Below are 57,671 nucleotides of genomic sequence, written 5' to 3' on the forward strand. Positions count from 1 at the left end.
GCAAAATACGACTTTTCGGTCTTCGCCAAAACGATCGATGGAAAGGATGGCCGTTTGAAAATACGCCTGTTAGATGAACACGGTACAATATATGGCGAAACAACAACCGGTGCGTTAACAGAAAATTGGAAGAAACATGAAGCCGTACTGGTTTCGAAAGGAGATGTCTCCAACGGAAGACTGGAAATAATCCCGCAAGCAGAAGGGAAGATTGCCTTAGATATGGTTTCCTTATTTCCCCAGGAGACGTTTAACGGACGTAAGAATGGCTTACGTCGGGACTTAGCCCAAGTATTGGCGGATATTAAACCTCGCTTTGTGCGTTTTCCGGGCGGGTGTGTTGCACACGGACAGGGTATAGAAAATATCTACCACTGGAAAAATACGATCGGGCCATTGGAAGCTCGTAAACCACAGCGCAACCTTTGGGGCTACCATCAGTCGATGGGATTAGGCTATTACGAATATTTCCAGTTCTGTGCGGATATCGGTGCTGCGCCTATGCCTATCGTAGCGGCTGGAGTTCCTTGTCAAAATTCGGAAAAATGTGATCATCCGATCGGAGGGCAACAGGGGGGAATTCCATTGGAAGATATGGGCGCGTACATCCAAGATATCTTGGATTTGATTGAATGGGCAAATGGCGATCCTAAAACAAACAAATGGGCCAAGATGCGTGCGGATGCCGGACATCCTGAACCTTTTAACTTGAAGTATATCGGTGTCGGAAACGAAGACTTGATATCGGAAGTATTTATAGAGCGTTTCCAAATGATTTTTGACGCCATCAAGGAGAAATATCCGGATATCGTTGTGATCGGTACAAGTGGGCCGTGGTCGGAAGGGTCAGACTATGAACGTGGATGGGAAGTCGCTACGGAACTGGGTGTACCGATGATTGATGAACATTACTACCAGACTCCTGGATGGTATATCCACAATCAGGATTTTTATGATCGCTATGATCGCAGCAAAGCAAAAGTGTATGTGGGAGAATACGCAGCCCATTTACCTAACCGTGCGACCAATATGGAAACAGCATTGACGGAGGCCTTGCACCTGATCAATATCGAACGGAATGCCGATGTGGTGAGCATGACCAGTTATGCACCTTTGTTGGCCAAAGAAAAACGTACACAGTGGAGTCCGGATCTGATTTACTTCAATAACGACGAGATCAAACCAACGGTAGGGTATTATGTACAAAAACTATTCGGTGTACATGCTGGAAACGAATATTTTGCCAACCATATCGAACTAAATCACACGGATGAAGCTGTCAGAAAACGTGTTGCCTGTTCGGTCGTAAAAGATGAGGAGAGCGGTGATATCATCATCCGCTTGGCGAATTTATTACCTGTAGGCGTAAGTAGTAAAGTGACTTTGGACGGCTTGCTAACGGAAACTGCCAAGGCAACAAAAATGGTATTGAGCGGCCAACCCGATGCCGATAAAGCACAGCCTGCGACAGCGGAGATTACGGTGGAGAAAGATTGGGCTTACGAAATTCCTCCGTATTCTTTTTCGGTGATCAGGGTGTCTAATCCTAAATAAGTGATCGTTCACACGATCACCTTACCATCCACTTCACACTTTCCGTCCAGTCGGAAGCGCCATGCTTATTGCGGGCGCGGACACGGACCCAGATACACTGCCCGGTGCTATAGCCTTTGATGATATTCTTAAACGATCGGGTAGTGTATCTCATCTCTCCCCAGGCGGGCTCTTTGGTACCGCTATCGATATGATCGGCGACATTGTACTCGTAGATCATGTCGCGTCCTACCGGTTGGAACGAAAGTACAGCTTCGCCACTGAGGATACTGTCTTTGAGTACAGGCAAGCCGGGTGTGTCAGGATTAAGCCCTTTTTTCCGTCCTGTGAATACGGGGAAGCCGGATCGGTACAGTATCGTCAGATCCCCATCTGCAATACGGTTAACGTAGAATGCCAGTTGCTGCAGGAGGATTGCCAATCGTTTCTTGCTTTCCCTTTTTGCTTCGCGCTGCAACAGACTTCCGCTAAGTGCTTTATGGAGTTTGTCTTCATAGTCTACTATCGCGGTTTTCAGTTCTGGGAGCGTCGGGCTAGGGGATGGAAAAATAGTTTCGTCTTCCAATCCGTGTAGGATTGCTTTCGCCTGTACGGCCAAATGGGCATCTTTTGTACGAAAGAAACTTGATTTAGCACGCTGGTATTTCATCTTTTCTCTTTAATCGATTGGGTTTGTCCGGTAGGTTTTTACTTGCGTCCGAAAACAAACTGCTTGCTCCCGAAATGCCTGCTAAATATAGCTAAAAGTAGCTGCTTAAGCAAAATTCCTGTTTACTTTTTGTGTAAGAGTAGACAGTTTTTTGAAGAAAGAAACATGTTGTTGGTTGATAGTAACCTCTTCCTCGAAGAAAGGAACCACTTGGTCCGATAACACAATAAGGTGAATTACAGGTATGCGTAGTATTGTTGTAATGTTACGTAATCTACGCGAGATCAAAATACTTTCCGATAAAAAACGAATGGTAATCGGAAAAAAGCAAATGGTAATCTGAGAAAGGTAGAATGGTTTTCTGAAAAAGTGTCTAGGTCTAGCAATAAAGCCGCTGTTCTTTCGGGAAAAAGTAGCTAGTAACTAACTAAAAGGGAATGGGGGCAGCGAAAGAGTGTTTAGGTCTAGCACTAAAGCCATTGCTCTTTCGGAAAATGTGAGTGGAAGTCAGCAGAAAGGGAAGGGGGTGGCAAAAAAGGGAACTGTTTTGCTAACAAAGAAAATAGGAACGGAGGGAAAGTGTTTATTTTTTTGTGTTGTCTATATACATATAGGAAAAAGCCGGATATCTGTTTGCGAAAAGAAAACCGTGGTCTTGTAAAAGTGGATGGTAAATCTAAAAATGTACTTGCAGCTGCCGAGAAACCAGTTAGCTTTCCACTCGGCTCCGTTCGGAAAGCACAAAACCCGCATAGGAACGGCCCGAAAGGGATGTGGAAAAGACCAAAAGTGAACACCTTTTGCTAAGAAGTAGTTATATTTTTAATGATGTTACGTAACATTGTTGTAAGTTTACCGATTCTTCGCCGCTTACTCACTTGTAGACAGCAACTCAAAGCCACTGAAACAATTTCCTGCTTGCAGCATAATATTCAATTTTATTGGTTCTTCACTTTGGCTTTCATTAAAAGTGACTTTGATAGCACTGTTGTTTATTTTCTCAAAAACAAATCCATCATTTTCGACTACAAATGCGTCTTTTAGCGGCTTGTCCTGAAGATCAACCTCACGACCATTAGCCGAGATACCACTAACCCACCACCCATTATTTTTTTTCACGCTAACAAAGAAAATTTTTTCTGCTCCTTCAACAATTGGCTTATCGACCTTAATCACCAAAGGAGAATCACAAGTACCATCTAAGTTATCCTTGCAAGAAATGCTACTGAATAATAAAAGCAACAATAATAGTCTTTTCATAATCTAATACGTTTTCTAAGACTAACGAAGAGGATAGCATTTTTGCTACAAAAAAATAGACAGATTGCGGTTTCTTGATTTATTCTGCTTCAAAAATATTGACACAAAAGCCAACAACAATAACGATGGACGTCTCATTATCTTACAGTTATTTTAAATTCTCCTTAAAAAAAGTTTCCAACTTGTCAAATGGAATCAAATCAATCTTATCGTACAAATCCACGTGTACAGCGTTTGGAATAATCACCAGCTCTTTTGGCTCTGCTGCTGCTTTATAAGTATCTTCACTGAAATAACGAGAATGCGCATTTTCTCCTGCAATCAAAAGCGTTGGTCTTGGCGAAATCTCTTTGATGTACGTCAAAATAGGCATATTCATAAATGGTATTGGGGTGGTAATTGTCCACGCATTTCCTGAATTTACCGAACGTTCGTGATAGCCTCTTGGTGTCATATAATAATCGTGGTATTCGATTTGAAACTGTGCCTCTCCGCCACTCAATTTGTTATACGGAGGTTGATAGGCAGGAGTACCGTTTTCAGCGTCTTTCCAACGTTGTTCGCCTAATTGCTCTAATATTTGGGTACGTTGTTCCAATGTCGTAGCGTCATTATAGCCTTTTGACATGACTCTCGTCATATCGTACATACTTGTCGTGGCTACGGCTTTCACACGTTTGTCAATGGCAGTAGCATTCAAGGCGAATCCCGCCCAACCACAAATCCCGATAATACCAATTTTATTACGGTCAATGTTTTTCTGAATACCTAAAAAATCTACCGCGGCACTAAAATCCTCCGTACTGATGTCCGGCGAAGCAACATTACGAGGTTCTCCACCGCTTTCGCCTGTATAGGAGGGGTCAAAAGCCAATACTGCAAAGCCACGTTCTGCCATTTGGTTGGCATACAAACCCGACGACTGCTCTTTTACCGCTCCGAAAGGCCCACTAATGGCCAGTGCCGGGAAAGGCTCATTGCCTAGGTGTCCGGCAGGCAAGTATAGATCTCCTGTCAATGTTATTCCGTAACGGTTTTTGAAGGTTACTTTTTGGCGTGTTACCTTATCGCTTAACTCAAAAGTATACTGTTCTGTTTTTGCTGTATCGTTCATAGTCGTTGAATTTTCGTTATTCGTATTTCTATTTTGGTTGCAGGACTGACCTAAAAACATTAGGATCGTAACAGCTAAAATTGATACTCTTTTCATTTTATTTCTAATTTAAATTGTCTTCATGATTTTCGCTGGAATGCCACCCACCACGGTGTTATCTGGAACGTCTTTTGATACGACCGCACCCGATGCCACAATCGCATTTTCGCCAATGGTAACGCCTTGCAATATGGTTGCTCCTGCACCAATCCAAGCGTTCTTTTTGATGTGGATAGGTTTAGGCATGAGTGCATGTCTGTTCTCGGGTTCTAGAAGATGCCCCTCTGATAACAAACTGACTTTTGGAGCTATCAATACGTTATCTTCAATGGTAATTCCTCCTAAATCCAAGAAAGTACAATCGAAATTGATGAATACATTTTTACCGATTTTGGTATGCTTTCCGTAGTTGATATACAAAGGTGTGAAAACAGCAACACTTTCGTCGATTTCCGTATCTGTGATTTGGCTCAACAAATCCCTGATATCTTTCGGATCTGTTGCGCTGTTCATCTGTACCAATAATTCTTTCGTCTTATAGGAAGCCTCACGCATTTTATAGGCTTGTGGGTCGTTAGGTAAAATGGTTTCGCCATTGCGTAACCGTTTAAAAATATCTGTGGTTTGCATTGTATAACTTTTTACAATACAAAGTTAAAGACAAAGCCTCACAGTAAGTTTTCTGTAAGGCTCAAATTGTTTTGCTGTAAAGCTCAGTTTTAAATTTCGGTGGGAGTTATTCCGTATTGTTTTTTAAATACTGTAGAAAAGTGGGAAAGGTTTTTAAATCCGACTTCCATACAGACGTCCTGCACTTTTTTGTTTTCTTCTTTCAGCTTGATGTAAGCCATTTCCAAACGCTTTTTTATCAGCCATTTTTGCGGAGTGAGGCTGCTTATTTTTTTGAAATCCCGTTTAAATGTTGCTAAACTCCGTCCTGTAAATGATGCGATTTGTTCCATCGAAAGGTCGTCCGTATAATTATTATTAAGGAAATCCAAGAGATCGATTTTCCACGGTTCGGCAAAGTCGAACAGTATCGGGTAAAGCATTTCATTATTGTTCAGCAAGGCATAAATTCCCTCCAATAATTTCAGGTGAACAATGCCCTCAGTTGGTTTTACGTTGCTGTCAAAATACGGTGTAAGCGACTGAAACAAACTTTCAATATCAGGTGTTTTATTTAGTTTGAAAACGTTTTTATCGGAAATTTTTATGTCTTTCGGAATCTTCGATTTGTTCATTTTGCTGTAAAACTCACGCAATACCTTACGCTGAAACACAAGTGAAATACCTTTGTACAATTCCTTGCCCTTGCTGTTTTTGTACATAGTCAATCTGTGATCCCGTCTTATAAAGACGCATTCACCTGCTTTTATGGTTATCCGTTTATTTCTGTCCTCTATTACTTGTTCGCCCGAATACAGATATAACAAAACGTGTTCGGGTTTTGAATGGACACAATGCGTGCCGCTTTCAGAAAAACACGAAAGGAATATATCTGAGTAGCTTATAGTCTGAAAGGCATCGTCTTGTTGCTCTGCCATAATTTTGTTGTTGTTATATTGAAGTCCAAAATTAGAGATTTTGTTTTTGCTTTAGTTTGCTATAAGGTTCAAATTGTTTTTCTGTAAAGCTCAATCTATTGCAGAGAAGTATCTAGCAACTATATTTTAAATCTATAATCCCCATTTTTCTATTAATTTATCAGCTTCTGCTTTTGTCAGGTGAATAACCGCACCATGCTTGGGTGAGGTAAAATTGGTAGTTTTCATCACGCCCTGGTTGAACTGTCCGAGGTTTCGGAAGTTTACGAAATCTGTTGTTTCACTGAAACCAAAATTGTGAACCGATTGCCCATAACAATCATACATCAGTACCCATTTTTCTTCACCGATGCGTTTCCATACGTTAGGAGCTTCACAGGCTTGGGGTTCCGGATCATACCAACGAGGATCGAACGCGTAACCTCCGTTTGCACGATCCGATACGGCCTGCTTTATGCCAGCTACGCCATCATGCGAAACGTAGAACATCCGGTATTTGTCGCCTACTTTGGTAATATCGGCATCCAATGCAGTGATTTTTTCGTCGGGATATTCAAATAGTATCTGCGGAGTGGATTCCAAACGGTCGAAATCATCATTGACATAAGCGTAATATAATTTTGCGGCATCTGTGCGATGTCGCATAGTAAAGTAAATCATCAGTTTTCCGGCTTCTTCATCGAAGGTGGTCTCAGGAGCCCATGCACATCCTATATCCTGAAAGAAGGGAGCCTGGTTATCTAACCTTAGGTTTGCCCTTTTCCAATGGATCAGATCCTGGGACTTCATGAGCACCAACCCGCGGTTGTTTCCCCAGCCATAGTCTTCGCGCTCCCATTCCGTATGCCGATATCCGGCTTGCTGAGCATAGATGTGCAGATCGGTCATGGCTAGGTAAAAGGCGCCATCTGGGCCGCGGTAAATGTGTGGATCCCGGATACCTTTTTGGGCGGCAATAGTATCGCCTGCGATAATGGGGGTGCCGTCGTTCAGTGCAGTAAAGGTATAACCATCATGGCTTAACGCCATATGTAAACTATGGGTGTCGTCGTTATGAAAAACCATGAGGTAAGCACTCATGTCTTTTTCGGTCGGAGCTTGTTGTGCTTTACTTTGTGTAGCGCCGATAAGCAGACAGCACAAAAACAAGAGGGGGGTAAGATAGGTCTGTCTTTTTATTGAATTTGTATTCATCATATAAAGGTTTACATCTAGGGTGTAACAATAAAATTTTCTAAATAAACGAAATTTACTTGACAAATGTAAAAATAACATTTATTTTTATTTTACACTAGGGTCGTTGGCTTGGATGAATGTATTTTAAACCTATTTGAGCAATTTACAGACACAAAAACGGGCATATTTGTACATTTTTGTACAACAGTATCCAAATTTATAGACTTAATCAGATGGTATGGATAATATGATCAGAAAAATATGCTACATAGTTTTACTTCTCTTAGGACATCTTTTAAATGCTGCTGCTCCAGTTTTCGGACAAGGATATGAGGTATCTCCCGACGGAGCATGGTGTTGGTTCGCCGATCCGAGAGCTATCCATCATGAAAACCCCAAAAAGAAAATCAAAAAAACATATATCGGTTATATTGATGTGCACGGCAACATCAAGGCGATGCAGTACGATTTCGTAAAAAATGAACAGGTGGAAGTATTGGTGCGTTCTTGGTTTCAGCCTGATGACCATAATAACCCCACGTTTTTGGTCTTGCCCGATGATCGGGTGATGGTGTTTTATTCCCGCCATACCGATGAACGTTGTTTTTATTACCGGATTTCACAAAAGCCAGGTGATATCACGACACTAGGTAAAGAAATGCGATTAGAAACAGATCACCATACAACCTATCCGTCGCCTTTTATCTTGGCAGACGATCCCGAACATTTTTATCTCTGTTGGCGAGGGCTGAATTGGCATCCGACGATTGCTCGTTTGTCCTTACCGGATGCAGCAGACAACGTAACCTTTGTAGGTGAACCACGTCAGATTGTACAATCTACAGGTTCCCGACCTTATGCTAAATATGTATCCAATGGTAAAGACAAAATCTATATCGCGTATACGACAGGACATCCGGATAATGAGAATCCAAACTTCTTGTACTTTAGTTATGTGGATATAAATAGTCTGACATTGCACGACGTACAAGGTACTGAACTCGCCAAAATTGAAGAGAGGGCTTTTCGTGTGAACAAAACGGATGTATATATCCAGGAGTTTCCGACCACCGTGGTGGATAATCCGCAACAGCGCGATTGGGTTTGGCAGGTGGCCATTGATAAAGATAGCTCTCCGGTCATTGCCTTTGTACGGATCAGTGAAGATAAGAGGTCGCATGAATATTATTATGCAAAATGGACGGGAACGGAATGGAAAAAGACCTTTTTAGCGAACGGTGGCGGACATTTCCACCAGACGGAAAACTTAGAAATGTGTTATAGCGGCGGAATGACAATTGATCCGGATAAGGTAAGTGAGGTATATTGTTCTGTTCCAGTGGACGGTACGCATGGTGCTGTATACGAGTTGATAAAATATACTCTTGACGATGCTGGTTATATCTTGTCGACGGAAGCGATTACATCCAACTCACCGAAGAATAATATACGGCCTTATATGATCGAGGGAAGTCTGGGGACACCGCTGCGCCTGACTTGGATGCATGGAGATTATTATGATTGGATTGTAAGCAAGTCGCGCCCGGGTTATCCAACCGCAATTCACAGTGATTTTGAAGGTATGAACACGGCTGTTGACCTTGCCAAAGGACTCGTCAGCGAGGAGAATAGTTTTCAAGACAAACTTGGCAAAAGATTTACCATTTCACTGGATGTCGTGACCGATACGACGAATTATGAAGGTACGTTGTTCCAGATTGGAGATTTGTCTTATCAGTTGGATCGCAATAGCTTGAAGCCACAAGTTGAGTTTAAAGGAACGATATACCCTAGTACGAATATACTTGGCTCTGCGGATAGTTGGAGAAAGTATAATCGCGGTACAAGCGGAAAATGGTATGCCCCTGAAAAACTGCAGCGTTTCAAGTTGACCTTGACGTATGAAAAAGGAATCTTGTATACCTATGTCAATGGTCTGTTGGATCAATATATAGTGATCGGGAAAATCAATCAACCGGCCGTTAAATGGACATCCCCCAACGATTGGGTTCGAAGTATTTACGTTTACAATCGCGTATTAAATAACCAGGAGATAACTGCTCTCCATTAATCTAACACCTATATTCAGACAACATATGACGAAAAGTTCAAGCCACGTATCGAAAACCCTATTGGGCACATTGTTTTTCTTTTGTTTATTGTTCCACCCACCGTATATACGCGGACAATCGCAAACGCAGGAATCTAAATTTGAGGGATACTTATTTGCCTATTTTGAAGGAACCGGAAAGGGAGAGCAACAAGAACAGCTCCGTTTTGCGGTTAGTGCAGATGCCGTAAATTGGACGGCGTTGAATGGAAACAGGCCTATCTTGGCTTCCTCCGCTATTTCCCAGACCGGGGGGATACGTGATCCGCATATCTATCGAGGTGAAAATGAGGATAGCTTCTATATGGTCGCGACGGATATGTTTACGAAAAAGAATGGTTGGGATACGAATCCTGGGATCATATTGATGAAATCGGACGACTTATTAGATTGGAAGCATAGTATCTTGGATCTGGCTAAATTATACCCTAAAAGGTTTGGGAATGTGAAATGGGTATGGGCGCCGCAGGTATTTTATAACCATAAAGTCGGTAAATATCTCGTATATTTTACGGTACGCTTCCATGACGATGACAAACTGGACTTTTATGGCGCGTATGCCAATAAAGATTTTACGGGATTTGAAAAAGAACCGACATTGTTATTTAGCCCCAAATTTGGGGGTATTGATGGTGATATTATTTACAAAAATGGGCTTTACCACTTCTTTTATAAAGGAAATACCAAAGACGCTGAAGGGAAAGAATTTAAAAATGGTATTCAACAAGCCACCAGTAAATCGTTGAAAGGGCCTTGGAAAGAGGATTTTACCTATTTGGATGCTTATGCGGATACATCTATTGTGGTTGAAGGATCGAGTGTCTTCAAGCTGAATGGTCGCGATGAATATATCTTGATGTATGATCTTTATGCCGACGGACGGTATGAATTCCAACGGAGTACGGATTTGTTTGACTTTACAACGGAAACGGAATCATTTAATAAGAATTTCCATCCGCGGCACGGAAGCGTTATCGGTATTACGAAACAGGAAGCACGTCGTCTACATGCGAAATGGGGAGGTGTACCGACGGCATTGCTACAACCTCTCGAAAAAGGAGATCGTTATCATTTCGAAGCAAAGGGCAACCCGATTATAACACATCATTATACGGCTGACCCCGCGGCTCTGGTACAAGGGGATACCCTATGGTTGTATGCTGGGCATGATTTTGCGGGCGGCCAGCGAGGATATAAGATGAAAGACTGGTTGGTGTTTTCCACGACCGATATGAAAAATTGGACAGAATATCCCGTGCCCATGAAAATAACAGATTTTTCCTGGGCAAAAAGTGGTGATGCGTTTGCGGCAGATATGGTGAAACGTGACGGCAAATATTATTGGTATATCAGCACGAATTGGTCGGGAATCGGCGTCGCCGTGTCTGATCGTCCGGAAGGACCATTCAAGGACGCCTTGGGTAAGCCACTATTGACCAATGATGACTGTTTTGCATCAACGCATTCCTGGGCTTGCATCGATCCGGCTGTATTTATCGACGACGACGGACAAGCATGGGTTTTTTGGGGAAACAGGGAGTGTTATTATGCAAAACTGAAAGATAATATGATCGAGATTGATGGCGAGATCAAACAAGTAGCATTTGATGGCTTTAGCTTTACGGAGGCACCATGGATCCATACGTATAATGGCAAGTATTATTTAACCTATGCCACGGAATTTCCCGAAAAAATCGCGTATGCTACGGCAGACAATATCGAAGGTCCTTATGAATACAAGGGTATTCTCAATGAAATTGCCGGCAATAGCAACACGAACCATCAGGCTATCGTGCAATTTAAAGGAGATTGGTATTTTATATACCATAATGGCGGTATTAATACGGATGGAGGTAGCTATAGCCGCTCGATTTGTATAGATCGTTTATATCACAACGATGATGGAACCATCAAACGTATTGTGATGACCACGGAAGGTGTACAATAAAGAAAAGAAATGACTCCATAAAAAAAGCGCTGTAACAAAATACAGCGCTTTTTTATTAGTTTAACGTAAGCTCTACATCGGCCGATTCTAGCCATGGAGCTGTAAACCGTACGGCCAGTTTTTCGTCCGGATCCCCGTTGGCTTGTACATAGACAATCATTTTACCGTGGTATGCACGTTGTTTATTGTCCGTATAATCTCCCATATCGGCGTTATTACCGGCTTCCATGCCCAGCAATCTGCCCTTTCCGACAACCTGGCAGGTGATTTCATCTTCCGCCAAGATAACCGGTAGACCATCCTCATCGACAATCTGCAATTCGATTTGTGCAACGCCTCCCTGTGCTTGCACGGAAGTATTATTCGACGGTATGATCTGGATAGCATGCGCTCTTTTGGTGGATTGAATATGTTGACGAACCACCTCTCTGTTGTTGTCATCTATTCCAATCACTTCCAGTTTTCCAGCTGTATACGGGATATCCCAATAAATAATTCCATGCTCATCGTTGTAAGCTTTGGTTTCACCGACTACTTTCCCGTTGAGTTCCAGTCGTGCTTGTGCACTGTTGGTGTAGCACACCACGCGTATCTGTTGTCCTTCCTGATAGTTCCAGATTGGCCAAGCATCCATGGATGGCGCCTGATCTTTTTGTTGCCCTTGTTCGGCTTCCAACCTAGACCACACATCGGTAGCCGCACCACCACCTTGTAGCGGATAGGTGCCTAAGTGTGCCACAGGCTTATTCGCCCATAAAGCTTGGCGGAAATGCCCACGTGGTTTTACAAAACCCGCAAAATCCAATAATCCCGAATAGAACCCGCGGGATGGCCAGCGGCCGGATTCGCCAAGATAGTCGATACCCGTCCAAAGAAACTGCCCGAAGATATGTTCGTTGTCACGTACAGCTTTCCACGCACCCATATCATGGCGGTTTTCACTGCCGTAAATAACACGGTCTGGATAACGCTCATGATCCCGATGGTAAAAGCTTTCGGTATAATTATAGCCTGCGATATCTAATGCACTAGGATACGCTGTTTCGTTAGACATGGCTACACCTGCTAATCCAGCCGTTACCGGGCGGTTATCGAATTTGCGCACGACAGCTGCGAGGCGTTTAGCAATAGCGCCCAGATGCATGGCATCCGGAGCATCTTTTTTGTAGCCTCCAAACATGGCTTGCGTAAACCCACTTTCGGAATCACCATCTAACACGGGGTGGGAGTACGGGTCATTCGGATAATCTACCTCATTGCCGATACTCCAAGCGAAGATAGAAATGTGGTTGCGGTCACGTTTCACCATGTCTTCCAGATCCTTTTCGCCCCATTCTTGAAAGAAATCATATGATCCTTGGAATCCTGGTGTTCCTACGTTCCAGCCTTCCAACCATTTTCTCTTTGGAAATTCCCATTCATCATATGCTTCGTTCATGACGAGGAGGCCAAGTTCATCGCACAACGCATATAAAGAAGGAGCTTGCGGGTTATGGCTGGTACGGATAGCATTCACGCCGAGTTCTTTTAAAGCTAATAAACGGCGGCGCCAGACTTCTGGATAGGCTTCGGCACCTAACACACCTGAATCGTGGTGGATACAGACCCCTTTCATTTTCATCCATTCACCGTTAAGCGAAAAACCTTTGTTAGGATCAAAAGTTAAGGTACGAAAGCCTGTTTTGACTTCCGATTCGTCGATCTGTTCTTCCCCTTGTAAGATGCGGGTCCTTAATGTATACTGGTGTGGCGTTTCCAAGCCCCACAATTTTGGGTTCTTCACGTCCAGTGAGGTTTGTACCTCTTCACGCCCACCAGCCGCCAATGTTGTTTTTGTGGTTTTCTTTGCCACAACCTGACCTTGGGGATCTAGAAGTTCTGTCAGGACAGACAACGATGCTGTTTGACCTGTTTCATTTTGTACAGCCGTTTGTACGTGCAGTGTTCCCCAGTTGTTTTTAACTTCCGGATAGGCGTACACACCCCATTGCTCTATGTGGATTGGGTTAGCACGTACCAACCATACATCCCGATAGATTCCTGAACCGGTATACCAGCGAGAGTCGGCGTCTTGGCTGTGGTCTACTTTGACCGCTATGGTGTTTTCTTCGCCATATTTGATATAGGGTGTAATGTCGTAATTGAGCGAGATATATCCATTCGGACGTTTGCCAATCGATTGTCCATTGACAAACACTTCACTACGGTTGTACACGCCTTCAAAATAGATATAGAGTTTTTTATCGTTGTCTTTCTGCGAAATGTTTATGGTCTTTCTATACCATCCAATACCGCCGGGTAGGTATCCGGTGGCACTTGCCAAGGTAGGGCTCAGAGGCTGTTTCACACTCCAGTCGTGCGGCAGTTGAACCGAACGCCATGAGCGACCCAATTGATCCTGTGCGATAGCTTGGTCGGTATCGCCAAGATGGAAACGCCAGTTATTATTTATTTTTTCTGCCTGGCCGAAGCCCGGTTGTGCAAAAAGAGATTGTGTCGCACCACACGAGAGTAAAATGGCAGCGGCGAAATAAGAAGTTATTTTTGTTTTTATCATCGTGATATTTTAACGTGTTTCTATTAATAATCCTCGTTTTGTTGTAGGCGATTGTCAGAAGCTAAAATCTCAGCACGTGGTATGGGAAGCCAATAGTGACGTTTTAAGAAACGTCGTCCTTCCAGAGCAACTTTGCGCTGATAATTCAGTGTATTGCCGGATTTAGTGATTTCTATACCATAGGCCGGCTCATTTTCGGTTTCTTCGGCAATCAACCATCTTCTGACATCATAGAACCGATGTTCTTCAAAAGCCAGCTCGATTTGTCGTTCATTACGTATGATGTCACGGAAAGCATCCTTGCCGAGTCCTGTAGCTACTTCTGGCATATCAACACCAGTTCTGGCACGTATCTGATTAATAGCTTCCCGAGCGCTCAATGTTGCTCCCGACGGTATGGCATCTGGACCTCCGACTTCATTAGCAGCCTCCGCAAAATTGAGTAGAATCTCTGCGTATCTAAAATAAATCCACGGCTGTAGACCCGCAATTTCCCAAGGATTATTGATCGGCATATCGTCATCAATGAACTTATATAAATAATAGCCTGTCCTGCTCGTATTCCAATTCGAATTTCCATCTCTACTATCACGTCCGCCCGGAACAAAAGTTTCTACAGTGCGGCCGCGATACGATGCACCATCGTGTAATATCGTGGAGTAGAATCGTGGATCACGGTTTTCGTATGGCTTTTGTGGGTCGTAGCCAGATCCATTTTCGTTTATGGTTTTACCGTTATTCATACGGTATGCATCGACCAGATTTTGTAAAGGTACATTGCCGCCCCATCCGTCGTACCCATTTGGTCCGTTGGCAATTTCCATAGGAACATGGCGTGCTCCTACAGAGTAATAACGAGCAAAAATAATTTCGTTGCTATTCGATGCTTTTTGAAATAGCGCACGATAACCGTCTTGAGAAATACCATATTTGTTCAAAGCGATGACATCGACTGAAGCCTGCACAGCCTGCTCCCAAGTACCCGAATTGTATAAAGGGCTTGCAGCATATAATGCTAATCTGGACTTTAGTGCCAAAGCAGCTCCTGCGGTAGCACGTCCTATTGGCCAGCCATTGTCGTTGGCCGCAGGCAATTGAGCAGCCGCGTCATTCAATTCATTTAATACATAATCGATACAGACTTTTAGTTCTTGGCGTTCATAAATGGAGGGGTCTGTAAAGTCATCTGTCAATTCATAAACTTTGTCGGCTAATAGCGGAACACCTCCATAGTTACGGATCAAATCGTGGTATCGGAAAGCACGAATAAATTTCAGTTCTGCTGTCAGTCTTGTTTTCAGCATATCGCTCATCGGCACTTCGTCGATATGTGCCAAAGCAAAGTTGCACTCTCGAATACTACGGTAGCTACGACTCCAGATGGTTCCAGCAATGCCGGTATTTTCGGGTGACAGCTGTCCACGCTGAATAAGCCAAGTATCGTCATCGTTATTGTAGACGGCTTCATCAGTCAGTGATGCCCAAAGCGCGTATTCAAAACCACGACCAAAGCCCGGAGGGGTACCTTCGGCTTCTTTATTGGTTAATCTTGCCCCCATGTAACGATTGACCACAAAGGCTTCAAATAAAACAGAGTCGGATAGGACTGCGGCATCCGATAGCCTATCTGTCGGCGTCACATCCAGAAAATCTTTGTTACAACTTACCGCGACTATGCTGCCAAGTAAGAATAAGATACAATATTTTATAGTTTTCATCTATTTATATTTTTAATTGTAGTAATAGCGGTTAAAAACCGATGTTGATCCCCAAGTTGAAGATACGTTGTTGTGGATAGAAATGTCCACTTTCGTTATCCCCTTCGGGATCGAAGTTTTTTAAACCTGTGATGGTAAATACGTTGAATCCGTTAGCATACAGCCGTACACGGTTTAACCCGATACGTTCAATAACAGATGTAGGTATGGTGTAACCCAATTCGATATTCTTTAAGCGTATGAAAGCGGTATTAAACAACCAAAAGTCGTTGCGGAAGAGACCTCCACTGATTGCCGATGATGCACGTTCGTTTACCTTCGGATAAGTTCCGTCTACGTTGTTCGGGCTCCAGCGGTTTTCTGCCCATGTACTGTAGAAATTACCTACAGTACCCGCTTCTGACAGGATATATTGACGAGATCGACCTTGTCCGGAGAATACGGTGGATAAGTCAAAGTTCTTATAGCTGGCGTTTAAGGTAAGTCCGAATGTCAGCTGTGGAATATTTCCGAGGTTGGTTCGTACCATATCGTCAGCCGTAATTTCACCGTCTTGGTTGTAATCTTCAAATATAAGGTCACCTAAACCGGCACCTTGAACATGTGGATAATTATCCAAATCTTCCTGTGTGCGGAATATGCCAATTGACCGATATAATAAGTAAGTATTTAGCGGATTGCCGGTTTCTTTTTGCCAATCCGGTATTCCCGGAGCTTCGTCTCTGAATACGACATTGCTTTTGACATACGTGACGTTTCCTGCTACACCGAAATTGAAGTTACCCCTGTGTTGGTATCCTAATGTTGCTTCTATACCATTGTTGTCCACCCGACCGATATTTTCTGCAGGAACAAGTGTTTCCGCATCATATGGATTGGAAATACCTATAACGCCGGGGATAGAAGCATTACGCGGTAGGAGAATATTAGATCGTTTCTCGTTAAAGTAAACAAATTCCAAATCAAATTTATCTAAGAATCGTGCATTTAATCCTACATCAGTTTTTTTAGAAACTTCCCAAGTAATGGCTGGGTTTGCCAATTTATATAGATCAACCCCTGGATATATACTGTTCCCAATTGTATAGGCGTTGTTGAAAATATAATTATTTACGAATTGATTTGCGGAGATGTTGTCTCCCCCTAATTCGCCATAGGAAGCCCGCAGTTTCAGATCATTGATTAACCTCGTGTTAAACCAATCTTCTTCAGACATCCTCCAACCAACAGAAACACCAGGGAAATAGCCGAATCGGCTTTCTGGTGGGAAAATCGAAGAACCATCTATCCGTAATTGAGCTTCCAACAAATACCGCTGTTTATAATCATAATTTGCGCGGGTGATAAAACTCACGCGGCTCTCTCGCCAGCTAAGTCCGGCGTTGGTACGATCTTCTAAGGCGGTTCCTCCTTGTGAAATTTCTGGGGTAAGGGATGTCGGAAAATTCCTTCTCCCCGCCTCTAAACGGGATAAAGTACGTTCACTTTGCTCGTAAGCTGCGAATGCTTTTACGTTGTGATCTCCAAAAGACTGCTCATAGTTTAACTTAATATTGGCCGTCATTAATGACGTGTTTTCCTGGAATTGCTGTAGTTGAGCCTTTGTTTCTCCAACATTTCTTGACTCATACTGATCACTGGAAACGTCATAATTATATACTAAATAAGGTGTTATGAAGTTCTTTCCCGACTCTTGGGATTTATCTATGGCAAGAAAACCGTCTAACATCAACCCGTCTACAAATGGTAAATCATAAGAAGCACGAAGGATACCATTGAAAACGAGTTTCGGATTTAAATTCGTACCTCCGGCATCGGTCACCATCATGACGGGATTGTTATTTTCAATTCCCGTACTCGGATATCCATTTTCATAACGAGATAATATGGTGGGGTATGCACGATAGATATTTCTGAAAATTTCACCTGCACCGACAGTAGGAAATTTGCGCTTCTCTTCGCGTCCGGCAACCGAGAGGCCCGCTTTAAATCGGTCGGTTACGTCCATGTCAATGTTGGATCGGAAGTTGTATTGGTTATATTTGGTGACCCCATCTTTGAAGATACCATCTTGCATCAGTGTACCGGCAGAGACAAAATATCGAGTACGTTCCGTACCGCCAGATACGGATAAGTTGTGCTGGTTTTGGAGAGCAGTCTCCGATAGAACCTCTTTTTGCCAATCGGTGTTTGGAAAGCGGAAAGGGTCAGAACCATCGCGAAATTTCTGGATATCGTCTTCGCTATAAAATTGGTTCATGCCACCGGCAGGATTATTGTAATAATCAATCTCGTTTCGAATCTCGGCATAGGTTGCAGCATCGGCCATGGTCGGCAGGCGTGTAGGTGACGAAAAACCTTGGTTAAAGGAATAGGAAACCGTTGGCTTACCTTGTTTACCTTTACGAGTTGTTACTAGGATCACACCATTTGCGGCACGACTTCCATATACAGCTGCGGCAGCATCTTTTAGAATGGTTACGCTTTCTATATCATTTGGATCTAGACGTTCTAAACCTCCGACCTGTCCGGGTACGCCATCGACAACAATCAATATGTCAGTATTACCTGTTGTTGATGCTCCGCGAATACGGAGCTGTGAACCATCATAGCCTGGCTCGCCTCCACGATTGGTGGCAACCAGTCCTGAAAATCTTCCCGCGAGGGAATTGGATAGGTTTGGTTGTGGACTTTTTATAAGGTCATCTCCTTTTACCTCGGAAATCGATCCGGTTACAGTAGCTCTGTTTTGCGTACCATAACCAACAACCACTACATCTTCCAGAAATTGATCGTCCGTTTCCAATAGAATCGTGAAGTTTGTCTGGCCGACGATAGCGACTGTCTGTGGCTTATAGCCAATGAATGTTACCGAAAGAGAATCACCCTGAGCCGCGAGTTGAAAACTACCCGAAGCGTCCGTCGTTACACCTTGTGTGGTTCCTTTGACGAATACGCTGGCACCCGCGATTGGTTCATTGGCGTCGTTAAGGACACGTCCGGTTAATTGCTGTTGTCCATGCACAAATAGTGGTAGTATCCATACCAGTACATGTAAAAGAATAGGTTTAAAATTTACCATAATATTTAGTTTTGTTAATTATTTTGCGGTTCAATAGCTAAAAAAGACACATGGAATATATAAGAAGCTTATTTTCTCCAGTGTAGATTATTATCAAATTTATAATTGAAAACGCACTTCAAACATAACAGATTATCGACTTATAGGACATATATAAATCCGTCAGATTTCGATAGTATTTTCGTCAAAATATTGGTTTTATTTGCTTTCTGAGGCGTTTTTTAGATATTCGGAGGGTAGTAGACCAAATTCCTCTTTGAAACATTGGCGGAAGTAGATCGTACTATGTATCCCCACCATAAAGGAAGCTTCCGTAACATTGTATTGGCCGGATTGAAGCAGGGTAGCGGCTTTTTGGATCCGTATCTTACGAACCAGTTGATTGATGTTTTTTCCGGTCAATGCTTTGAGTTTTCGGTACAGTGTCGATTGGCTCATGTTCATTTTTTCAGCCAGCTTGGCGGCATCTAATACATCATCCTGCATGTAGTGTTCTACGATTTCTACAAATTCCTGAACGAAAGTGTTTTCCTTCCAAAGGTCGGTATCCAGTTCATTCGTGGGTTTCTCTGTCTTTGAAGGTAATTTCTGCAATACATAGTTGTGGACATTCTTTCGATTGGATAAAATATTTTCAATGCGTTTATGCAATAAAGCCGGATGCACAGGCTTAATTAAATATGAATCTACGCCCAGTTCATATCCTCGTTGTCGGTCTATCTCCTGATCTTTTGCTGTAAATAGAATAATCGGAATATGGCTGGTGGAACGATTTTCTTTGAGCTTCCCGACCATTTCAAATCCATCTAGACCTGTCATCATCACGTCGCTGATAATAAGATCTGGGATATGTTTGGTTGCCGCATCCAAGCCTTGGATACCATTGTCTGCCAAGAGGATGGTATAATGTGTTTCTAAAGAAGCGACTATATAATTTCTTAGATCGACATCGTCCTCCACGACTAAGATAACCGGTTGCGAATCCTCATTTTCCAAATGTATAGCATCATCAGCCATTTTCTCTTGTTGAGGTGTAATGGCAATATGGTTGGTTAGCAAGCGGACACAAAATTCAGTGCCGTCTCCAACCTTACTTTTTATATCGATTTTTCCATAATGTACGGCGACCAGTTCCTTGACCATGGCCAGACCAATTCCGGTACCCGGTTGTGCTTGATGATCAATTTGAAAAAAGCGATCATAGATGCGTTCCAAATATTCTTCAGGAATGCCACATCCCGTATCTTTTATACGCAGCACGGACCAGGTATTGAGCTGATCCTGTTCATACGTTAGCTGTACATCAATCGCACCCGTGTTGGTATATTTGTAGGCGTTAGACAACAGGTTGTCTAAAATAATATGAATAATTTCGGCGTCGAACGTCGTACGCAAATCTGTAGAAGGTAGCTGACAGCGTATCTGCAACGTATCTTTGACGTTCAACTCCCTATATTTATTAACGATATCTTGCACCACCTCTCCTAAATAGCCTTCACCGAGTACAAGTGGTTTATGTCGTGATTCTACTTTTCGGAATTCCAGCAATTGATTGACCAGGCTAAACAGACGGTTAGAACTCTTTTGAACGACCTGTACTAATTTTTTTTGTTTTGTGGATAGGTTGTTCTCCCGTAGCAGATCGTCCAACGGCCCTAAGATAAGGGTGAGTGGTGTCCGCAGTTCGTGTGTGATATTCGTGAAGAAGTGCAGACGTTCTGTCGCGAGCTGCTGCTGTTGTTGATGTTCTAGTTTTTTTAGTCGTAATTCCCCTTCGGCTTTGATCTTCCGATGATAAAAAAAGAAAATGGCAAAAGCGATGCCACTCATTAGTAGGATATAGAGCACCTTTGCGTACGGACTAAGGTAGTACGGCGGCTTAATATTGATCGATAGACGCGTGACATCACCCGACCAGTTTTCATTTTTTAATCGTGCCCGTATAAGTAGGTCGTAATTTCCGTATGGAATATTTCTGAAATTCAGTACCTGTTCACCACCGATATTCGTCCAATCGCTGTCAAAGCCATGCAGCTGGTAACTAAATTCCATCAGTCCGTGTAGAGCATAATCCGCAGCACTAAATTCTATACTGAAGCTATTTTCCTGATAAGATAACCGAAGTTGTTTGACACCATAAGTTTGTTTCTCCTGCTGTAGAGGGGATTCTCCGCTACGGAAGGTGGTGAACTTTCGAATATGGACGGAGGATATGGGGAGTTGGATAGGTATTTCTTTTGGATCAAAAAAACATATCCCATTTTGCATGCCGAAGAAGAGATAATGCTGTTTGTTAGCCGCTACACTGCTGTTTTTGAACCCACCTAAAGGGATGCCAAAGTCTTGGTCATAGCTAAAAAAACGGTCGTCTTTCGGCACGTATCGCAGTAGACCGGCTTTCGTAGAGCACCAAATATTTCCATTTCGGTCTTCGGCAATAGCTTGTATAAATAGCCAGGCGTTGGGTTTAGGCGGAACGATATTTTTCAATGTGCCGAGCTCTTGTTTTGCGTATTGCACCGCCATACCCTCATTCGTCGCAATCCAGATGTTGTTTTCATTGTCTCGGAACAGGTGATTAATGCTGTTGCTTCTAAGTCCGCCATGGGTATCAAAGTGGGCAATCAATGTTCGGTTTTCGGTAGAAAATACATAAACCCCTTGTCCATAAGTTCCCACCCAGATATTCCCAGAACCATCTTCTACGAGTGAACGCGGAGCGTAATCACCCAGCGATGGCATGTTGATACGTAATTTTTCGAACGTTTGGGATAGCGGGTCATAAATGACCAATCCATTTATTGTACCAAGCCAGATCTTTCCCTTTTGGTCTTCTAGAATGGCGCGTACTTCATTCAATTCTCCATCTAATTCAATTTTGTGCCATTGCTTTGTAGATGTGTGAAACTGGGCGACACCTTTGTCGACTAGTCCTAGCCATATATTGTCCTGTCGATCTTGATAAGCTGTTAGAAAAGTTTTATCGCGTATGTTGCTGGGGGCTTTAACCTTCTCTACAAGGTTTTTATCCGGCGTCCATCGAAGCAGTCCAGATCCTTCCGTAATGAGCCAGCCTGTATTTTGTCGATCGATAACTATTCCACTAATGACGGCTTTTACATCAGGAAGCGTCTGGAAAAAGGGTGTAAAGTGGCTGGCGAAACCCAATCCACTGCCGTATAAGGCTAACCAGACATTTCCAAATTCGTCGGCTATCATATCCTGAACAGAAATGGAATTGCTAATATCAACTGAACGTACATTGTCGACCTTTAGGAATTCTTGATCGCTATTGTAACGAGGTGTTAAAACATAAACGCGAGAGGGTTCCGTTCCCACCCATATACCCTCGCCGATTTCCCGAATAGTATGTACAAACGGCTCGTTGGCACTGCCTGTTGTCGAATGGAGCGGTACATGCCGAATTTTCTTGTTGTGAGGGGTATACACCGCTAGACCTTTTTTTGTACCTATCCAGATGTTATTTCTGCTATCACAAAAAAGTATTTTCACCTCGTCGTGGGGGAGAGCGCCAGCTGTATTCTGCGTATGGAGGTTCTCTAAATTTCCTGTTTTGGCATCAAATATAGAAACACCATGATTTACATGTCCACTATAAAGTTTACCTTGCTGATCTTGTGCCACAGACCATATACTGTTACTCGGCAGGTCAGGGATAGTCTCCGTACCAAAATGTGTAAATGTTTGGGTGGTAGTATCAAAACGCTGTATACCGCGGTGGTAGGTAGAGAGCCAAATGTGGCCGTCTATGCCTTTTATCATATCCGTGATATCGTTTGTTGCGATAGAATTCTTATCGTCGGGATCATGGGTAAAATAAGAAAATACACCTTTCTGAATATCAAATATATTGAGTCCGTTAGCTCTCGTACCGATGTATATATGGCCATCATCATATAGCAACTTGTTGATTTCATTGCTGTTGACAGAGATTCCATCTACATGCTCCGACTTGTAATAATGCTTGAAGGAGTTGCCGGAAAACCGATTAAGCCCTAATTCGGTAGCTACCCATATAAACCCTTGATCATCCTGTACGACACTGAGCGCGTTGATATTAGAAATACCCTGTTCAAGAGAAAGTATTTTGTACTGGTTGGGTTGGGAAAAGGAGATACTCCATCCCAATAAAAATAATACCAATAGCAACTGAAACTTTCCCAATATCATATGCACGAATGTATATATTATTATTAATTAGTTAAGCGATTTGTAAAAATGTTGATCTGACGTTTATGCATAGACAAAAATTGAGAATTAGAATGGGATTTACAAATTGTTGAGCAAGAAGCTTCTCGAAGAAATGTATTTAAAACTCTGCTTAATGCGTTGTTTTACAGTATTATCGTTGTTTTTTTGAAAAAATAGGTATGTCATTTCATTTATCGATTTCTGTGGAAATTGAATCATATTTTGATGTTTTTGAATGGAAATCAAACATGTTTTGTTTTTTAATATCTAAACTTTGTCTTGTGGTTTATGAATTGCTAACTTAATAATGAAGATCGCTAGCCAGCACATATTCCACATCAGTATATTTTTTTCTTGTACAATTAATTTAGATAGGAAAAGTCGGCCTACACTTATGTAATAGCGGCTGTTTTTTTGGATGCTAGGTAAATACTTGATTGGTATCTAATACCATATACGAAACTGACACAAAAAATTATAAATGTAAAACTGACGTTTAAATAAGGCGTCTTCAAATAATTAAACTATGTACCAATTTTTAAACAGTATGCGATGTAAAATTGATATGCCTAGGGGCTACCTTTAGAGTTTTCTCGTCTCGCTATTCACGAATATTAATTTATAAACTATAAACCTTAAAATCTATGATGAAAATGAACAAGACGAACCGATTTGTGATGACTGATTGTGGATCGGCACAATCTAAAATAGAACAATCTTCTTATTCTAACCCCTTTAATTATGAATATTAAAATGTATAAACGGCGGTGGATTGGATTTATCATCTTCCTAACCACACTTTTCTTAGGAATTGAATATGGGTATGCGCAGCAAAGAGTACAGGTGACCGGGGTAGCCCGAGATACTGTAGCTGGATTACCTAATATAACTATTCGTGAAGTTAATCAATCTACTAATATGGTGGCCTCTGATAATTTTGGACGCTTTAGTATTCAAGCAAACCGAAATGGAACGTTAGAGTTCTCTGCCACAGGAATGAAGACAACTCGAGTTGATTTGACGAATAGGTCTCCTCGTTCAGATGGAACTTTTGAATTAGATATCGTTATGGAATACGATGATTTTCAGATAGAAGAAATCGCAGTAACGGGATTTGGAGGGACACAGCGAAAAGAGAGCTTAGTGAGTTCTATTACCTCTGTCAATGTTAAGGATCTACAGACACCATCGTCCAACTTGACGAACGCTTTTGCCGGCAGGGTTGCGGGTATGATTGCTTTCCAAACCAGTGGTGAACCTGGGATTGGTACAGATAACTCTACGTTTTATATTCGTGGACTTTCTACGACAGGGACGGGCAAAGTTGATCCCTTGATTCTGATTGATGGCGTGGAATCCGGTCCGACAGATTTAGCCAGGTTACAACCAGATGATATTGAAAGTTTTTCTGTATTGCGTGATGCAGCCGCATCTTCTATTTACGGAGCGCGTGGTGCAAACGGTGTGGTATTGGTAAACACTAAAAAAGGAAAAGAGGGGGCTACCCAATTTTTCTTTCGTGCTGAAAATCGAATTTCCTCCAATACGCGTAACCTAAAGTTTAGTGATAATATTACGTTTATGCGTATGGCAAATGAAGCGGCACTGACTAGAACGCCAAATGCTTCCCAACCTTATACCGAAAACAAAATTAGGTCTACGATTGCTGGTGATGATCCTTATCTTTTTGCGAATAACGATTGGACAGATCTGATGATAAAAGATTATACGATGAATCAGGGCTTCAATATGAATATTTCAGGAGGTACACAACGCGCACGTTATTATATTTCCGGAACCTATAATGTAGATAACGGTATCCTTAAGACTGATCCGGTGAATAACTTTAACAATAATATCAAGTTACGAAATTATTCGCTACGGTCTAACGTCGATATTCGTTTGACTCCAAGTACAGATTTAGCTGTTATATTATATGGGCAGTTTGACGATTACTCCGGTCCTTTACACGGTGGTTCGGAACACTTTTCCAATGCGATGCGCGCTAATCCTGTTTTGTTTCCTGTCCAATACCCAAGTAGCATGTTGCCTTATGCAGAACATACATTATTTGGAGGAGCGCAAGGCTTCACGACTGGTTTGAGCATGACTAATGAATTGTTTCTAAATCCGTATGCGGAGATGGTCAAAGGGTTCCGTACCCATAAGTCTTCGAATATTATGCCCCAGTTAGAACTAAAGCAGGATTTTGGTAAATGGATACCAGGTTTGAGAGCTAGAGCAATGGGCTATATTCGTCGTACATCACAATTTTCGGTCGAACGACAGTTTAATCCCTTTTATTATATGCCGCTTGTGAATGCCAATACAGGGGATTATTCGATATATGTCCTGAACCATGGTCAGGCGGGTTCGATAGGTCCAGTCGGTACGGAATATCTTAACTTTAATAATACTCCGCGGAATGTCGGATCTCGCACGTGGTTAGAAGGTACGGTTAATTATAACTATCTTTTTAACGAAAAACATGATGTTGGGGGCACATTGATTGGCTATATCAATAATTATGAAAATCCCAATGAAGACTCGTTGATTAAAGCGCTTCCTGGCAGAAATTTAGGTGTTTCCGGAAGATTTACTTATGCGTATGCTAGCAAATATATGGCCGAATTCAACTTTGGATATAACGGATCCGAGCGTTTTCATGAACGCTATCGTATGGGCTTTTTCCCTTCGGGAGGTATTGGATGGCGTATATCGGAAGAGAATTTCTTTGAACCCTTGCGTAAATACATCAGTAGTCTGAAATTCCGGGCGACTTATGGACAAGCTGGAAATGACGAGATTGCGAGTATAGATCAACGTTTCTTTTATATGTCACAGATCAATATGAATGATGGTTTGTATGGAGCACAGTTTGGAAGGGGCGATGGTGCTCCGATGTTTGGAAGTTCGGGAATTTCAATTGGACGATATGCTAATCCAAATATTACCTGGGAGACATCTACGCAGTTAAATGTTGGTATGGATTTGAATATCCGATCTTTTGAATTGATTGCAGATGTATTTCATCAAAAAAGAACCAATATCTTACAGCAGATAAGTGCATTGGACAATACTGCCGGACTTATGGCACCGATGTGGACAAACTACGGACAAACAGAATCCAAAGGATTGGATTTGCAATTTAGTTTTTTCAAGCCGGTGTCCAGTAATTTCTCTTTTGGAATGCGGGGTACAGCAACTTATTCGGTTTCCAAAGTTTTACAGCATGATGAGTTACCTTATGGATCAGACTTAAGACATCTTTCTAAAGTTGGACAATCTATTGGACAACAATGGGGATTGATTGCTGAAAGACTTTTTATTGATGATGCAGAGGTTGCCAATTCTCCTGTGCAATTTGGGGATGTGAACCTGCGTGCCGGAGATATCAAATACAGGGATATTAACGGTGATGGGGTGATAAATGATTTCGATTTTGTGCCTGTTGGACACAATTCTCAACCTCAATTGATTTACGGCTTTGGAGGAACATTCCAGTATAAGAATTTTGATTTTGGGTACTTTTTTCAAGGATCTGCTTTGTATTCATTCTTTATAGATGCACAAGCTATGCAACCTTTTAGACGGTACGTTCCTCAAGACCGTAGCTTTCTTGCCGAAACTCGTCTAGTGGAATCGATTGCTAATGATTATTGGTCAGAATCCAATCCAAATCCGTATGCTTTTTGGCCAAGATTGAGTACTTATGAAGTGGGGTCTAATCAGCATAACTCTACCTGGTGGTTACGTAATGGAAATTTCTTGAGACTGAAAAATATCGAGGCCGGATATAACTTCAATAATTTGGAGCGCTTTAAGGTAAAAGGAGCAAGATTGTATTTTTCTGCTCAAAACCTCTTTGTTATTAGTCGATTTAAAATGTGGGATCCTGAAATGGGAGGTAATGGATTAGGTTATCCTTTACAGGCTCTTTATAATGTTGGTTTTACATTAAATTTTTAGTTTGTGTCAATTATGAAAAATATAAAGAAATATTTTCGAGGATGGACAGTTCTTACGTTGGTATGCGTCTTCAGTTCTTGTAGCAAGTACCTCGATATTGTTCCGGATAACATACCAGAGATTGATAATGCTTTTACGCTCCGAATTGAAGCACAAAAGTTCTTAATGACTTGCTACTCTTATTTACCCCGTAATGGCGACAACTGGTACAATGCTGGGTTCATGACAGGTGATGAGATTTGGTTGCCACAAGAAGACCAAGCGAGATGGCATGCCGCTTTTCGGATTGCGCAGGGTATGCAGAATACAAACGATGTATTATTTGACGAGTGGGGAGGATGGAACAAGGGGAATATGGGCGATAGCGATGCTGCAAAACGACGTTATTTTCAAGGACTACGAAATTGTAATATCTTCTTAAGTAATATACAGCGTGTTCCTGATATTACTGAAACTGAACGCGAACGCTGGATTGGTGAGGTAGAATTTCTAAAGGCATATTATCATTTTTACCTGATGCGTATGTATGGTGCGGTACCGATTGTTGATGAGAATATACCGGAAAATGCCAATCCTGAGGATTTACGTTTAAAACGTGCACCTTTCGACGAGTGTTTACATTTCGTATCGAATCTATTGGATGAAGCTGTACAGAAGTTACCGCTAACAGTTAGCGATGAAAATAGTGAACTTGGCCGTATTACCAAACCTATTGCATTGGCTATCAAAGCAAGGTTGTGGCTAATGGCGGCCAGTCCGCTATTTAATGGTAATCCGGATTATGCGAACTATACGGATCATGATGGTATACCGTTATTCAACTCCACTTTTGATCCCAGTAAATGGGAAAGAGCAAAGGATGCGGCGAAGGAAGCAATTGACGCGGCGGAACAAAGTGGAGCAAGTTTATATTATTATACAAATGATATCTATAATTTGAGTGATGTCACGAAAACACAATTGAATATCCGGAATGCGGTGACCGAGCGATTTGGCCAAGAAACGATATGGGGACTTTCTTTCAGTCCGTTTGTAAATCAAGCACAGTGCATGCCACCTATGTCACGTTCAACCTTTACGGATCGATTTGCTATGCAAGGTGTTTGGTCGGTGCCGCTCAAAATCGTTCGTCAGTTTTATTCTAAAAACGGTGTGCCGATTAACGAAGATAAGCACTTAGATTTTAGTAATGAGTTTGAAGTGCGGATTGCTACAGATGATGAACGATTCAATATAGAACCGGGGTATCATACGGCTCGTATAAATTTTGATCGAGAACCTCGATACTATGCAAACCTGGGTTTTGATGGTGGAATATGGTATATGCGGAATGATGCGAATCAGAGTTCTGATGTCAATACATATTATGTACAGGCTAAAAATACGGAACGTGCTGGTTTTGGTCATTTCGAAAATTTTAGTGAGACAGGTTATTTTGTGAAGAAATTGGTTAACTGGCGATCAACTATGCATACGGGAAGTAATGGACAGTGGTTGCAATACCCTTGGCCAGAGATTCGTTTGGCAGAGCTGTACCTCACTTATGCGGAAGCGTTGGTTGAATCTGATGGAGATCGTGATGAAGCAATTCAATACGTAGACCTTGTACGTGCACGTGCTGGCTTACATGGTATTGCAGATTCATGGACTAATCATTCTAGAAACCCAGCAAAATTCACTTCAAAAAGTGGTTTATTGGATATTATCCGTCAAGAAAGACTTATCGAACTGACGTTTGAAGGGCAGCGTTTGTGGGACTTGCGTCGTTGGAAATTTGCAGCAGACCGGCTGAATGAAAATATCACCGGACTAAATATACAGGGAAGAACAGCGGACGCCTATAATATCGAGCGTGTAATTCATACACAGACGTTTATTTCTCCACGGGATTACTTATGGCCTATCAAAGATTGGGATCTGATGCGTAATCCCAAGTTGATTCAAAATCCGGGATGGTAACTAATTATAAAAAAAAGTTTATATGAAAAAGATAACGAAGAATTTTCAATGGATATATTTTTTCATTGTTGTATTTGCTGTATTCTCGGCCTGTGATGAGCCCTTAGAATTTAGGGAAACTTTGGGAGAGGACGGCAGTGTACCAGGTCAAGTATCGAATGTGAAAGTCGAAAATCTCCCGGGCAAAGCCAAAATAACATATACTTTGCCTAATAACCGTAATCTATTGTATGTACAGGCAGAGTATACGATGGGTAACGGCGAAAAAGGAGTTGCCCAGGCTTCCTACTATCAAGATACGTTGGAAGTAGTCGGCTTTGCTAATACGGAAGAGCATGAAGTAAAACTTTATACGATTAGTAGGGCCCAAGTGAAATCTGAGCCGGTCATCGTTACTGTTAAGCCATTGGATCCACCTTTTAAAACTGTATTTGAAAGTATTCAGGTAGCAAATGCTTTCGGCGGCTATAATTTGGCAGCCTTGAATGAGGCACAAGATAACATAGGTGTCATGGTGATGTTTAAGAATGATTTTGGCGAATTTGAAGTCAACAATACACGGAGTATTTTTACCAAATCGAAAAGTATTGATTCTCGAATACGTGGAATGGAAGCTAAACCAACCGATCTTCAGATTTATGTACGCGATAATTGGGGAAATAGCTCAGATACGATGCGCATTCATATTGAACCCATTTTTGAACAAGAAATCCCGAAATCAGATTTTCGTCCGTTTGTATTGCCGGGCGATGCCCCACAGGTAACGAATGGTGCTCGATTAGAGTATGCTTGGGACAACCAACTGGGATGGCCAAATACAAGTTTTACCAATCAAACCACTGGTGGTTCGGATCCACATATTGTCACATTTGATATGGGGATTGAAGCTAAATTGAGTCGGGTGTGGATTAGGCCTTTCCCAGAGGGCACAAGATTTTATTTCTTGAGTACGATGAAACGTTTTGAAATATGGGGTTCTACTAATCCAAATCTAAATGGTGCTTTAGACGATAGTTGGCGTTTGCTAGGTAGTTATGAAGTAATAAAGCCTTCAAACTTGCCGTACGGGACTGACAGTGCCGAAGATCAGGCTACCGCTGCGGCTGGATTTAACTGGGAAGTTGATTTGGAAGCACCTAAGGTTCGGTATATCCGTATCCGCTGTTTAGAAAACTTTGCTGGTGGTACGGCCCAAAACATTAACGAGCTAAGTATTTTTGGAACATTAGAATAGCATAACCATGAAAAGAAAATTTATAAAGTGTCTTTATGGCACAATGATAAAGATTTGTGTACTTATTTCATTATCTGCTTGTAGTGATCAGACAAAGTGGGATTCGTTTAAGGACTACATGAAAGATGGTGAGATTATGTATACCGGGAAACTGGATTCGGTGAAGGTGTTTTCGGGGAATGAACGTGTGCGTTTCAGCACGCGTCTTCCCGCGGACCCGAAGGTCACAAAAATCAAAGTCCTATGGAACGATGGAAAAGAATCTGCTGAATACGATGTGGATATCGAGAGAATTTGGGCTGAATGGGCAATGGAAGGAGGATCGGGGCGTCCATTATTTGAAGTATATACACCTATAGAAGAGGGAGTACATAGTTTTACATTGTATACTTATGATGCTCTGGGAGTAGCATCCGTACCTGTACATGTGACGGGACGGTCTTACGGACAACGCTATCAGGATGCAATTTCTAATAAAAATGTAAATAATATTGTGCGGCTACGAAATGGTGATGTGCAAATCGATTGGTTTCCCTTTGATACATCGTTGGGTGCAATTGCCTTGGAAGTTAATTACATCTCTCAGAATGGAGAAGAACAACAATTTCTTACAGACGTTAGAGAAGATAGGACAATTGTTCCAGATGTTATCGAAGATGAGGAAGAAGCCAAGATTACGTATAGAACCCTCTTTAAACCAAACGCAAATGCTGTCGATACGTTTTATACAGGCTATAATACCGTAAGCGCCGCACCCGTGTTCTTTTGGAATTTGGTAGCGCCCTATGACAGAATTGCGAATGATGGTCGTTGGGGAATTTTGGCGGAATGGATAACGAATGACGCGGCAAAGAATATAAATGGGTTTGGTGGGCATGATACGCGCACTGGCCAGGGCTTATTATCCTTTGAAGCAGGTTGGGGAACAGCTAATATTGTCAATGGAAAAATATACCAAACAGCAGTGTTGCCGGCAGGTCGATATAAAATTGATATAGATTTTGTTCGAAATCATGCATCTAACGATGACGGAACTAATAACTTAATTTATGCGTTAGTGGCTGAAGGAGCTGGGCTTCCCAATGCTATAGATGTACCATCTTCTGCACTGGCTTATAGTAATTTATTATTTATCAATCCAGAGCAATATCGCATGCAATCATTTGAATTGGAACTTACGGAAGAAAAAGAAGTTAGTTTTGGTTTTGTGGCTAATCTGACTAGTACAAGTGACCAATTCTTTAACGTTAGATTGATTAAGTTTGAAAAAATAGAAGAATGAGGAAATTTAAGTTAATCACTATATTGACACTGCTTTTGCATGTCGTCATTTTGGTAAATGTAAATGCACAAGAAAGGTTGATCGGGTCGCATGACCCGGTCGCCATTCGTGAAGGCGATTACTATTATATATTTGCAACGGGCAATGGAATTAGTGTGATGCGTTCGGCTGATATGAAAAACTGGACGAGATTGTCTCCGGTCTTCAAGACTCCTCCTCAATGGACTACGGAAACGATCCATGCCTTTGATGGGCATATATGGGCACCCGATATCATCAGGCACAACGGCCAGTATTATCTTTACTATTCCATTTCCAGTTTCGGAAAAAGAACCTCGGCGATTGGTGTGGCTACGGCGAAGACACTCGATCCGGAATCACCGGATTTTGGTTGGACTGACCACGGTATGGTGGTGCGGTCTTACGAAGGCTGCAATTGGAATGCCATCGATCCCAATATCATCATCGATGAACATGGAATTCCGTGGATGACTTTTGGATCGTGGTGGGATGGTATACAGTTAGTTCGGCTACAGGATGATCTACTTCGTCTCCAACAGCCTGAAGAGTGGCATGCGCTCTCCAGTCGTTCCCGCGATGAAAACGGACGTTATATTGGCAATATTGGTGCAGTAGAAGCTCCGTTTCTTTTCCAGAAAGAGGGATACTACTACCTTTTTGTTTCATTCGACAACTGTTGTGCCGGTGTAAACAGTACCTATAAAGTAGCTGTTGGCAGATCGAAGGATATTCGTGGACCTTATCTTGATCGTGAAGGAAAAGATATGTTGCAAGGTGGAGGTACTATTGTTGTACAGGGCAACGATCGTTTTCCCGGAGTAGGGCATCAGGCCGTGTACCGGTTTGAATCGAAGGATTATCTATTCTTCCATGCGTATGATCGAGATGATAATGGACGATCCAAACTTTTGGTACGTGAAATAGCGTGGGATGAAACGGGATGGCCGAGCGTGAGACTTTAGTTGCTTTTTTAATCAAAAACACTTAAGTCCCATTTGTCGAACCATTTCAGCACCGGCATGCCATCTTCAAATACGATCGGAAACCAAACGTAACGCCCGTCGATGGGATTGCTTGGTTTCCACCGATCAGCCATAAAGATAAAAGCATCTTTTTTACCGGCTATCGGTAGGATATAGGTGCTTTGGGAATGGAAGGTGAGCTCAGCATCTTTTCCGACACAAGGGTTGGGATGCAATGTCCATTCGCCGAGGATATTGTCTGCCGTTAATAAACGTGCAGCATTGGGATCCCAGCCCGTACATCCAGAGGTAATCATAAAATACCGTCCGTCTTTCTTAAAGATTGCCGGTGCTTCGTTGTGCCCTGCTGGCGCAATCCGAATATATTTTCCCGTATAATCCAAATAGTCTTCCGTCAATTCCGCGATATGTAGTGTGAGGTTATCTTCCGAAGAGTAAATGTGATAACCCTTGTTGTCATCGTCTACAAAAAGCGTCATATCACGGGACATCTGTCCGCTTTCAAAATCACGACGTACAAACAATCCGTTTTCAATAGCCTTTGTCCATTCTTTTGTCCACCATTGATAATCTTCAGGTTTATCTGTCGCCGTCTGTTGTGCGGTTGTCACGTTCAATGGCCATTTGCCCGCGTTTACCCGGCTATTTTTAATGAGCTGGTAGGGGCCCTTAGGGGTATCACTTATCGCTACACCCACATGTGCGGCATCATATCCCTGCCCCTTTAGTTCCAGATGGAAATACATGACAAACTTTTTCGTTGCGGCATTATAAATGACTTTGGGGCGTTCGATAGTACTTCCTGCGGCAATCGGACTTTTATCGTCCTTCTTAACAGCCAAAGCAACTCCTTCATCCTGCCAATTGTATAAATCGGATGACGAATAACAGGTGACGCCTACCCACGCTGCATTAGAATGCTCTCCTTTATGTTCTCCAAACCAATAATACTGCCCGTCGTGGTATAAAATACCGCCCCCATGGGCATTGATCAATCGCTGATTGTTGTCAAACCATAGTTTTCCGGGGTAGAATGCTGTATTCTGTGCCATCATATCATTATAAGATAGCAAGGCTATGAGTAGGACGGTTAAGTATGTGTACGCGCCGGTCATTTTCTTCATGAGATAATCGTTTTAATGCTATTCGTTTGTGTTTATTTTATTGTTTACGCCAATACAAGTTTACGTATAATGTGTGTCTCGTTAGTGCGAACATCGCTTCAAAATCGTTTGATTTGGTTTCAAACTGTTGTTTTTGATGTCGCCGGGGTAGATTAGACAAGAATTTGGAAAAACGATAATGACCTTGTTTTAAGACGAGTTCGCCCCCCTGTTTTGACCGATTACCGGCGTATAATCAGGAAGATGGTTGTGTTTTCTACATATTTGAATGAATAATCGACATATAAAGCATTGAAATTAACCAATTTTGATAACAGTTAATCAAACGTAAGCATAAAACTAGAATGGTTAAGAGATTTATCAACCTAAACGTACTGATCTTATTGGGGATATTTATCCAAATAACAACGGTATTTGCACAATCCAATGAATGGGAAAATCCACACGTGTTGGATTTTAACAAAGAAAAACAACGTGCGTCCTTACGCTATTACGATAGTGGGGATCAAGCGCGATCTAGCGGATCGGAAAGTACCGAGCAGGTATTATCCCTGAATGGTGATTGGAAATTTCATTTTGCCGCAACCCTCGCAGAGCGTCCGTTAGATTTTTACCACACAGAGACAGATGAAACAAATTGGACAACATTGCCTGTTCCTTCCAATTGGGAAATGCACGGATATGGTATACCTATTTATACCAACATCGTTTATCCCTTTCCGGCCAATCCACCTTATGTCGGTCAGGAAGTACCTGTAGGAACTTATCGTAAGCATATCAAGCTACCTGCAGATTGGCATTCGAAACAAGCCATTTTACAGTTTGGTTCGATATCTGGCTATGCGGTGATTTATGTCAACGGAAAGAAAGTGGGGATGAATAAAGTATCCAAAATGCAGGCAGAATTTGATATCAGCAATGCATTGCAGGACGGACAAAATACGATTGCCGTGCAGGTCTTTAAATACCACGATGGAAGTTACCTGGAAGATCAGGATATGTGGCGTTTAGGTGGTCTGGATCGTGATGTCGCATTGCTTTTACTACCGAAAACAACAATTTGGGATATCGAACAATATGCCGACCTCGATGCGAAATATAAAGACGGGATTTTTACGACGAAGGTTGCTGTCCGTAATTTTGAAAAAGCGGCAGGACAAGGTAAAGTTAAAATGGAATTGTTCTATGGCAATCAATCCGTTTGGAAGGCAGAGCAGTCTTTCCGTTCTACCGATAGCCTGATATATGTCGAAGCGAAGAAAAAGATAACCAATGTCCATCCGTGGAGTGGGGAGATACCGAATTTATATCGGGCAGTCTATACCTTATACGATGCCGGAGGAAAGCCGGTACAGAGCACGGCCATACATGCGGGTTTCCGTAGGGTCGAAATAAAAAATGCACAATTGCATGTCAATGGCGTGCCAATATATGTGAAAGGTGTCAATCGCCATGAACAGCATCCGACCAAAGGGCGTGCGGTAGATCGGGAAGATATGATCCGGGATATCCAGCTGATGAAAGAATTGAATATCAACGCGGTTCGGAACTCCCATTATCCATCAGATCCGAGATGGTATGAACTGTGTGACGAATATGGTATGTATCTCGTTGACGAGGCCAACATCGAAACCCACGGAATGGGGGCGGAGTGGCAGGCTTGGTTCAACAAGGAACGCCATCCGGCCTATCGTGCGGAATGGAAACCGGCGCACTTGGATCGGATTGAACGGATGTTTGAACGCAGTAAGAACCACCCAAGTGTGATTATTTGGAGCTTGGGCAATGAATGTGGAAACGGTCCGGTATTCTATGAGGCATACAATTGGCTGAAAGAGCGTGACCTTTCCCGTTTAGTGCAGTTTGAGCAGGCGGGAGAAAACAGTAATACGGATATTGTCGCTCCGATGTATCCACACATGAACAGCATCTGGAATTACGCAAAAGCTACAGACAAGACCCGTCCTTATATCATGTGTGAATATGCCCACGCTATGGGAAACAGTACGGGTAATTTTAAAGATTTGTGGGATATCATTAAAGCTTATCCACACATGCAGGGAGGCTTTATTTGGGAATGGATGGATCATGGTATGGCGACAGATGATGGTTACGGCAATAAATTTTGGGCGTATGGTGGTGACTTGGGCGGATTCCATTTGCAAAACGATGAAAACTTTGTAGCGGACGGTTTGGTGAACCCTGATCGTACCGTGCCGCATCCCGGCGCTTATGAAGTGAAAAAGGTATATCAGAATATTGACTTTGAAGCAGAAGATATCGCAAACGGTAAGATAACCGTGAAGAACGCTTTCCATTTCAAGGACTTATCGGATTATACATTTGCTTGGGAAGTTATCGAAGATGGACAGCAGATTGAAAAAGGATCCTTCGAACTGGATTTACCTGCCGGTGAACAGAAAGTTGTTTCCATTGCCGTACCAGTTTGGCGGGAGGGGAAAGAGTATTTTGTCAATATCAAAGCTGTGCTCAAGGAAGATCAGCCGTTATTAACCGTTGGGCATAGCGTTGCAAACGAACAATTGCACATACAGGGAGATTATTTCGCACAACGTACTGCAGTTGAAGGACAACTAGAAGTGGAGCGTACAGAAGAGCAATTGAAATTCTCGAATGGTAATATTAGTGGTGTATTTAATTTGAAAAATGGAGAATTGATAAACTACGCTATCGACGGTGTAAGGGTGATACAAAATTTTCCGATACCTTATTTTTGGCGTGCCCCAACAGATAACGATTTTGGTAATGGGATGCCGGAGAAATTAGGTATATGGCGCAATGCCCATGTAAACCGAAAGCTGAAATCGGTAGATGTGAAGGAATTGGATGGCGACCGGTATGAAATAGTGACCGGCTACGAACTGACAGGAATTCACGTTCCTTATAAAGTGAAATATACGATTAACAATGATGCTTCCGTTACGGTGACAGCGAGCATGGACATGGGTGATCGCGAACTACCTGAACTGCCTCGTTTTGGTATGCGGATGATTGTTGACCGTCAGTTTGGGCATTTACGCTATTATGGACGTGGCCCCTGGGAGAACTATATCGACCGAAACTATTCTTCGGAAATAGGTATATATAAGGATAAAGTAGATAACCAGTATTTTTACGAATATATGCGTCCGCAGGAATCCGGTAACAAAACCGACGTCCGTTGGTTGCAACTGCTGAATGAAAAAGGGATAGGATTGGAAATATCCGGTGTGCAGCCGCTTGGGTTTTCGGCAACACGATATTCGGTGGAAGAGCTGGATCCCGGAATGACCAAAAAACAAATCCACCCCTATCAGCTCAAAAAATCGGGACATACACAGCTGCATGTCGATTTAAGACAACGGGGAGTAGCCGGAGATGATAGCTGGGGATCACTGCCGCATGCTCCATATAGACTAACGGACTCAGCATACTCCTATGGTTATACGATAAAAGCAATAAACAGGTAAATGAATGCCGAATGGTATAGTAAAAACGTAGTATAGTAGTGTTATATATGCTTCCATAAAAGACAGATGCTAGCATCTTTAGCTAGCATCTGAATTATCGTCGTTACCGTTTACTATTAAAATAATCTTCAATCGCCACCCGGTCTATGTATGAAATCGTTGCTTTTCCATTGGCGATACGCTTTGTTTTTAAAAACTTTTCTTTGAGCTGATTGGGCGTAATGTTCTTCTCCTTAAGTTTGAATACATTATTAGTTTTTAAACTGTCTGTATTAGCATAGCTACCATAAAATCTGTTTTCTTTGAGTAGGTTGTCCGTAGATTTTTGCAAATCGATATTGGAAGGCTCTGTCGAAATAAACTCGTTTTCCAATATTTTTGTTTGGTTTGCAAATCCACCCCATGAATCAGCTGTGATCATAGAACGATGGGTATCTTGGGTAAGTTTGTTGCCGGCGAAAATCAGGTTACGGAAGATGGTTGTCTGCTTTACGGGGCCGGCAATATGAATGGATGGGGAAAACATCCCGATTCGAGTAGGTTTCGTCCGTTGTCCGTCATTAATACTGAGGTTGTATTGGACAAGGGTTCCGATATTTCCTATTTGTTCAGTCGACTCGCCGGAATTACAAATAAGGACGAATCCACCATCGTTGTGATGACTGTAATTGTACTGTATGGTCGTATTGGTACAGTTATAGTCCGAGTCAAATCCTTGCGCATCCCAAGGTGCTTTGTGATCGCTTACCTCATTAAACTGAATAGTGGTATTATCGCAACTCCATGGCCAAAATCCAGCAGCGGCTTCGGTCTTCGGTAACGTACTGGGACAGTCCATCATTTTGTTAAATTCTATTAATGTGTTGACACATCCAATGGGTACAATGCCGTCGCCCGGTACACCACGTATTAAGTTGTTTCTCACTATAGTGTTCGTACTCGGAAACCATCGTTCATCCCTTTGCCAGTGCGCATTCCAAATCATGGCGTTCCGTTGGCAATTGGTGATCGTGCAGTGTTCGATAATCAAGCCATCGAAATTGGAAGGCTTGGTTTCTCCTCGACTCTGAATGAGTATACCGGAGCCGCCACCAGCTTCTTTCACCAAGCTCCCATTAACATCCCGGATATCAAGAGAGCGTAAGATAACCGACTTCGACGTACCATAATCAATTGATTCTAATTTGACTCCGGTTCGTGTCGCCAAATCGGAAGAACCATGGTTCACGATTTCTAAATCGCTGAGGATTAAATACGAACTGTTAAAAACACGGATGGCATACAGAGAATTGTCGGGAGCATTGACGACAGGTTTATCACCGGTGCCATAAGCGGCTATGACAATAGGATTGATAAAGCTTCCTTCACCGTTTAGTTCTAGCACGCCCTCGAAAACAGTGCCGCGTTTTAAAAGGATCGTATCCCCGGAAAGCAACTGCTTGGTGTTAACATTTTTAAACGTTTGCCAAGCAGATAGCTCTGTAAGACCATTATTGTTGTCATTTCCATTTTCAGCGTCCAGATAATAAGTTGCCGCTTGTAAAAAAAGCGGGATGATACCGAGTATTAAAATTAAAATTCTTTTCATTTTTACTTCCAAAGATGATGTTGTTCCATATTTTTGTTTGCGTCGACTTCTGCTTGCGGTATAGGCCAAATATATTCCTGTTCTCCTCGATAGTTCCTTTTTTCATATAAAAAATAGGTTCCGATATTTGAATACAGTCCACGTTCTGCCTCGATTCTATCGACGGCACTTTTTAATTCCTTCCAACGATACAGATCAAAGAGGCGCAGACCTTCGAAAGCAGTCTCCACTCGCCGTTCGTGCCGAATGATAGATCGCAGTTCATCCGTGGGAAGGCCTGTTCCTTCGACGTCTTCAACTTTCGGCATATCGGCACGTTCACGCACCTGATTGATATAGCTAAAGAGTTCAGACTCTGAATATCCTCCTTTCTCCAGTAATGCTTCTGCCAAGGATAGCAAAACCTCGGCGTAACGTATCACGTAAAAATCCTGTCCTGAATCCCAGGAATCGTTAGACGATTGAAGCGGATTAAAATATTTGAATACATAAACGGTAGACCGAGAAGGGGCAGCACCTCCGTAAAATTCCGCATTGTTATTTCCCCATTTCATGCCGGGTACGAATAGGGTTGCTTTTAAGCGAGGGTCACGGTTTTCGTAACGAATAGGATCGGGGCGATCATTTTTTAAATCATTAGGTCCCTCTATATAGAGATCGGATTCATCAATCGGCTTCCCATCTACGCAATAGAAATCGTTTGCCAGATCCAGACTGCCGTTCTCGGCTTCTAGCGGACTATCCCAGTGCGCAGCAAAAGAAGAACCTTCTTTGAGTCCGGGGCCTTCGAAGCGTACACCAAAGATAATTTCATTGCTACTCTCGGCAGACTGGGTAAACAACCGTGTATAATCCGAATAAAGTCCATAAATTCCCAAATCGACTATTGCCTTATAGGCACTGATCGCCTCGTCCCACATCTCATTATATAGGGCTAGCCGTCCGAGAACAGCTAAAGCAGCACCTCTAGTTATTTGTCCTCGCTGTTCCGGCGTAATCGGTAGGACTTCAAGTACAGTTTTTAGATCCCGTGCAATTTCTTCTACAATTACGGCCCTTTCTGTTTTCGGCTGGTCAGCATTCTCCATGGTTAACTCTTCTCGAATGAAAGGTACATCGTTGTAGGTCATCGTCAAGTTAATATACATCAGCGAACGGATAGTTATGGCCTCCGCTTTCATTATTTCTCTTTTGCTCGCATCCATTTCGATATTATCGATCCGGCTGATTAGTGTGTTACATCTGTTAATGACTTCGTAACATGCTGACCAAAAGTTACCGATTAGGGAACTTGTTGGCGTATGGATACCGTTCGCAATATCGTATCCGGCCATCCATCCATCCCAGTTAAAGTGTCCTCCGTTGTCGGTCAAGTTATCCATCATCGCGAAACCTTTTTCCCAAGGTCCACCATTATATAGGTAATTGTTCTGAAGCCCATCATAGCAAGAGGTGAGTCCCATTACAGCATCTTCTTCGGTTAGCCAGAAAGTCTCGTTGGAGATACCGGTTAGGGAATTTCTGTCTAGAAATTTGTCGCTGCAGTTTGTGCCCAACAGGGATAGGAGTACAGCGTATATATATAAATTCTTCATAGTTTTTAATTAAAATGTCAGATTAATCCCAAAAGAATAGGTTTTTGTGTTTGGATGAACATCGTTTCTCATATCCCAGCTGGCTTTCTCTGGGTCATATTCTTTAATGTCACTAAACGTCAATAGGTTTGTTCCGGCTAAAAACATACGCAGTTTTGATGCGCCAATTTTTTGAGCTAATGAAGCATCTAGGTCATAGCCGATTTCTAAACTTTTTAAACGGAGATAATCACCTTTCGTTAGCCAAAACGAAGAATATCTATCATTGAACGGAGAACCTAAGCGGGGCATTGATCCGTTGATGTTCTCTTCGTTATATCGATCCAGCCATCTTTTTGTTAGATTTCCGCCATTGGAGATCGTTGTTTGTTCCCAGTTGAACCTATCAAGCCCTCCGATACCCTGCCAGAACATGGAAAAACCAATATTTTTATATTGAAGTCCGACATTAAACCCGTATTCAAGTTTCGGAAAAGGATTTCCTATAATAGCCCGGTCACTATCGTTGATATTTCCATCTTGATTTACATCCAGGTACATGATATCTCCCAATTCTGGTGCTGTATCAAACTGTGTTATGGTCTTTTCTGTCCCGTTTACGTTTGTCGTCCTATTCAGATCGTCAGCGGTACGATATAGTCCGACAGCAACCAGTCCATAGTAGGCATTTATTGGATTTCCTTCGCGATTAATGGTGTTGGTTCCATAGTTGTCTATTCCACGGTTGTCGATTATCTTATTCCTTACAGCAGATAGGTTCAATCCGACGTTCCATTTGAAATCGTTCTTTCCATCGGTATAAACACTTACTAGTTCCCAGCCTTTATTTTGGACCCTTCCGGCATTTTGATAGGGCGCTGAAAGAGATCCCAGAAACGAGGGCGCCATCGCAAGGCGTAAGAGAATATCAGAAGTTTGCTTATTAAACCAGTCAAAGCTAAAGGAGAATTTATTTGAAAAGAGTGTTAGGTCCAACCCTATGTCGGTTATGCGTGTTGTTTCCCATTTTATCTTGTCGTTGGCAAGCTCTGTTTTGCGTAAACCGGTAGATAATACATCTCCAAAATAGTAATTTCCACCTACCTGTAGGGCCTGTGAAAACGCATAGTTGCCAATCTCCTGATTCCCGAGCATCCCCCAGCTTCCCCGAAGTTTTAGGTTGGAAATGAATGCCACATTTTCCATAAACGGTTCCCGATCGATGTTCCATCCGGCGGAAACGGACGGAAACGTACCGTAGCGATGTTCCCGCGGCATCCGTGACGATCCATCATGCCGTACATTCAGTTCCAACAAATATTTGGAATCATAGTTATAATTGATTCTGCCGAAGAATGACTGCAGTGCTGTTTCGTAAGCAGAGCCCGTAACTGCTGGGTTCAGCGTGCCTGCATCGATTTCATAAATATTATCCGTTGGGAAGTTTTGAATATAGGCTGAACCAAGGTCTGTTCTGCTCAATTGTGTAGAATGACCTGCTAAAATGTCCAACCGGTGGGCAGATTGCTCATAATGATAGGTGAGGATATTTTCATTGAGCAAAGTCGTAGACTTCTCGCTATAATCATTTAAACTGTTGGTCTGGTTCCGCATTAATAGATCGCCTTCTGCATTGTAAATTGCCGTTCTGGGTGAGAATGTCGAGATATCCTGTCTAAAAATCTTGTAGCCTAGATTCGATTGAAAGGATAAATTCTTTACGATTTCAATCCCCGCAAATATTTTTCCATCGAAACGTGTATTCTCAAAGGTTTTATTGCCTAAATGCAGTGATTCTATAGGATTCTTAAAAATGGTATGGGAAAGTGAAGTTCCGTCAACATATCCGTAATGTCCGTTTGCATACCGAACAGGTACGGTAGGGCGTGTAAACCAGGTGATCATACGCATAAGCCCTTCTCCTGAAACTTCGGTAATCGGTTCTTGAATATCCTGTTTGCTGCCGGATAGATTTAAACCAACATTTAGCCGCCCAAGTTTCGAGTCGACATTGGAACGGAATCCATATCTGTTGTTGCCTGTATTCAACATGATGCCATCCTGATCCATATATTGGCCCGAGATCATGAAACGCGAATTTTCATTGCCGCCGTTTACGGAAAGATGATGGTGGTGCATGCCGGCGGTACGGAACATTTCATCCAGCCAGTCTGTATTTGCGAAATGATCGGGATCCGTTCCATCCGTTATTTTTTGTATCATCTCAGACGTATACACTTCGGCACCTTTTGCCTCATTGAATGCTGCTGCCCATTCCCTTGCGTCAAGATAATCGGTCATGATATTAGGCTGTTGAACAACATAGTTTCCAGCATACGATATTTGTGTTTGCTGTGCCTTTCCTCGTTTGGTCGTTATTAGGATGACTCCATTGGCTGCCCTGACCCCGTAGATAGAAGCTGATGCCGCATCCTTCAGCACGGTTACATTTTCTATATCATGAGGCGCAATATCTGCAATCTGGGACACCGTACTCTCTATTCCGTCAATAAGTACCATCGGGTTATTATTGTCGCTCAGTGTGCCGATTCCGCGGATCCGGATTTCGGGACTGTCTTTACCTGCTTGTGCACCATTGTTGGTTAACACCATACCCGGCAATCGCCCCTGCAACATGTTGGTGGGATTCGCTATTGGCGCGTTTGCGACATCTTCAAAATTGATAGAAGCAACAGAACCTGTTAAATTGACTTTCTTCTGCGTACCGTATCCTACGACGACGGTCTCCTCCAGGATATTCTCCGATGGCGAAAGCTGTATTATTTTTTCGCCCTTTAGGTTTGCGGCCTTTACTTCCGATGTTTCATAGCCAATATAGGATACGATTAACAACGGGTCGGTTATGTCCGTATTAATAACAAAGGTGCCCGAAGCATCTGTGGTTACTTTTTTGTCGTCACCACGAACGGCTATAGTAGCTCCGGCTACAGGTTGGTTGTTCTCATCGACTACTTGACCCGAGATAGACTGTTGCGGTGCTGTTTTGGATAATGTTACTTTTGGCGATGGTGCGATAACAATAGTTTTATCAGAAAGCGTCCACGTCAGATTTTGATTTTTTAATATGATTGCCATAGCATCCGGTAGCTCCACGTTCCGAATGTCAACAGAGATACGTGTGTTGGCAATATTGGCTCCCCGAAAAAAATAGGTATATCCCTGTTGTTTCTGGATAGATCCCATAACGTTTTTCAGCGTCTGATTACGTGCGGCAACATTGATCCGCTGAGCATTTACACGTGCTACGCAGTGGAACACGGAGAGCATTATCAGAAAGATCGTTAATTTCATAAGAAAAAAGATTCGAAACACAAAGCGGTAACAAGACCACCTTAAAAATGGTTTAAAAAACATAGATTTGTAATGTTAGATTGGTAACTAAGTTTATAAACGCTAAGTTTTCTGCTTAGCGGGAACCGATCAACGCTTTTCTCCGGGTGATGTTGGTCGCATCACCCGGTCTATTACGGTTGTTGATCTGATCTTTATCTGCTGTTATGGTAGTTATTCTATAATTTCCTCCTTTCTGTGGCTAATAAGTTTGTTCGTCCTGAATAATTAATTTACGGTGTGTTCCTTCTGCCTCCAATCTAAAGTTCAATCCGCTCTTTCTTAGGATGTCAAGAACTCCACTTAAGTTTTTATCCCTATCAATTATACCAAAGAACTCGAATTTAGGCGCCTTACCGTCATATATAATATCGATGTCGTACCATTTTGCAAGTTGAGAAAAAGCTTCTTCTGGCGAGATACCATCAAAATAAAACTGTCCATTTTTCCATGCGACAAATTGTTCAACATCGACTTCTCTCGTAAAAAAGTGTTTCCCATTGAATACGCTCTGTTGTCCGGGTATGAGTATTAAGGGAGCTGCCTGGATATCTTTACCGTCCAAGGAAACTTTTCCCTCTATTAAAGTTGTTATTATTTCTGTTCGTTCGTTATAGGCTGATATATTGAACTTTGTTCCCAACACCTTTAAGGTCTGATGCTTCGATTTAACAATGAACGGAATCTCATGAGCAAGCGAAGAAACTTCAAAATAGGCTTCTCCCTCCAATTCTACAATACGCTGGTTCCCTGCAAAGCGTAGTGGATAGTGGAGTTTGGAGCCAGCGTTCACCCAGACTCTAGTACCATCGGATAAGGTTACGTGATAATGGCTACGGAGCGGGACTTCTAAGGTGAGAATGGCATTTTGTGGTGTAGAAGTATCTGCTATTTCAATCTGTCGTCCGTCTGCATAAGAAATCGTTGTGTTGTCAGCAATTATGCCGTCTGAATCGTTATCTAAGTCTATTGTCTTCCCGTTTGGTAACGTTAAAATCGCTCGATTGGTACCCGGGGCGATATCGGAAAGATCGACAGAATAGTCTGTCTTAGACGGGCGGAAAATAGGCTTTGTTTGGCTAATATAAAAATAAACGGAACTAAGTAGAATAAGTATTGCGGCAGCATATTTTATCCAGTTTAGTGAACGTTTTGAATCGATTCTAATCGGTTCTGATCCCTTTTTGTCCCCTCTGATCTGTTCTTTTATTTTTTCCGTTAGGACGGTTAGTTCCATGCCCTCTTTTTGTCGTGCGACAATCCGGTTATAAATGGAAAGATCTGTAAAAACTTTGTCGGCCGCCTCCAACTCCGAAAGCAGTTTAATATTTTCGGTATCTGCATGTAACCACTCCTGCAATAACACAGATTCTTCTGTTGTGAGGTCGTTATGAAGATATTTTTTTATAAGGAAAGCTATCAATTGTGTATCCAGCATCTTTCTTGTTTTTTTAATATATACCGGATTCTAAGGAGAAACTTAGTAAAAAAATAAAAATAATTTAGGGCTGATAAAAATAGGCCAAGACCAGTAAATTGTATAACTCAAATTTCCTTTTCTTTAAAAGTAGGCGCAAAGTAGCCTGGGCTTTTGATTTTGCGTAGAATACGTTGTTTTTACTGGTTTTTAAAATAGCACAAATCTCTTCCGTTGAATAACCATCCAAAAAGCTCATTTTAAATATTAATGCTTGTTGTTTAGGCAGCTTTTCAAGTTCGTTGTAAATTAATTTGAGGAATTCAGCGTAAATAATTTTCCGATTTATATCATGATCATCAGCGATGTCCAATGATGCTAAATCATAATCTAAAACAGGTTGTTTTTTTAGCTTTTCAAGATAATTCAGGCACGCATTTCGAGTTACCCGGAATAAAAAGTTTTGTAAATGTGATTCGTTTTTTAAAAGATGTTTGTTGTGCCATAGTTTTACAAAACTATCGCACGCAAGCTCTTCGGAGAGCTGTTCGTCCCGGACATGCTTGTAGGCAAAGAAGGTCAACGTCTGAATGTTGTTCTTGATATAATAATCCAACGCTACCTCATCGCCTTTTTTTAATCGATCAAAATAATTTTTCTGTTCATCCATAACCCCAGCTCATCGTGAATATACTGTTTTGTTATTCCTCCCGCGCAGCTTTCTGATACTCCGAAGGAGTCATCCCAAACTCGGCTTTGAAACAAGTAGAGAAATAGCGAGGATCTGAAAATCCGGTAGCAAAGGCAACTTCGCTGACCGAAATGGACTTGTCTTTGTCCATCATTTGGCAGGCATGCTTGAGCCGGATATTTTTGATAAACTCACTTGGCGATAAATCCAGCAGCGCTTTGGTTTTCCGGTACAAGGTAGATTTCGATAAACCTAATTCGTGACTAAGCGCAACCACATCAAATTGATCATTAGTTAAGTGTTCTTCCACCACCGCAATCATTTTTTCCAAGAACTGCTCATCCTGTGGCGTATAATCGAGCGAAGAGATATTAATCTGTGGATTCGTTTTGAAATCTTCCTGCTTGGTACGCTTGTGGATTAAGAAACTGTGTATACGCGCTTCCAATACTTTCAAATCAAAAGGCTTGCTGATGTAACTATCGGCACCTGCCTGATAACATTCAATTCGGTCGTCGATACTGTTTTTAGCGGTCAGTAAGATGACCGGGATATGGTTTATTTCCGGATCTTGTTTTATCCGACGACAAAGCGTTAGTCCGTCCATAACCGGCATCATGATATCACTGACAACGATATCTATTTCCTCTTCTTTCAAAATGGCCAAGGCCTCTTCTCCTTGTCGGGCAATATAAACTTGATAGGTTCTTGATAACAGATTTCTTACTGTTTGAAGCAAATCTTCATTGTCTTCAACCAATAATATTCGGACGTCACTTTTACCTTCTTCCTGCTCAGGAAGAGTCTTCGGTAGCTCGTTCACTTCCGTCATTAGATTTTCCGAATCGATAAAGCTATCGTGCAGTTCGCGGAGTTCCTCGGCGGTATAGCCCCCTTTTTCAACTGGAATTCGGATGGTAAATGTCGATCCTTTACCCACGATACTATCCACCTCAATGGTTCCATGATGAAGCTCCACCAGTTCCTTGGTCAAGGCCAGGCCGATCCCGTTAGTCTCCTGTTGTCTAGCCAACCTGTTGTTGTAAAACGGGATGAATATCTTATCGATTTCGCTCGGAGCGATCCCCATCCCGGTGTCTTGCACGCTGACGATCAAATGTGTAATGTCGTTAAGATGCTCCGTATGGAAGGAGAGTTGTATGCGACCACCATCCGCCGTGTATTTGAATGCATTGGAAAGTAGATTAAAGATAATTTTATCGAGTTTGTCGGCATCTACGTAGCCTTCAGGTATGCAGTCGCCTTGAACAATTTCAAACGCCATGTTTTTCCGTTTTGCTAACGGGCTGAAATAGACGGTGCAGATATTACGGATAAAAGTAATCATATTTTCCCGACCAACGCGTAACGCCATTTGTTGATTCTCTACGCGTTTGAAGTCCAAAATCTGTTGCAAAAGCCGTTTTAGCCGATCAAGGTTAAAACGCATTTTATCAAATTGTGTCAGGTTCTTTTTGGTGATCATCTGTACGTCATCGATCAGGCAGGAGATGATAGTAAGCGGTGTTAATAGCTCATGGGAGATATTGGTAAAATAGCTAAGCTTGGTTTGAACAAGTTTATTCGCATTATCTTTTTCGATTTGGGCAATCCGGAGGTCGCTTCGCAATTTGAGACGATTGGTATAGAACCGGATGGCAACAAACGCCATGCCCAAGGCACATAATGTATACAAGAGATACGCCAAATTACTTTCATAAAAAGCCGGTTTCTTTCGGATGTGTAAACGGGTGACTTCCGAGCTCCACTGATTGTCTAGGTCCGTCGCTTTGATCAGGAAGGTATATTCCCCCTTACCCAAGTTGTTGTAAGTTGCGAATAAACGTTCTCGTGGAGCATATACCCAATCTTTGTCTACTCCCTCCAGTTTGTAGGCATATCGTAGTTTGTTCGGATGTGTATATTCTAAAGAAGAAAACAGAATTTCCAAACTTTGATCTTCTGGATCCAATACCAGCGATTTCCCTTGAAAATCGAATTTGTTATGAAGGGAGTAGAGAAGGGCAGATTGGTTGTTGATTTTAACGTCGGAAATGACAACAGGCGATTGGTGACTCGGTGCAAAGGGAGACTCCCAGAATTGGACAATACCATTATTCCCCCCAAAGTAAACATTTTTATCTTTCTTATCAACGGCGTATGCTCCTTTTGTAAACATGTTGACCGGAACCCCATCACTGGCGCTGTATTCAAAAATACGTTTATCTGTAGGAAACAGTTTATAAACGTTTCTCGTGGTAGAAACCCACACCGTACTATCCAGGCAGACAACGTGTAGAATCTGATTCGAGGAAAACAATTGCGTGTTAGCATATTCTTCGACCTCTCCACGCTCCGTATGAAAAGAAAGTAACCTGTTGTCTTTGGTACCTATCCATAAGTACCCCCGGTTGTCAGCATCCAGTGTTTCGATTTGGTCGGTTTGCAATCCAATTGTTTCTTTGCCTATATGGCCGCTGGTTTTCCAATGAGGCTGATTATCTAGTTGATAAATACCCTGGTCTTTTGTAGATACCCATATTTTACCGTGGGCATCTTGTGCTATGGCGACAATATAATCGTTTATATTTTCGACGTGATATAGTTTTTTGTCGTCTGCTTTTCGGTACATTACCCCATGGCTGGTTCCGATCCACAAATTACCCATGCTATCTAGAAAAAGGACATGAGGAATACCAATATGATCAGCATGATGCGCCAGATCCGTTGTACGAAGCAACGTGAGTCCGCCATTTTCTTTTCGGAATATATTCATAATGGTGCCATATGCACCGCCTACCCATAACTCATTATCGACCTCCAATGCACAATTAACCGCCCGTAGCGATAATAAATCCTTAAAACGGAGGTTGCTATACGTTTCGAGCTCATTTTTTTGCGGGACAAATTTTCCTAGACCGATTCGCTCCAGATTAAACCACAATTGATCTTCACGATCGCTATACAGCATGTTGATACTGGGAGATATATTGTATCGTTGTCGTATCTGTGGCAATTCGAAACTGCGCATGACTGGTCTGTCAAAGCTGATCGTTGAAATACCGTTGCCGCTGATCGCAAGCCACAGCACACCCGAACGATCTTCATAGATGTCTTGGAAAAAATTGGATGTGTGTTGAAAAAGGGGAGCGAAATCTATCTCTTCAATGCGGCCGTCGTCGGTGTAGTGATAGGTTGAAATACCCGAAAAAGATAGCACCCAAATATATTTTTTTACACGGTCTTGTACGATATTGTATACCAATTCCTCCTTTCCAATACTCCTTCTTTTGTTTTTGATGATAATTTCCCGGTACATATTTTCTTTCTCGTCCGGATTGAAGAGAAAAAGACCATCCCCCCAAGTACTAACCCAATATTGGCCTCGATCGTCTTGTGTGATTTTAAAAGGGTTGTTGGCCAGTCCTATCGGGGGAAGCGGTTTGAACGTGTTTGTTTTGGCGTCTAATTTGTGAAGACCCGCAGCCCATATAGCGATCCATATATCTCCGTTTTGATCTTGAAATATATTGCTTATTGATCCGGGAGGAATGGTGTTTGATCCTTCTGAACCGGATTTATATACGGCGTGTAAGCTGAAATCTTTATTATATACATAAATCGCACTATGGCTTCCAATCCAGATCCTAGATTGTTTATCAACAAGTATCGCCGCGACACGTTGTCCCCGTAAACTTGAATCCGGGAATGACACAATACGGTAAGTCTCCTTTTCTAAGGTATACAATCCATTTTCTGTACCCAATAAAAGATAACCATTGCTTTCGTTGATGGTCAGGATATTTTGATGAGGAGCAACCGTTCCATTGTCATCTTGAAGTTTGAAGGTTAATAAATTGAATGCGTCGAATCGGCTGAGCCCATAGGCTGTTGCAAACCAAATATAACCGGCATCATCTTGGAAGGTTTTGTTGACCGTTAAAGACGGGAGCTCCTGCTCAATTTTTATGGGCGTAACACCAATCTGTTGCGCCAAGGAAGAGCCTATCTCACCAATAAGGACAAGAAAAAAAGAAAAACAATATGCAAATGCTTTGGTCACTATTTATGTCTATATGATTGGTTAAAGTTACCTTTAATCACTCGTATCTCCAATATCTTATGACTGGTTGCACCCTCATCTGTCGAAATTTTTACCTGCAAAGGGCTGCTTTCGTTCCATGTCTCCGGAATCGGAATAACAGCTGTTTTCACTTCGCCCAATGCATTGGCGTCTGTCTGTAGCTTCTCGATCTCCTGATCGTGGATGAAGATGTTTGTTTTCCGATTTTCTTCTTCCAGGTATCTGATGTACAGTTGTACATTTTCTTTCGGATTTGTTTTGATCGTATAGCTAAACCAACCTTTTGCTTCCCGCCAGCGTACATCTTCGATGCTTCCCGCTTGCGTATTTTCTTCCTTGATGAAGTGATCCGATTCAGGTTGTTGTTCCCCACTCACGACCCGATCAATCGTGATGTCGGCGAGGCGCAAGGATTCTTTTTCTTCCCGTTCTGTTTTCTCTTGTAGGGCGGCGAGCTCCTCAGCGGTAGCCTGTGGCCAGTAAATGATATACCGGCTATCATGTGTTTGATAAAATGGCTGAAGCTCCATGCTGTGCTGTTCCGTTCCACTGTACAATCCTGTTAGCGTAAAGTGTAGCGGTGTATTTTCTACCGGCTGTACCAAGTTCGGAATGTTTTCTGGCGCTGTCGTTAGGATGGGCATAGTCCGCAAAGGAATCTGTCTGCCATGGGCAACATGACCCATTCGGCTATCATCTGCAAAGAGGCCATCCATATCCTCCGTTCCCGTTTTGGCTGCCAATACAAGCGGTCCATACAAGAGACTGTAGTAATTTGAGCGATCGGGCAGTTGCTCGGTATAGATTCCCATCGGAAGCTCGACGGATATCCGATCGCCTGCTGCCCATGTACGGTCCATCGTGATCCATCCGTCTTTGGCAGAAGAGGCTTGAAACGGTTTGCCATTCAGCAAGATCGTTGGTTCATCCGTTACCCAGCTGGGTTTACGTATATGTAGTGCAAAATTCGTTTTAGATTTAGGATAGACCGTAAATTGTGTCCTGTTCTCTTCGGGGAAATTATTTTCTTGGATGAACTCGACGTTTTTCTCCTGCCAGTTCAATTTGGAAGGAATAAATAGGTTCACAAACAGGTTGTCATCCTGATGCGCGTAGATCATCTCGCCATACTTAGCATGATTTTCAATGCCAGATCCAACACAGCACCACATACTGGTATGCGGCTGCGAGTACACCCGGTAGTGTCCCGGACGCATTTGCGTAAAATAGACCAGCCCTCCAGTCTCCGGATGTTGTGTGGAGAGGATGTGATTATAAAGCGCTCGCTCATAATAATCGAGGTACTTTCCTTTGGGGTCTGTTTGGTGCAGCATACGTGTCAGGCGCAGCATATTATATGTATTGCAGGTTTCCGGACCTTCGATGCTTTGCAGCATTTTGGAAAAGTCGTCTACGGGGTTAAAATGTTCACTGACACTATTCCCACCAATAGATACTGAACGCCGTTCGATGACATTTTCCCAAAAATAGCGAGCTGCGTCTGCCCATTGCTCGTCATGGGCGATATCAGCAATACGTTTGAAACCCAATACTTTTGGTATTTGCGTGTTGGCATGTTTACCGGTCAGGTGATCTTCTTGATCCAATAGCGGTTGCAATACCGCACGTTGACTAAATTTACGGGCAAGCGTCAGATATTTTGGATTTTGCGTAATAGCCGCCACATCAGCAAACGTTTCATTAAGTCCGCCATGTTCACTGCGTAGCATATCCTGTATTTGCTCATCACTCAACTGGTCTATCAGCGCGATTGCCCAGTCGGTCAGCTTAATCAGCATCTCCTTGGCAGTCTCATTACGTGTCATTAAATAAGCGTCACGAAGACCGGCGTATGTTTTATGGATGTTATATAGGGGAACCCACCTACCATTTAGACTAAATCCGCCGGCCTTAATCTCGCCTCGTCTAACCTCATCCCAAAGTTCTTTCCCTTCCGGAACACCGCCAATATAGCCATCGCCATTGGCATCTTGACAGCGTTTGAGACCCGCAAGCATGTAGTGTAAGCGTTCTTTGATACGAGCGTCACCTGTGGATGCATACATATAGGATAAGGCGGAGACATAATGACCACCTATATGTCCGTCCAAACCGGTGTTTTCCCAATTAGTATAGCTTTTCCGTAGAGGAGGTAGGTTTGATTCGCGTAAAAAAGGTGCTAGTAGCCGGTCGACGTCCAGTTCCAACAGGTAATTTAGGTCGAGCTCTTCCGCATGTTTGAATGGTCCGGAAAGTAATCGGACATCATTCAGTGAGAAATAGTCCAGTTGTTTTTGTGTCTGTGCCTGTAGTGTTGTTCCTATTGCGGTAGATAGGAAACATATATGGATCAATTTTTTTAACTTCATAAGCGTAATGAAAAAGATTTATAACGTCGGAATAACCGGATTGATGCTGCCATCTTCATTAAATTCCATTTTATCGATACACACCTCGCGGTGATAACCGGCCGCATCGCCCATTTTTATGCCATTCGGTCGACTGAAACGGTGGTAAACGATATACCATTCGTCTTTGCCCGGAATCTGCAAAACAGAATTATGTCCTGGACCATAAATACCCAGTTCTGGATTTTTAGTCAGAATGAGGTTGTTTTCAGGAATCTCAATCGGACCGGTAGGCGATTTGGATGTGCCGTATCGCACACGGTAATTTTCGCTACGCGTATCGTCTTCTGACCATAAGAAATAATACGTTCCGTTACGATAAAATACGTAGAAGCCCTCGCGGAATGTTTCGTCGGGTGTAATGACTTTTGTGGTGTTTTCTTTAAGGGAGACCATATCATCATTTAATTCCGCAACTGCTCCGTAGCCATTCCCCCAATAGAGATAATATTTCCCACTTACCGGATCTTGAAAAACATCGGGGTCAATTTCCTGACCGCCACGTACACCCTCCGGCTTTGTCGCTACAAGTGGTTTGCCAGAATCGATAAATGGCCCGGTAGGGTGATCGGCTACGGCAACACCGATTTTTTGTGCTGCGGTGAAATAGTAATAGTATTTGTATTTGTTTTTACCGACTTTCTTCTCGATGATGGCGGGAGCCCAAGCATTGCGGTTGCCCCAAGGTACTTGGGTTTTGAGATCTAATATGGTTCCTTCTTCTTGCCAGTCTTTCAGATTATCGGAGGAAAATACTTTGAAATAATCGCCTGACCATCCGGTATATCCATCACTGGTGGGATAGAGGTAATATTTACCCGTTTTTTCAGCGTAAAGGATTTCGGGATCAGCATGATAGCCCTCCAATATGGGGTTGTTTTGTTGCACCGCCTGAAAGTTTGCCGGTTTACCGTAGGTCGTCAACAGGTGCTGGTATTCTTTCCGGGTAATAGGGATCAAGCTTCCGTGTCGTGGATGAAAATCCATACTAATCTGTTGGTCGATTACGTGGAATTCATCCAGATCATAGCTTTCGCAGAATTGATACGTACCTTTCATATAGACATCATACATCAGAATATATTTATCGCTATTCGTCAGTTTGAAAATACTCGATCCTTCTACGGCCTCCGTCGTTTGTTGTTTATATCCCGGCTGCTCAATCCAAACGCCTGAAGTCAAGTCGTCTGTCATCGCCTTTTTTAGGCCATTGCCATGTCCTTCTGTTTTATAGAAAAGATGGTAGATGCCATTTTTGTAGATAATATCCCCGTCAATGCAAGGTTTTTTGTCTTTCGGTATAAAAAGCGGTTTAGGTGCTTCTTCTAAATCTGTAAAATCCGCGTTGGCATAGGCATAATAAATGATATCCGGGCCATCGCCATGCTGCATGGACCAGTATACCATATATTTTTGCGCTTTCTCATCGAATACCGTTTGAGGCGCCCAGACGCGTTTTAGATTTTCCTGATTCGGATACTTTTGTTGTATATTGATAATATGTGATGTCCAATCCGTTAGGTTTTCCGATTTTAATAAAATCAGTGCCCGGTTGGAATCCCATCCTTTGGAAGAGGTCATATCGGTCAATACCATATAAAAAGATTTGTTATCGTGACGACGGAGAATATGAGGGTCACGAACCCCTCCGGTAGAACTGATGTCTTTAGCATTCAATACGGGTTTGTTGCCGTTTAACGCCACATAATTGAAGCCATCGTTACTAATGGCGTAATGTACTTGCTCTTCTTCTACCGCATTTCCTGTAAAATAGGGGAAAAGGTAGCCTACAAAATCTTTTTCTACCGGGGTGCCGGGCTGTGCATGTGTCAAAAATGTACTGCATAGGAATAAACAGCATGTAAGAAGTCTTTTATTCATGTGTGTTTAATAATATAATTTACAATCGAAATAAGGTTTGTTTTGACGCTAGCCGAGCCTGTACATATTTTATATCGTAGCTTAAAAATAAAAAATGTATCTGTTATTTTAAATGTTTTTTTTACATTTATTTCCAGAAACTCCTGCCTGCTCATGCAAAGCTAGCCAGTAAATGTGTTTGCGATATGGGTTTTTTGGGTCAAAGAGGTTTAAATACGATTCAAAAAAAGAGGAATGCGTGTCGTGAGCTGAATTTAGGAGGTAAATAGTTTTTATTTGAACATGGCTTTGATGGACGATAGATATCTTTGTTGCGTACGGGTGTACAAAAGTTTAATCTAGAAATTTTAACCAAAGAAGAGATGCGTGTAAACCTTATCATTTGTTTTTTATTGCTGTATTCCTCCGCTTCATTTAGTCAGCGGCTGAACAAGGAGGATGTGATGTCGAAGTTAAACAGGGTCAATAGCTACTGGCAGGAAAATAACAAACCGACTGTTTGGTCCTTTTGGGATATCGCGGCATACCATACGGGAAATATGGAACTCTATCAATTGACCCAGAATGAAACATATCGGGCTTATTCGGAAGCTTGGGCAGAACATAATGCCTGGAAAGGCGCAAAGTCTGGTAACAAAACGGAGTGGAAATACGCGTATGGTGAAAAAGATAACTACGTTCTCTTTGGTGATTGGCAGATATGTTTCCAGACCTATATCGATCTGTATAATCTGGATCCTCAACCACATAAGGTTGCTCGGGCTAAAGAGGTTATGGAATACCAGATGAGTACGCCTAATAACGACTATTGGTGGTGGGCAGATGGCCTGTATATGGTGATGCCGGTGATGACGAAGTTATATAAGCTAACCGGTAATGAACGGTATCTCGACAAAATGTATGTCTATTTGCAATATGCAGATAGTATCATGTATGATGAACAGGAGTCTTTGTATTATCGGGATGCTAAGTATGTCTATCCGAAGCATAAATCTGAAAATGGAAAAAAAGACTTTTGGGCGCGTGGAGACGGATGGGTATTTGCGGGATTGGCGAAGGTGCTACAGGATTTGCCAGCGGATCATCGGCACTACGATTATTATGTACAACGTTATCAGGATATGGCAAAGGCGATTGCTACATCTCAACAGAAAGAAGGCTATTGGACACGCAGTATGTTGGATCCACAGCATGCACCTGGACCCGAGGCCAGTGGTACGGCATTCTTTACTTATGGTTTCCTTTGGGGGATAAACAATGGCTTTTTATCGGAAAAAGACTATCTCCGCACCGCACAATCAGGCTGGAAATTTTTGAGTGAAACAGCCCTGCAAGCTGATGGACGTGTGGGCTATGTACAGCCTATTGGTGAAAAAGCGATACCGGGTCAGGTGGTTGATTCCAATTCGACGGCGAGTTTTGGTGTCGGCGCTTTTTTATTGGCGGGTTCGGAAATGTACCGGTATTTAGACAAGTAAAAGCATATGTATATAATCAGAAAAATATGGATCACGATAGTAGTCGGTATATTTTTTATGCCGATTGCTGTTCTGGCGCAGCCTCAAGACGCCCGTGTGATGGACGTCGGTTTGGGCTGGGCTAAAAATACAGTGAACACCGCGGTATTTAGAAAAAACTCCTTAGTCAGCAATGACCATGTTCAATTTATATCTTATTATGAGGGGAATGGCTTCCTGACGTTAGGAAAACGAGAGTTGGATAGCGAGAGCTGGACAGTAAAACAAACACCGTATACCGGTCATGCGGCGGATGCGCATAACGTCATCAGCATGATGGTTGATGGTGATGGTTACCTGCATGTTGCTTGGGATCACCACAATGGGCGTTTGCGATACGCGAAGAGTATCGAGCCAGAGGGATTGCAGTTGGGAGAAGAGGAGATTATGGTGGGATCGGAAGAAAGTCGGGTGACGTATCCTGAGTTTTTTGCGTTACCCAATGGTGATCTTCTTTTTTTCTATCGGGATGGCGGCTCTGGAGCAGGCAACTTGATTATCAACAAATACGAATTCGTACAGAAAAAATGGACACGTCTGCATACCAATTTGATCAGCGGAGAGGGACAACGGAATGCTTATTGGCAGGCTTATGTGGATCAAAAAGGAACGATTCATGTTTCTTGGGTATGGCGAGAATCACCCGATGTAGCGAGCAACCACGATATGGCGTATGCTTGTTCCAAAGACGGCGGACTGACGTGGCAAAGGACGGATGGTACATTGTATAGTTTGCCCATTACGGCAGAGAATGCAGAGTATGCGGCATGGATCCCCCAACAAAGTGAATTGATTAACCAAACGGCGATGACTGCGGATGAAGATGGAAATCCGTTTATTGCGACTTATTGGCGATCCGCGGATACCCAAGTTCCTCAATATAAAATCATCTATTTGGCGAACGGCAAATGGCAGGTAAAGTCATTGGATTTTCGGAAAACCGCTTTCTCTTTAAGCGGACACGGAACCAAAGAAATACCGATTTCAAGGCCTCAGCTGTTAGTTACAGGGAAAGGAGATAAAACATCACTTTTATTGCTCTTTCGGGATCAGGAGCGCGGTAGTAAAGCTTCGGTGTTGAAACTGAATGATGTCCGCGAAGATAATTTTGAAATAATAGACCTGTCATCTGGTTCTGTGGGGGCTTGGGAACCGACATACGATACCGAATTATGGCGAAATAAAAAACATTTAGCTTTGTACGTACAGCAAACGGATCAAAAAGATGGAGAAGGTCTGCTTGATGCCGAGCCGACAACAGTACATATTATCGAGTGGCAGCCTAACTTCAGAAACAAATAAAATTATTCTTATATGAATTTGAAATTTATGTATGGCGCTTTATGCGTATTCTTTCTATCTACTGCACAAGCGCAGGAAATGAAGATGCTTAGTCCGGATGGTCAGCTTTCGGTGCAATTGGAAGCAGACCAGGGACGGTTATATTATTCCGTTATGTTGGATGGGCAGGAAATGCTCGAAAAATCACCATTAGGTCTGCAGACGCATTTAGGTGATCTTTCTAGCGGACTACGCTTGGTCGACCAGCAGGCCCGCCAAATAGACGAACGTTACGAAGAACCGAAGATTAAAAAGAGATCGGTGCATTATCAGGCAAATGAGCATAGCTTTACATTCGAGAATAATGATAAGCTAAAACTGGAACTCATTTTTCAGGTCAGCAACAACAACGTAGCGTTTCGTTATGGTATACCACAAAGCGGAGAACCCGCAAATGCGATTATCCATCAGGAGCTAAGTGGTTTTGATTTTCCGGATGTTACGACGACATTTTTGACGCCACAGGCCACACCGATGATTGGTTGGATGAAAACGAAGCCCAGTTATGAGGAGGAATATGTACCGGATGAGCCTATGGGTACACCTTCTAAATATGGTGTAGGGTATACCTTTCCGGCATTATTTCACGTAGGCGACCGCGGATGGGTGTTGGTGTCGGAAACCGGTGTGGGTAGCCTTTATTGTGGGGCGAAATTGAGCGAAGGTACAGCAGATGGGCTTTACCAGATCGCATTTCCGGAAGAAGGAGAAAATAATGGACTGGGAAGTACGCAGCCTGCGTTGAATTTGCCGGGTTACACACCTTGGCGTACATTGACGGTTGGGAAAGACCTAAAACCTATTGTGGAAA

General features: G+C 42.5%; 31 protein-coding genes (2 of these 31 only partly in view). 12 read left to right on the top strand and 19 right to left on the bottom strand.

All coding sequences use genetic code 11. The features are described from left to right. Window positions 1-1,554, top strand: the 3' portion of a protein-coding gene (locus tag EWE74_RS01920; protein WP_130139852.1) for an alpha-L-arabinofuranosidase C-terminal domain-containing protein. It extends 1,044 nt beyond the left edge of the window; 1,554 of the gene's 2,598 nt are visible here — the last part of the coding sequence; its start codon lies off the left edge, out of view; the stop codon is at window positions 1,552-1,554. Between the two features lie 16 nt (window positions 1,555-1,570). Here the strand turns inward: EWE74_RS01920 and EWE74_RS01925 are convergent, their stop codons facing one another. The 6 genes from EWE74_RS01925 to EWE74_RS01950 form a co-directional block, all read right to left on the bottom strand. Then, window positions 1,571-2,203, bottom strand: a complete 633-nt coding sequence (locus tag EWE74_RS01925; protein ID WP_130139853.1) for a hypothetical protein — start codon at window positions 2,201-2,203, stop codon at window positions 1,571-1,573. A gap of 870 nt (window positions 2,204-3,073) precedes the next feature. Beyond that, window positions 3,074-3,463, bottom strand: a complete 390-nt coding sequence (locus EWE74_RS01930) for a hypothetical protein (protein ID WP_130139854.1) — start codon at window positions 3,461-3,463, stop codon at window positions 3,074-3,076. A gap of 148 nt (window positions 3,464-3,611) precedes the next feature. Continuing rightward, on the bottom strand, window positions 3,612-4,673 hold the full coding sequence (locus tag EWE74_RS01935) for an alpha/beta hydrolase (RefSeq protein WP_130139855.1): 1,062 nt from the start codon (window positions 4,671-4,673) through the stop codon (window positions 3,612-3,614). A 12-nt stretch (window positions 4,674-4,685) separates the two neighbouring features. Beyond that, complete coding sequence (locus tag EWE74_RS01940) at window positions 4,686-5,246, bottom strand: sugar O-acetyltransferase (protein ID WP_130139856.1); 561 nt, start codon at window positions 5,244-5,246, stop codon at window positions 4,686-4,688. A gap of 89 nt (window positions 5,247-5,335) precedes the next feature. After that, complete coding sequence (locus tag EWE74_RS01945) at window positions 5,336-6,163, bottom strand: helix-turn-helix domain-containing protein (RefSeq protein ID WP_130139857.1); 828 nt, start codon at window positions 6,161-6,163, stop codon at window positions 5,336-5,338. 132 nt (window positions 6,164-6,295) lie between these two features. Further along, window positions 6,296-7,360: a glycoside hydrolase family 43 protein gene (locus EWE74_RS01950; protein WP_206365113.1), complete on the bottom strand. Its 1,065-nt coding sequence runs from the start codon at window positions 7,358-7,360 to the stop codon at window positions 6,296-6,298. 226 nt (window positions 7,361-7,586) lie between these two features. Between EWE74_RS01950 and EWE74_RS01955 the strand changes: the two genes are divergently transcribed. After that, window positions 7,587-9,410 carry a BNR repeat-containing protein gene (locus EWE74_RS01955; RefSeq protein WP_130139858.1) on the top strand — a complete coding sequence of 608 codons (1,824 nt, stop codon included), beginning with the start codon at window positions 7,587-7,589 and terminating at the stop codon, window positions 9,408-9,410. A gap of 25 nt (window positions 9,411-9,435) precedes the next feature. Beyond that, window positions 9,436-11,397, top strand: coding sequence for a family 43 glycosylhydrolase (locus EWE74_RS01960; protein WP_130139859.1), 1,962 nt, complete (start codon window positions 9,436-9,438; stop codon window positions 11,395-11,397). Between the two features lie 55 nt (window positions 11,398-11,452). Here the strand turns inward: EWE74_RS01960 and EWE74_RS01965 are convergent, their stop codons facing one another. The 4 genes from EWE74_RS01965 to EWE74_RS01980 form a co-directional block, all read right to left on the bottom strand. Then, window positions 11,453-13,954, bottom strand: coding sequence for a sugar-binding domain-containing protein (locus tag EWE74_RS01965; protein WP_130139860.1), 2,502 nt, complete (start codon window positions 13,952-13,954; stop codon window positions 11,453-11,455). 23 nt (window positions 13,955-13,977) lie between these two features. Next, on the bottom strand, window positions 13,978-15,672 hold the full coding sequence (locus EWE74_RS01970; RefSeq protein ID WP_130139861.1) for a RagB/SusD family nutrient uptake outer membrane protein: 1,695 nt from the start codon (window positions 15,670-15,672) through the stop codon (window positions 13,978-13,980). A 31-nt stretch (window positions 15,673-15,703) separates the two neighbouring features. Continuing rightward, on the bottom strand, window positions 15,704-18,754 hold the full coding sequence (locus tag EWE74_RS01975; RefSeq protein WP_130139862.1) for a SusC/RagA family TonB-linked outer membrane protein: 3,051 nt from the start codon (window positions 18,752-18,754) through the stop codon (window positions 15,704-15,706). Window positions 18,755-18,952: 198 nt separating this feature from the next. Further along, on the bottom strand, window positions 18,953-22,945 hold the full coding sequence (locus EWE74_RS01980) for a hybrid sensor histidine kinase/response regulator transcription factor (RefSeq protein ID WP_130139863.1): 3,993 nt from the start codon (window positions 22,943-22,945) through the stop codon (window positions 18,953-18,955). A gap of 762 nt (window positions 22,946-23,707) precedes the next feature. Between EWE74_RS01980 and EWE74_RS01985 the strand changes: the two genes are divergently transcribed. Genes EWE74_RS01985 through EWE74_RS02005 form a run of 5 tightly spaced genes read left to right on the top strand, consistent with a single transcriptional unit; the run spans window position 23,708 to window position 32,393 of the window. After that, window positions 23,708-26,935, top strand: coding sequence for a SusC/RagA family TonB-linked outer membrane protein (locus tag EWE74_RS01985; protein ID WP_130139864.1), 3,228 nt, complete (start codon window positions 23,708-23,710; stop codon window positions 26,933-26,935). 12 nt (window positions 26,936-26,947) lie between these two features. Next, window positions 26,948-28,894 (top strand): RagB/SusD family nutrient uptake outer membrane protein, encoded by a 1,947-nt coding sequence (locus EWE74_RS01990; RefSeq protein ID WP_130139865.1) that lies wholly within the window; start codon window positions 26,948-26,950, stop codon window positions 28,892-28,894. 22 nt (window positions 28,895-28,916) lie between these two features. After that, entirely contained in the window at window positions 28,917-30,128 is a 1,212-nt protein-coding gene (locus EWE74_RS01995) for a DUF4959 domain-containing protein (protein ID WP_130139866.1), read from the top strand. 43 nt (window positions 30,129-30,171) lie between these two features. After that, window positions 30,172-31,410, top strand: coding sequence for a DUF4998 domain-containing protein (locus tag EWE74_RS02000; protein ID WP_165384627.1), 1,239 nt, complete (start codon window positions 30,172-30,174; stop codon window positions 31,408-31,410). After that, complete coding sequence (locus tag EWE74_RS02005) at window positions 31,407-32,393, top strand: arabinan endo-1,5-alpha-L-arabinosidase (RefSeq protein WP_130139868.1); 987 nt, start codon at window positions 31,407-31,409, stop codon at window positions 32,391-32,393. Before EWE74_RS02000 ends, EWE74_RS02005 begins: the two co-directional genes overlap by 4 nt. 8 nt (window positions 32,394-32,401) lie before the next feature. Here the strand turns inward: EWE74_RS02005 and EWE74_RS02010 are convergent, their stop codons facing one another. Then, window positions 32,402-33,538, bottom strand: a complete 1,137-nt coding sequence (locus EWE74_RS02010) for a glycoside hydrolase family 43 protein (RefSeq protein ID WP_130139869.1) — start codon at window positions 33,536-33,538, stop codon at window positions 32,402-32,404. A gap of 344 nt (window positions 33,539-33,882) precedes the next feature. Between EWE74_RS02010 and EWE74_RS02015 the strand changes: the two genes are divergently transcribed. Next, on the top strand, window positions 33,883-37,008 hold the full coding sequence (locus EWE74_RS02015; RefSeq protein ID WP_130139870.1) for a glycoside hydrolase family 2 TIM barrel-domain containing protein: 3,126 nt from the start codon (window positions 33,883-33,885) through the stop codon (window positions 37,006-37,008). A gap of 103 nt (window positions 37,009-37,111) precedes the next feature. Here the strand turns inward: EWE74_RS02015 and EWE74_RS02020 are convergent, their stop codons facing one another. The 8 genes from EWE74_RS02020 to EWE74_RS02055 form a co-directional block, all read right to left on the bottom strand. Continuing rightward, window positions 37,112-38,596: a right-handed parallel beta-helix repeat-containing protein gene (locus tag EWE74_RS02020; protein WP_130139871.1), complete on the bottom strand. Its 1,485-nt coding sequence runs from the start codon at window positions 38,594-38,596 to the stop codon at window positions 37,112-37,114. Between the two features lie 2 nt (window positions 38,597-38,598). Beyond that, window positions 38,599-40,191, bottom strand: a complete 1,593-nt coding sequence (locus EWE74_RS02025; RefSeq protein ID WP_130139872.1) for a RagB/SusD family nutrient uptake outer membrane protein — start codon at window positions 40,189-40,191, stop codon at window positions 38,599-38,601. A gap of 9 nt (window positions 40,192-40,200) precedes the next feature. After that, a complete protein-coding gene (locus tag EWE74_RS02030) occupies window positions 40,201-43,482 on the bottom strand; it encodes a TonB-dependent receptor (RefSeq protein ID WP_206365114.1) in 3,282 nt (1,093 codons plus the stop codon). 241 nt (window positions 43,483-43,723) lie between these two features. Next, window positions 43,724-44,959, bottom strand: coding sequence for a FecR family protein (locus EWE74_RS02035; protein ID WP_130139873.1), 1,236 nt, complete (start codon window positions 44,957-44,959; stop codon window positions 43,724-43,726). Between the two features lie 64 nt (window positions 44,960-45,023). Beyond that, a complete protein-coding gene (locus EWE74_RS02040; RefSeq protein WP_130139874.1) occupies window positions 45,024-45,608 on the bottom strand; it encodes an RNA polymerase sigma factor in 585 nt (194 codons plus the stop codon). 31 nt (window positions 45,609-45,639) lie between these two features. Then, complete coding sequence (locus EWE74_RS02045) at window positions 45,640-49,692, bottom strand: hybrid sensor histidine kinase/response regulator transcription factor (protein WP_130139875.1); 4,053 nt, start codon at window positions 49,690-49,692, stop codon at window positions 45,640-45,642. Next, window positions 49,692-52,082: a glycoside hydrolase family 127 protein gene (locus tag EWE74_RS02050; RefSeq protein ID WP_130139876.1), complete on the bottom strand. Its 2,391-nt coding sequence runs from the start codon at window positions 52,080-52,082 to the stop codon at window positions 49,692-49,694. Before EWE74_RS02050 ends, EWE74_RS02045 begins: the two co-directional genes overlap by 1 nt. Window positions 52,083-52,100: 18 nt before the next feature. Next, on the bottom strand, window positions 52,101-54,002 hold the full coding sequence (locus EWE74_RS02055) for a family 43 glycosylhydrolase (protein WP_130139877.1): 1,902 nt from the start codon (window positions 54,000-54,002) through the stop codon (window positions 52,101-52,103). Between the two features lie 362 nt (window positions 54,003-54,364). Here EWE74_RS02055 and EWE74_RS02060 point away from each other — a divergent pair, with 362 nt between their 5' ends. The 3 genes in view from EWE74_RS02060 to EWE74_RS02070 are tightly spaced (at most 12 nt apart) and all read left to right on the top strand, a layout consistent with a single transcriptional unit that may run on beyond the window. Beyond that, window positions 54,365-55,480, top strand: a complete 1,116-nt coding sequence (locus tag EWE74_RS02060; protein WP_130139878.1) for a glycoside hydrolase family 88/105 protein — start codon at window positions 54,365-54,367, stop codon at window positions 55,478-55,480. A gap of 6 nt (window positions 55,481-55,486) precedes the next feature. Beyond that, the gene (locus tag EWE74_RS02065) at window positions 55,487-56,821 is read left to right on the top strand and encodes a BNR repeat-containing protein (RefSeq protein WP_130139879.1); all 1,335 of its coding nucleotides are present in this window, start codon (window positions 55,487-55,489) and stop codon (window positions 56,819-56,821) included. A 12-nt stretch (window positions 56,822-56,833) separates the two neighbouring features. Then, window positions 56,834-57,671: the start of a glycoside hydrolase family 97 protein gene (locus tag EWE74_RS02070; RefSeq protein WP_206365115.1), read on the top strand. It continues 1,109 nt past the right edge of the window; 838 of the gene's 1,947 nt are visible here — the first part of the coding sequence; the start codon lies at window positions 56,834-56,836; the stop codon falls past the right edge of the window.

It is taken from the genome of Sphingobacterium corticibacterium (genome assembly GCF_004208525.1).
In the GTDB taxonomy this organism is placed as follows: Bacteria; Bacteroidota; Bacteroidia; order Sphingobacteriales; family Sphingobacteriaceae; genus Sphingobacterium; species Sphingobacterium corticibacterium.

Excerpts from the sequence above, each read along its gene's own strand:
- EWE74_RS01925 (WP_130139853.1), bottom strand. The coding sequence starts at position 2,203 with ATGAAATACCAGCGTGCTAAATCAAGTTTCTTTCGTACAAAAGATGCC.
- EWE74_RS01965 (WP_130139860.1), bottom strand. The coding sequence starts at position 13,954 with ATGATAAAAACAAAAATAACTTCTTATTTCGCCGCTGCCATTTTACTC.
- EWE74_RS02065 (WP_130139879.1), top strand. The coding sequence starts at position 55,487 with ATGTATATAATCAGAAAAATATGGATCACGATAGTAGTCGGTATATTT.
- EWE74_RS01960 (WP_130139859.1), top strand. The coding sequence starts at position 9,436 with ATGACGAAAAGTTCAAGCCACGTATCGAAAACCCTATTGGGCACATTG.
- EWE74_RS01975 (WP_130139862.1), bottom strand. The coding sequence starts at position 18,754 with ATGGTAAATTTTAAACCTATTCTTTTACATGTACTGGTATGGATACTA.
- EWE74_RS01950 (WP_206365113.1), bottom strand. The coding sequence starts at position 7,360 with ATGATGAATACAAATTCAATAAAAAGACAGACCTATCTTACCCCCCTC.
- EWE74_RS02055 (WP_130139877.1), bottom strand. The coding sequence starts at position 54,002 with ATGAATAAAAGACTTCTTACATGCTGTTTATTCCTATGCAGTACATTT.
- EWE74_RS01980 (WP_130139863.1), bottom strand. The coding sequence starts at position 22,945 with ATGATATTGGGAAAGTTTCAGTTGCTATTGGTATTATTTTTATTGGGA.
- EWE74_RS02000 (WP_165384627.1), top strand. The coding sequence starts at position 30,172 with ATGATAAAGATTTGTGTACTTATTTCATTATCTGCTTGTAGTGATCAG.
- EWE74_RS01955 (WP_130139858.1), top strand. The coding sequence starts at position 7,587 with ATGATCAGAAAAATATGCTACATAGTTTTACTTCTCTTAGGACATCTT.
- EWE74_RS01945 (WP_130139857.1), bottom strand. The coding sequence starts at position 6,163 with ATGGCAGAGCAACAAGACGATGCCTTTCAGACTATAAGCTACTCAGAT.
- EWE74_RS02035 (WP_130139873.1), bottom strand. The coding sequence starts at position 44,959 with ATGCTGGATACACAATTGATAGCTTTCCTTATAAAAAAATATCTTCAT.
- EWE74_RS01985 (WP_130139864.1), top strand. The coding sequence starts at position 23,708 with ATGAATATTAAAATGTATAAACGGCGGTGGATTGGATTTATCATCTTC.
- EWE74_RS02020 (WP_130139871.1), bottom strand. The coding sequence starts at position 38,596 with ATGAAAAGAATTTTAATTTTAATACTCGGTATCATCCCGCTTTTTTTA.
- EWE74_RS02025 (WP_130139872.1), bottom strand. The coding sequence starts at position 40,191 with ATGAAGAATTTATATATATACGCTGTACTCCTATCCCTGTTGGGCACA.
- EWE74_RS02030 (WP_206365114.1), bottom strand. The coding sequence starts at position 43,482 with ATGAAATTAACGATCTTTCTGATAATGCTCTCCGTGTTCCACTGCGTA.
- EWE74_RS02040 (WP_130139874.1), bottom strand. The coding sequence starts at position 45,608 with ATGGATGAACAGAAAAATTATTTTGATCGATTAAAAAAAGGCGATGAG.
- EWE74_RS01970 (WP_130139861.1), bottom strand. The coding sequence starts at position 15,672 with ATGAAAACTATAAAATATTGTATCTTATTCTTACTTGGCAGCATAGTC.
- EWE74_RS02005 (WP_130139868.1), top strand. The coding sequence starts at position 31,407 with ATGAGGAAATTTAAGTTAATCACTATATTGACACTGCTTTTGCATGTC.
- EWE74_RS02015 (WP_130139870.1), top strand. The coding sequence starts at position 33,883 with ATGGTTAAGAGATTTATCAACCTAAACGTACTGATCTTATTGGGGATA.
- EWE74_RS02050 (WP_130139876.1), bottom strand. The coding sequence starts at position 52,082 with ATGAAGTTAAAAAAATTGATCCATATATGTTTCCTATCTACCGCAATA.
- EWE74_RS02060 (WP_130139878.1), top strand. The coding sequence starts at position 54,365 with ATGCGTGTAAACCTTATCATTTGTTTTTTATTGCTGTATTCCTCCGCT.
- EWE74_RS01995 (WP_130139866.1), top strand. The coding sequence starts at position 28,917 with ATGAAAAAGATAACGAAGAATTTTCAATGGATATATTTTTTCATTGTT.
- EWE74_RS02010 (WP_130139869.1), bottom strand. The coding sequence starts at position 33,538 with ATGAAGAAAATGACCGGCGCGTACACATACTTAACCGTCCTACTCATA.
- EWE74_RS01935 (WP_130139855.1), bottom strand. The coding sequence starts at position 4,673 with ATGAAAAGAGTATCAATTTTAGCTGTTACGATCCTAATGTTTTTAGGT.
- EWE74_RS01940 (WP_130139856.1), bottom strand. The coding sequence starts at position 5,246 with ATGCAAACCACAGATATTTTTAAACGGTTACGCAATGGCGAAACCATT.
- EWE74_RS01930 (WP_130139854.1), bottom strand. The coding sequence starts at position 3,463 with ATGAAAAGACTATTATTGTTGCTTTTATTATTCAGTAGCATTTCTTGC.
- EWE74_RS01990 (WP_130139865.1), top strand. The coding sequence starts at position 26,948 with ATGAAAAATATAAAGAAATATTTTCGAGGATGGACAGTTCTTACGTTG.